Annotated in this window: 56 protein-coding genes (1 of these 56 cut by a window edge); 16 read left to right on the forward strand and 40 right to left on the reverse strand. The window is 33.1% G+C overall.

The window, feature by feature from the left end:
- Window positions 1–16: 16 nt before the first annotated feature.
- Window positions 17–358 (reverse strand): hypothetical protein, encoded by a 342-nt coding sequence (locus tag ASE40_RS17205; protein WP_057118359.1) that lies wholly within the window; start codon window positions 356–358, stop codon window positions 17–19.
- A gap of 212 nt (window positions 359–570) precedes the next feature.
- Between ASE40_RS17205 and ASE40_RS17210 the strand changes: the two genes are divergently transcribed.
- On the forward strand, window positions 571–3,774 hold the full coding sequence (locus tag ASE40_RS17210; RefSeq protein ID WP_057118360.1) for a PAS domain S-box protein: 3,204 nt from the start codon (window positions 571–573) through the stop codon (window positions 3,772–3,774).
- Between the two features lie 2 nt (window positions 3,775–3,776).
- Here the strand turns inward: ASE40_RS17210 and ASE40_RS17215 are convergent, their stop codons facing one another.
- Complete coding sequence (locus tag ASE40_RS17215) at window positions 3,777–4,208, reverse strand: response regulator (RefSeq protein WP_057118361.1); 432 nt, start codon at window positions 4,206–4,208, stop codon at window positions 3,777–3,779.
- 193 nt (window positions 4,209–4,401) lie between these two features.
- Here ASE40_RS17215 and ASE40_RS17220 point away from each other — a divergent pair, with 193 nt between their 5' ends.
- On the forward strand, window positions 4,402–4,902 hold the full coding sequence (locus ASE40_RS17220) for a pyridoxamine 5'-phosphate oxidase family protein (RefSeq protein ID WP_057118362.1): 501 nt from the start codon (window positions 4,402–4,404) through the stop codon (window positions 4,900–4,902).
- A 109-nt stretch (window positions 4,903–5,011) separates the two neighbouring features.
- On the opposite strand, the gene ASE40_RS17225 is transcribed toward ASE40_RS17220, so the two are convergent.
- From ASE40_RS17225 to ASE40_RS17235, 3 genes are all read right to left on the reverse strand, one after another.
- Window positions 5,012–5,725, reverse strand: a complete 714-nt coding sequence (locus tag ASE40_RS17225) for a DUF72 domain-containing protein (protein WP_057118363.1) — start codon at window positions 5,723–5,725, stop codon at window positions 5,012–5,014.
- Entirely contained in the window at window positions 5,722–6,453 is a 732-nt protein-coding gene (locus ASE40_RS17230; RefSeq protein ID WP_057118364.1) for a DNA-formamidopyrimidine glycosylase family protein, read from the reverse strand. Before ASE40_RS17230 ends, ASE40_RS17225 begins: the two co-directional genes overlap by 4 nt.
- 67 nt (window positions 6,454–6,520) lie before the next feature.
- A complete protein-coding gene (locus ASE40_RS17235; protein ID WP_057118365.1) occupies window positions 6,521–7,093 on the reverse strand; it encodes a ferritin-like domain-containing protein in 573 nt (190 codons plus the stop codon).
- A 189-nt stretch (window positions 7,094–7,282) separates the two neighbouring features.
- Between ASE40_RS17235 and ASE40_RS17240 the strand changes: the two genes are divergently transcribed.
- Window positions 7,283–7,825 carry a hypothetical protein gene (locus tag ASE40_RS17240; RefSeq protein WP_057118366.1) on the forward strand — a complete coding sequence of 181 codons (543 nt, stop codon included), beginning with the start codon at window positions 7,283–7,285 and terminating at the stop codon, window positions 7,823–7,825.
- A 69-nt stretch (window positions 7,826–7,894) separates the two neighbouring features.
- Here ASE40_RS17240 and ASE40_RS17245 read toward each other — a convergent pair whose 3' ends face one another.
- The 4 genes from ASE40_RS17245 to ASE40_RS17255 all read right to left on the reverse strand — a co-directional run bounded on the left by ASE40_RS17245 (window position 7,895) and on the right by ASE40_RS17255 (window position 10,253).
- Window positions 7,895–8,542 (reverse strand): DUF5661 family protein, encoded by a 648-nt coding sequence (locus ASE40_RS17245; RefSeq protein WP_057118367.1) that lies wholly within the window; start codon window positions 8,540–8,542, stop codon window positions 7,895–7,897.
- A gap of 90 nt (window positions 8,543–8,632) precedes the next feature.
- Window positions 8,633–8,794 (reverse strand): DUF1328 domain-containing protein, encoded by a 162-nt coding sequence (locus ASE40_RS21750; RefSeq protein WP_082586828.1) that lies wholly within the window; start codon window positions 8,792–8,794, stop codon window positions 8,633–8,635.
- Between the two features lie 80 nt (window positions 8,795–8,874).
- Window positions 8,875–9,972: a DNA topoisomerase IB gene (locus ASE40_RS17250; protein WP_057118368.1), complete on the reverse strand. Its 1,098-nt coding sequence runs from the start codon at window positions 9,970–9,972 to the stop codon at window positions 8,875–8,877.
- 41 nt (window positions 9,973–10,013) lie between these two features.
- Entirely contained in the window at window positions 10,014–10,253 is a 240-nt protein-coding gene (locus tag ASE40_RS17255; protein WP_057118369.1) for a hypothetical protein, read from the reverse strand.
- A 417-nt stretch (window positions 10,254–10,670) separates the two neighbouring features.
- Between ASE40_RS17255 and ASE40_RS17260 the strand changes: the two genes are divergently transcribed.
- Together ASE40_RS17260 and ASE40_RS17265 are read left to right on the forward strand one after the other, a co-directional pair.
- On the forward strand, window positions 10,671–11,330 hold the full coding sequence (locus ASE40_RS17260; RefSeq protein ID WP_057118370.1) for a hypothetical protein: 660 nt from the start codon (window positions 10,671–10,673) through the stop codon (window positions 11,328–11,330).
- 124 nt (window positions 11,331–11,454) lie between these two features.
- Window positions 11,455–12,042: a DUF4142 domain-containing protein gene (locus tag ASE40_RS17265; protein WP_057118371.1), complete on the forward strand. Its 588-nt coding sequence runs from the start codon at window positions 11,455–11,457 to the stop codon at window positions 12,040–12,042.
- 158 nt (window positions 12,043–12,200) lie between these two features.
- Here the strand turns inward: ASE40_RS17265 and ASE40_RS17270 are convergent, their stop codons facing one another.
- From ASE40_RS17270 to galA, 5 genes are all read right to left on the reverse strand, one after another.
- Window positions 12,201–13,253 (reverse strand): NAD(P)-dependent alcohol dehydrogenase, encoded by a 1,053-nt coding sequence (locus ASE40_RS17270; protein WP_057118372.1) that lies wholly within the window; start codon window positions 13,251–13,253, stop codon window positions 12,201–12,203.
- A 153-nt stretch (window positions 13,254–13,406) separates the two neighbouring features.
- The gene (locus tag ASE40_RS17275; protein ID WP_057118373.1) at window positions 13,407–13,814 is read right to left on the reverse strand and encodes a cupin domain-containing protein; all 408 of its coding nucleotides are present in this window, start codon (window positions 13,812–13,814) and stop codon (window positions 13,407–13,409) included.
- A 27-nt stretch (window positions 13,815–13,841) separates the two neighbouring features.
- Entirely contained in the window at window positions 13,842–14,258 is a 417-nt protein-coding gene (locus ASE40_RS17280) for a cupin domain-containing protein (protein WP_057118374.1), read from the reverse strand.
- 192 nt (window positions 14,259–14,450) lie between these two features.
- Entirely contained in the window at window positions 14,451–15,320 is an 870-nt protein-coding gene (locus tag ASE40_RS17285; protein ID WP_057118375.1) for a helix-turn-helix domain-containing protein, read from the reverse strand.
- 169 nt (window positions 15,321–15,489) lie between these two features.
- On the reverse strand, window positions 15,490–18,312 hold the full coding sequence (gene galA, locus ASE40_RS17290) for a beta-galactosidase GalA (protein WP_057118376.1): 2,823 nt from the start codon (window positions 18,310–18,312) through the stop codon (window positions 15,490–15,492).
- Window positions 18,313–18,545: 233 nt separating this feature from the next.
- Here galA and ASE40_RS17295 point away from each other — a divergent pair, with 233 nt between their 5' ends.
- Genes ASE40_RS17295 through ASE40_RS17305 form a run of 3 tightly spaced genes read left to right on the forward strand, consistent with a single transcriptional unit; the run spans window position 18,546 to window position 20,389 of the window.
- On the forward strand, window positions 18,546–18,929 hold the full coding sequence (locus ASE40_RS17295; protein ID WP_057118377.1) for a hypothetical protein: 384 nt from the start codon (window positions 18,546–18,548) through the stop codon (window positions 18,927–18,929).
- A gap of 34 nt (window positions 18,930–18,963) precedes the next feature.
- Window positions 18,964–19,830, forward strand: a complete 867-nt coding sequence (locus tag ASE40_RS17300; RefSeq protein WP_057118378.1) for a chromate resistance protein ChrB domain-containing protein — start codon at window positions 18,964–18,966, stop codon at window positions 19,828–19,830.
- A gap of 58 nt (window positions 19,831–19,888) precedes the next feature.
- Entirely contained in the window at window positions 19,889–20,389 is a 501-nt protein-coding gene (locus ASE40_RS17305) for a hypothetical protein (RefSeq protein ID WP_057118379.1), read from the forward strand.
- A 32-nt stretch (window positions 20,390–20,421) separates the two neighbouring features.
- On the opposite strand, the gene ASE40_RS17310 is transcribed toward ASE40_RS17305, so the two are convergent.
- The 3 genes from ASE40_RS17310 to ASE40_RS17320 form a co-directional block, all read right to left on the reverse strand.
- Window positions 20,422–20,892, reverse strand: a complete 471-nt coding sequence (locus tag ASE40_RS17310) for a hypothetical protein (RefSeq protein ID WP_057118380.1) — start codon at window positions 20,890–20,892, stop codon at window positions 20,422–20,424.
- A 58-nt stretch (window positions 20,893–20,950) separates the two neighbouring features.
- On the reverse strand, window positions 20,951–21,355 hold the full coding sequence (locus ASE40_RS17315) for a lysozyme inhibitor LprI family protein (RefSeq protein ID WP_057118381.1): 405 nt from the start codon (window positions 21,353–21,355) through the stop codon (window positions 20,951–20,953).
- 114 nt (window positions 21,356–21,469) lie between these two features.
- Entirely contained in the window at window positions 21,470–21,958 is a 489-nt protein-coding gene (locus ASE40_RS17320; RefSeq protein ID WP_057118382.1) for a TlpA family protein disulfide reductase, read from the reverse strand.
- A gap of 147 nt (window positions 21,959–22,105) precedes the next feature.
- On the opposite strand from ASE40_RS17320, the gene ASE40_RS17325 reads away from it, so the two are divergent.
- Both ASE40_RS17325 and ASE40_RS17330 read left to right on the forward strand, forming a co-directional pair.
- Window positions 22,106–22,408 carry an ArsR/SmtB family transcription factor gene (locus tag ASE40_RS17325; RefSeq protein ID WP_057118383.1) on the forward strand — a complete coding sequence of 101 codons (303 nt, stop codon included), beginning with the start codon at window positions 22,106–22,108 and terminating at the stop codon, window positions 22,406–22,408.
- A 7-nt stretch (window positions 22,409–22,415) separates the two neighbouring features.
- On the forward strand, window positions 22,416–23,522 hold the full coding sequence (locus ASE40_RS17330) for an NADH:flavin oxidoreductase (protein ID WP_057118384.1): 1,107 nt from the start codon (window positions 22,416–22,418) through the stop codon (window positions 23,520–23,522).
- A gap of 387 nt (window positions 23,523–23,909) precedes the next feature.
- On the opposite strand, the gene ASE40_RS17335 is transcribed toward ASE40_RS17330, so the two are convergent.
- From ASE40_RS17335 to ASE40_RS17360, 6 genes are all read right to left on the reverse strand, one after another.
- Entirely contained in the window at window positions 23,910–25,046 is a 1,137-nt protein-coding gene (locus tag ASE40_RS17335) for an acyltransferase family protein (RefSeq protein WP_057118385.1), read from the reverse strand.
- Window positions 25,047–25,171: 125 nt separating this feature from the next.
- On the reverse strand, window positions 25,172–25,819 hold the full coding sequence (locus ASE40_RS17340; RefSeq protein WP_057118386.1) for a DUF1349 domain-containing protein: 648 nt from the start codon (window positions 25,817–25,819) through the stop codon (window positions 25,172–25,174).
- Window positions 25,820–25,969: 150 nt separating this feature from the next.
- Window positions 25,970–28,186: a glycoside hydrolase family 3 C-terminal domain-containing protein gene (locus ASE40_RS17345; protein ID WP_057118387.1), complete on the reverse strand. Its 2,217-nt coding sequence runs from the start codon at window positions 28,184–28,186 to the stop codon at window positions 25,970–25,972.
- A gap of 207 nt (window positions 28,187–28,393) precedes the next feature.
- Window positions 28,394–30,007, reverse strand: a complete 1,614-nt coding sequence (locus tag ASE40_RS17350; protein ID WP_057118388.1) for a DUF6377 domain-containing protein — start codon at window positions 30,005–30,007, stop codon at window positions 28,394–28,396.
- A gap of 246 nt (window positions 30,008–30,253) precedes the next feature.
- Window positions 30,254–32,512, reverse strand: a complete 2,259-nt coding sequence (locus tag ASE40_RS17355) for an acyl-CoA dehydrogenase (protein WP_057118389.1) — start codon at window positions 32,510–32,512, stop codon at window positions 30,254–30,256.
- A 252-nt stretch (window positions 32,513–32,764) separates the two neighbouring features.
- Window positions 32,765–33,682 (reverse strand): EamA family transporter, encoded by a 918-nt coding sequence (locus ASE40_RS17360; RefSeq protein ID WP_057119831.1) that lies wholly within the window; start codon window positions 33,680–33,682, stop codon window positions 32,765–32,767.
- A 107-nt stretch (window positions 33,683–33,789) separates the two neighbouring features.
- Here ASE40_RS17360 and ASE40_RS17365 point away from each other — a divergent pair, with 107 nt between their 5' ends.
- Window positions 33,790–35,214, forward strand: a complete 1,425-nt coding sequence (locus tag ASE40_RS17365) for a PLP-dependent aminotransferase family protein (protein ID WP_057118390.1) — start codon at window positions 33,790–33,792, stop codon at window positions 35,212–35,214.
- Between the two features lie 183 nt (window positions 35,215–35,397).
- Here ASE40_RS17365 and ASE40_RS17370 read toward each other — a convergent pair whose 3' ends face one another.
- The 6 genes from ASE40_RS17370 to ASE40_RS17395 all read right to left on the reverse strand — a co-directional run bounded on the left by ASE40_RS17370 (window position 35,398) and on the right by ASE40_RS17395 (window position 41,582).
- A complete protein-coding gene (locus tag ASE40_RS17370) occupies window positions 35,398–36,345 on the reverse strand; it encodes a bestrophin family protein (protein ID WP_057118391.1) in 948 nt (315 codons plus the stop codon).
- 202 nt (window positions 36,346–36,547) lie between these two features.
- Window positions 36,548–37,270, reverse strand: coding sequence for a hypothetical protein (locus tag ASE40_RS17375; protein ID WP_057118392.1), 723 nt, complete (start codon window positions 37,268–37,270; stop codon window positions 36,548–36,550).
- 84 nt (window positions 37,271–37,354) lie between these two features.
- Window positions 37,355–38,737, reverse strand: a complete 1,383-nt coding sequence (locus ASE40_RS17380) for a sensor histidine kinase (protein ID WP_057118393.1) — start codon at window positions 38,735–38,737, stop codon at window positions 37,355–37,357.
- Window position 38,738: 1 nt separating this feature from the next.
- Window positions 38,739–39,413: a response regulator transcription factor gene (locus ASE40_RS17385; RefSeq protein WP_057118394.1), complete on the reverse strand. Its 675-nt coding sequence runs from the start codon at window positions 39,411–39,413 to the stop codon at window positions 38,739–38,741.
- A 152-nt stretch (window positions 39,414–39,565) separates the two neighbouring features.
- Window positions 39,566–40,183 (reverse strand): outer membrane beta-barrel protein, encoded by a 618-nt coding sequence (locus ASE40_RS17390; RefSeq protein ID WP_057118395.1) that lies wholly within the window; start codon window positions 40,181–40,183, stop codon window positions 39,566–39,568.
- 127 nt (window positions 40,184–40,310) lie between these two features.
- Window positions 40,311–41,582: a BamA/TamA family outer membrane protein gene (locus ASE40_RS17395; protein WP_057118396.1), complete on the reverse strand. Its 1,272-nt coding sequence runs from the start codon at window positions 41,580–41,582 to the stop codon at window positions 40,311–40,313.
- A 245-nt stretch (window positions 41,583–41,827) separates the two neighbouring features.
- Here ASE40_RS17395 and ASE40_RS17400 point away from each other — a divergent pair, with 245 nt between their 5' ends.
- Window positions 41,828–42,307, forward strand: a complete 480-nt coding sequence (locus ASE40_RS17400) for a hypothetical protein (RefSeq protein WP_057118397.1) — start codon at window positions 41,828–41,830, stop codon at window positions 42,305–42,307.
- 70 nt (window positions 42,308–42,377) lie between these two features.
- On the opposite strand, the gene aspA is transcribed toward ASE40_RS17400, so the two are convergent.
- A complete protein-coding gene (gene aspA / locus ASE40_RS17405) occupies window positions 42,378–43,787 on the reverse strand; it encodes an aspartate ammonia-lyase (protein WP_057118398.1) in 1,410 nt (469 codons plus the stop codon).
- 156 nt (window positions 43,788–43,943) lie between these two features.
- Between aspA and ASE40_RS17410 the strand changes: the two genes are divergently transcribed.
- Complete coding sequence (locus tag ASE40_RS17410; protein ID WP_057118399.1) at window positions 43,944–44,522, forward strand: pentapeptide repeat-containing protein; 579 nt, start codon at window positions 43,944–43,946, stop codon at window positions 44,520–44,522.
- Window positions 44,523–44,678: 156 nt separating this feature from the next.
- Here ASE40_RS17410 and ASE40_RS17415 read toward each other — a convergent pair whose 3' ends face one another.
- The 4 genes from ASE40_RS17415 to glyA form a co-directional block, all read right to left on the reverse strand.
- Entirely contained in the window at window positions 44,679–45,176 is a 498-nt protein-coding gene (locus ASE40_RS17415) for a GNAT family N-acetyltransferase (RefSeq protein ID WP_057118400.1), read from the reverse strand.
- A 3-nt stretch (window positions 45,177–45,179) separates the two neighbouring features.
- Window positions 45,180–46,220: a GMP reductase gene (locus ASE40_RS17420; protein WP_057118401.1), complete on the reverse strand. Its 1,041-nt coding sequence runs from the start codon at window positions 46,218–46,220 to the stop codon at window positions 45,180–45,182.
- A 231-nt stretch (window positions 46,221–46,451) separates the two neighbouring features.
- On the reverse strand, window positions 46,452–47,045 hold the full coding sequence (locus tag ASE40_RS17425; RefSeq protein WP_057118402.1) for a tRNA-(ms[2]io[6]A)-hydroxylase: 594 nt from the start codon (window positions 47,043–47,045) through the stop codon (window positions 46,452–46,454).
- A 130-nt stretch (window positions 47,046–47,175) separates the two neighbouring features.
- Entirely contained in the window at window positions 47,176–48,450 is a 1,275-nt protein-coding gene (glyA, locus tag ASE40_RS17430) for a serine hydroxymethyltransferase (RefSeq protein WP_057118403.1), read from the reverse strand.
- 109 nt (window positions 48,451–48,559) lie between these two features.
- Between glyA and fahA the strand changes: the two genes are divergently transcribed.
- Window positions 48,560–49,843, forward strand: a complete 1,284-nt coding sequence (gene fahA / locus ASE40_RS17435) for a fumarylacetoacetase (RefSeq protein WP_057118404.1) — start codon at window positions 48,560–48,562, stop codon at window positions 49,841–49,843.
- Window positions 49,844–50,188: 345 nt separating this feature from the next.
- Here fahA and ASE40_RS17440 read toward each other — a convergent pair whose 3' ends face one another.
- Entirely contained in the window at window positions 50,189–51,229 is a 1,041-nt protein-coding gene (locus ASE40_RS17440; protein ID WP_057118405.1) for an agmatine/peptidylarginine deiminase, read from the reverse strand.
- A 183-nt stretch (window positions 51,230–51,412) separates the two neighbouring features.
- Between ASE40_RS17440 and ASE40_RS17445 the strand changes: the two genes are divergently transcribed.
- The gene (locus ASE40_RS17445; protein ID WP_057118406.1) at window positions 51,413–52,930 is read left to right on the forward strand and encodes a choice-of-anchor I family protein; all 1,518 of its coding nucleotides are present in this window, start codon (window positions 51,413–51,415) and stop codon (window positions 52,928–52,930) included.
- A 200-nt stretch (window positions 52,931–53,130) separates the two neighbouring features.
- Window positions 53,131–54,390 (forward strand): OmpA family protein, encoded by a 1,260-nt coding sequence (locus tag ASE40_RS17450; protein WP_057118407.1) that lies wholly within the window; start codon window positions 53,131–53,133, stop codon window positions 54,388–54,390.
- A gap of 123 nt (window positions 54,391–54,513) precedes the next feature.
- On the opposite strand, the gene ASE40_RS17455 is transcribed toward ASE40_RS17450, so the two are convergent.
- The 5 genes from ASE40_RS17455 to ASE40_RS17475 all read right to left on the reverse strand — a co-directional run.
- The gene (locus tag ASE40_RS17455; protein ID WP_057118408.1) at window positions 54,514–55,404 is read right to left on the reverse strand and encodes a carbon-nitrogen hydrolase; all 891 of its coding nucleotides are present in this window, start codon (window positions 55,402–55,404) and stop codon (window positions 54,514–54,516) included.
- A 104-nt stretch (window positions 55,405–55,508) separates the two neighbouring features.
- Window positions 55,509–55,799: a type II toxin-antitoxin system RelE/ParE family toxin gene (locus ASE40_RS17460; RefSeq protein WP_057118409.1), complete on the reverse strand. Its 291-nt coding sequence runs from the start codon at window positions 55,797–55,799 to the stop codon at window positions 55,509–55,511.
- A complete protein-coding gene (locus tag ASE40_RS17465) occupies window positions 55,799–56,068 on the reverse strand; it encodes a hypothetical protein (RefSeq protein WP_128414989.1) in 270 nt (89 codons plus the stop codon). Before ASE40_RS17465 ends, ASE40_RS17460 begins: the two co-directional genes overlap by 1 nt.
- 111 nt (window positions 56,069–56,179) lie before the next feature.
- A complete protein-coding gene (locus ASE40_RS17470) occupies window positions 56,180–56,590 on the reverse strand; it encodes a hypothetical protein (protein ID WP_057118411.1) in 411 nt (136 codons plus the stop codon).
- Window positions 56,591–56,933: 343 nt separating this feature from the next.
- A protein-coding gene (locus tag ASE40_RS17475) for a DUF808 domain-containing protein (RefSeq protein ID WP_057118412.1) crosses the window boundary here: on the reverse strand, window positions 56,934–57,671 show its 3' portion. It continues 141 nt past the right edge of the window; the window shows 738 of its 879 coding nt (coding positions 142–879); the start codon falls outside the window, past its right edge; it ends in the stop codon at window positions 56,934–56,936.

Consider the following 57,671-nt stretch of genomic DNA (forward strand, 5'->3'; position numbering starts at 1 on the left):
AATCTATTTTTACTTTTTATGTCAATTCGCTTATATCAGCATTTTTAGAATAATTAGCTTTCGGAATATCTTTAAAAAATTCAGCTTCTTCTAAGTCAGCTGTTGGTCCGTATCCTAATAAATGGGTTCCTTTTCTGTTGTCTTTTGTTTCAATAACATACAAGATAGACATATCATCTGGATCGCTCATACCTTCATAACGATGGTGGGCTACAATAAAAATATCTTCTGGTTTGTATGCTGTTTTAGTTTCTGAATCTATTAATTGATCATTTTCAAATAAATAATTCACTGTATATCCTTCTTCTTGATATCTTTTAATATAATCGGTTTCGTGTTTTGAATCTTCTCTTTTCATGGCTTTTTTATTTTTAATCTCTTTATCAAATTTCCGTATTGAAACCAGATAAAATTAACTCAAACGATTTTAATCTTGCCTCATTCAAAAATGAGACTTTTTGAATATTTATTTTTTATTAATTTTAACGAAGCCTAACTTTAGGCAAGAATTACTACATTTAAAAATTAATAAAACTCTGTTTATTAATAAGAGAATAAATACCACATTTAATGAACACTAACAATTATGAATTTCTGGCCAATGGAGGAGAAATGGGACAGCTTACCCGTGCCAAAGATTGGAGTAAAACTGAGGTTGGACCAGAAGCATCTTGGCCGCAAAGTCTTCGTACTACTTTAGGAATTTTATTAAACTCCAAATTCCCCATGTTTTTATTTTGGGGGCCAAATCATATTTGTTTTTATAATGATGCCTATCGTCCTAGTCTTGGAAACGATGGTAAACATCCCTCAATCCTTGGTGAAAAAGGCGCCGATTCATGGCCGGAAATCTGGCATTTTATTAAACCTTTACTGGATCAAGTACTTATTGAAGGAGAAGCTACCTGGCATGAAGATCAGCTGCTTCCGATTTACAGAAATGGCAAAATCGAAGATGTTTACTGGACATTCAGTTATAGTCCTGTAAAAAATGATGAAGGAATAATAAATGGAGTTCTTGTAATTTGCAACGAAACTACCGATAAAGTAAACATTCGTAAAAGGCTTGAAGAAAGCAACGAACGCTATTTAAGTAACATTCTTCAAGCTCCAAATGCGATGTGTATTTTTAGAGGTGAAGATTATACAATAGAAATTGCCAATAAATTGATGCTGGAAATTTGGGAGCGAAAAGAAGAAGAGGTTCTACATAAACCTGTTTTTAAGGCACTTCCCGAAGTTACCAATCAGGGTTTAGAAGAAATTCTGAAAAATGTTTATACTACTGGTGAAAAATTTACCGCCAACGAACTTCCTGTAAGTCTAAACCGAAAAGGAAAACCGGTAATTAATTTTATAAATGTTACTTATGAAGCTTTAAAAGAAGCCGATGGTACTATTTCTGGTATTCTGGCTATTGCCAATGATGTAACGCTGCAGGTCCTTTCCCGCACTGCTGTTGAGGAGAGCGAAAAGCGTTTTAGAAATATTGTAAAACAGCTTCCGCTCGGGATTGGAATTTTTAAAGGGAAAGATCTCGTTGTAGAAATGGCGAATGATACTTATCTGCATATTATTGATAAAAATGAAGAAGATATATTAGGCAGGCCAATTTTTGATTCTGTTCCTGAAGCAAAAGAGACTGTTTTTCCACTACTAAAAAACGTTTTTGAAACAGGTGTTCCTTACTATACAGACGAACTTCCTGTTACTTTATATCGTTATAACAAACAGGAGTTAGGTTATTTTAATCTTGTATTTTATCCCTTAAAAGAAGAAAATGCGATTACAGGTGTTATTATTGTTGCCTACGAAGTTACAGAAGAGGTAAAAGCGAGACATTTATTAACGGAAAGCGAAAAAGCATTTCGAAATATTGTAATGGATTCTCCAATTGCAATGGCAATATTTAGAGGTAAAGATCATATTATCGAAATGGCCAATATTTCGATGATGCGCAATATCTGGCAGAAAGAAGAAAAGGATACAATTGGAAAGCCTTTATTGGAAGTTTTCCCAGAATTGGAAAATCAAAAATATCCCGAATTGTTAAATGATGTTATTGCTAATGGAAAAACGATTCAAGAGAACGAAGCGATTGCTTATGTTGATATTAAAGGGAAACTAAAGAAATTCTACTTGGATTACGAGTATACTTCGCTTCTTGAAAAAAATGGGCAGGCTTCTGGCGTTATGGTTACTGTTAACGATGTAACGTCTAAAGTTAAAGCAAGAAAAAAAGTAGAAACTGCCGAAGAAAGAGCAAGATTAGCAGCCGAAATTGGAGAAATTGCGACTTGGGATCTTGATCTTCAGAATAAAAAATTAATTTATAGTGATAAAATCCTGGATATCTTTGGCTTTGAAAAAAAAACAAAAATAGTACATCAGGATATTCGAAGCCGAGTGCTTCCCGAAGACGAGCATATCTTAGTAGAAGCTTTTGCAAAGGCACTTTTAACAGGTATTTATAAATACGAAGCACGTATTCAAAAATTAGATGATTCTATCAGCTGGATAAAAGTCCACGGCAGGATATTTTTTGATGAAAATAAAGACCCTTCAAAAATGATCGGTACTTTGATGGATATTACTGACGAGAAAAACAGCCAGCAGGTATTGATGAAGAATGAAGCAAAATTTAGACTTCTGGCCGATTCTATGCCTCAGCTTATTTGGACAAGTGATACTTTGGGAAATCTAAATTATTTTAATGAAACTTTTTACAAGTATTCTGGATTATCTAAAGAAGAAATCGATAAAAATGGATGGCTGCAAATTGTACATCCTGACGATCGGGAAGAAAATGTTAAACTCTGGATGCATTCTGTAAAAACAGGTAATGATTTTTTATTCATTCACCGTTTTAAACGTTATGATGGTGAATACAGATGGCAGTTGAGCCGTGCTATTGCACAATTGGACGAACAGGAAAATATTCAAATGTGGGTGGGTTCAAGTACAGATATTGAAGATCAAAAAAACTTCACCAATCAGCTTGAAGAGCAGATTATTGAACGTACTACTCAGCTGGAACTTAAAAACAGAGATCTTGTTAACATGAATATCGAACTACAGTCGTTTGCTTATATTTCGAGCCATGACCTTCAGGAACCTTTGCGAAAAATACAAACGTTTGCCAGCCGTTTATCTGATTTAGATGAACAAAACATATCGGCAAATGCTAAAACATATCTAGCCAGAATTGAGATTTCTGCCAAAAGGATGCAGAATTTAATACAAGACCTGCTCGCCTATTCTAGAGCTAATTCTGCAGAACGCGTTTTTACAACGGTTAATATTGACGAAATTGCAGAAGAAGTCATCAGTGATTTCTCTGATCGAATTGAAGAAAAAAATGCAGTAGTAGAATATCATAATTTAGGAGAAGCTACCTTGATTCAGTTTCAATTTAGACAGCTGCTTCATAATTTGGTAGAAAATGCGCTTAAATTTTCTAGAAAAGGAGTTCCTCCAAGAGTAGAAATATCGTCAGAATTGGTAAAAGGAAGTTCTCTGCCAAATGCTGAGTTTAAAGATAAAATGTATCATCATCTGCAAGTTGCTGATAATGGAATTGGCTTTGATCTTGTCTATAAAGAAAAAATCTTTGAAGTTTTTCAGCGCCTGAATACAGAAAATGAATATAGAGGAACAGGAATTGGTCTTGCCATCGTGAAAAAAATCGTTGAAAACCATAAAGGTATCATTACCGTTTCCAGCGAAAAAGACAAAGGTTCTGTGTTTAATATTTATATTCCTGATATGTCTTAAAATCAATATTTGAAAACAAAATTGGTTTTATTTGGCACAAACTGCTTCCAATTTATACTTATCGCGTGCTCTATTGATTTTATAATATCACTCATTAAAACGGGCTTGGTTATAAAACAGTTCGCTCCAAGATTTCGGCATTTCTCGATAATGCTGGGCTCACTTGACGTAGAATAAATTACTACTGGGATATCTTTTTTATCCTCCGAACTTCTAATTTCTTCTAAAACTTCAAAACCGTTTTTTCCAGGCATATTTAAATCCAAAAAAACAACGTGCGGTGTTGGCGGCGGATTAAAAATAGCATCCAATAATTTTTCTCCTCCAGTATAAGTTTGAAGTGTGATTTTTTGCTTTATTGACTCTACTGCATCAGCAAAAATGCTTAAATCATCTTCGTCATCATCAGTATAAAAGATAGTATAGTTTGTCATTATTTTTCGAGTATGATTTTAATACTCAAATATAAAGCATTTTTGCAAAACAATCAATATGAGTATTTATTCTTACAAAAATATAAATTGAAATCTCATAATTTATAAGTTTAATTATATAAGCCTAAAAAGATAAAAATAACCAATTTTACTAGTATGAAATTAAACAAATACAAACTTAAAGTATAACGTTATGGGCGATCATAAAGACCTTACAGATGAATTTGCAGTAGATAAAATAAAAGATCTTGCAGAGAATATTAAAACATGTATGTTTTGTACTTACAATGAATACCGACTGCAGTCCAGACCTATGTCTGTTCAAAAAATTGATGATTCAGGAAACCTTTGGTTTTTATCAGATCGAAACAGCAGTCATAATGCTGAAATTTCTTTAAACCCAATGGTGGAATTATTTTTTGCTGAACCGCATGATAAGTTTTTAACGCTTCATGGAACAGCAACGATCCAGTATGATAGAGAAACTATTAAAGAATTGTACGACCCAATTGTTAAAGTCTGGATGCCAGGCGGCGAAGATGATCCGAATTTAAGTGTAATTAAAGTAGTTCCTGAAGATGGATATTACTGGAACAATAAAAACGGTAAAATCGTAGCTATTGCTAAAATGACTGCCGCGTTTGTAACTGGAAAAACAATGGATGATGGAATTGAAGGAACTTTGAAACTATAGTTTTCTATTCTATTTCATACAAAAAAAATTTAGCCACAGAGTAAAGATTACTAGGATTTCAAAAATCTATGATTCTTTATTCTGTGGCTAAATTTTTTATAATTAATGTCTAAGTATTCATTCGTTTTAATTCTAATGCATTTAATATACCTGCTTCACTCGCAGTATTATTAAAATAAACAAATCCTTTTTTCGAATCTAATTTATTGCTTACTGCTTCTAATTCTTCTGTCGAATAACTGGAATAAAACATTTTAGGAACACCATGAAATCGTACATAAACCAATGGAAAATCCTTGAAAATTGTTTTAGGAAGATCCGGATGACTAACGCTGCAAAACGTAATTTTGTTTTCTTTGAACGAATTCCATACTTCTTCATTCCACCAGCTTTCGTGACGAAATTCGATCACATTTTCAAATTCATAATTTAGACTGCCTATTATATTTTCTAATTTCTCTTTGCTATAAGCATAACTGGGAGGAAATTGGAATAAAATAACAGCGAGTTTCTCTTTCATACCAGATTTACAAACATTGTAAAAATCATTTAAAAGACCTTCACAATCCTGCAGCTTTTTGATATGCGTAATTTCTTTTGGAACTTTAATAGAAAATAAAAAAGATTCTGGGGTTTTATCGTACCAGTTTTGAAAAATTCTAAGAGTAGGAAATTTATAAAAACTGCCATTAAATTCGTATGTATTAAAATGCTGGCAATAAAAATCAAACCAATTTTTGGAGGGCAGATTTTGCGGATAAAAAATGTTCTTCCAAAAACTGTTATAAAAACTGGAACATCCTATTAATACTTTATTTTTCATGTATATAATTTTTGACAATTAGTGCAGAAAAAACTTCTTCGCTTTCGTTCTCCTGTCTGTTTTTTATGAAATGGAAGATTACATCTTAAACAAACTGATTTTGTATAAGCCTCCCAATGTTTTTTGAGTTCAAATTTCTTTTTCCAGTATAAAAATTCAAAGCTGTATGTCGAGCATTCAGCTATAATCTGACTCATTTCTTCTGGTGGAATTTTTCCAACAATTGATTCTGGATGAATGTAGCAGCGATATAAAACTTCATTTTTTATAATATTACCAACTCCAGAAAAAATGTCTTGGTCTAGAATAACATCGCAGATCATTTTGTCTGACATTTTTTCTAGACTAATTTGTGCCTTCTTCGGATTCCAGTCATCATTCATCACATCTACACTCCAATCGTAATGAGAGTTGATATTTCCTTCTAATATTTTTACGGAACAGGTATAAAAATTTATTTCACCATCATCAAAACCTAAACTCAATCTCGGTTGTGATATTTTACGTTCGTTTATTCTGTATGTTCCGAACATTAGTAAATGAATCTTGACCGTAAAAGAGTCAAAACATATTAAAAAATGCTTTCCCCAAGTTTTAAAATCATGAATGGTTTTATCCTTTAGGCGAGAAATATCTATACTGGTATTTCCAGAAACAGAAATTACTTTTTTTCCTGTGAATTGCTGTACCTCTTCTTTTAAAATTACTATAGACGGACCTTCGGGCATAAAATTTATTTTTAATTAAACTAAAAAGTGCAGTCCGAAAACTGCACTTTGAGTACATTCTTATTGCTTATTCAATTTCTGCTGCTTCAAGATTTACAGCATTTACAGCGACTTCCGTCAGTATTTTATCTGCTCCTTTTTCTTCATCAAGAGTTTGTTCCAGTAAAGTTGCCGCTTCTGGCAGACCTAGCGTTTCTGCAAACTGTCTTAAAGTACCATAAGTTGCAATTTCGTAATGCTCAATTTTTTGACTTGCAGCAATAATTGCCGCATCTCGCACTACTCCAATTTCGGTTTCTTCAAGCAATCCTTTTGCTTCTTCGATCAAACCTTCCATAGCGTCGCATTTTTTTGCTGTGGCTTTTTTACCTATAATTTTAAAAACTTCTTCCAAACGTGAAATTTGTTCTTCTGTCTCTGTTAAATGGTTGTCAATAGCATCTTTCAATTCAACAGACGATGCATTTTTAAGCATAACTGGCAAGGCTTTAGTTAAAGCTTTTTCAGCCCAATAAATGTCTTTTAAACTGTCTTCAAATAATTCAGTTAATCCAGAAGCTGCGTTTGATTTTGGTTTTGTTACGCCTCTTTCGATTGTCTCTTTTTTAGAGGTATTGTTTTTACTATCTGTAGTTTTCATGGTAATGATTTTTTATAATTAATAACATCATAAAAGTACTGCCTGCAGAATCAGACTGGTTATACTATTTTAAATATAAATTTCATTCTAAGCATCTGTTAATTATACAATTACATTAAATAATCCTATAAAACAAGGCAGGGCAATAGGCGTTAGATTTGTATATATAAATTACTAAAATTCAATATCATGAATACTACAGATAAAACAAACGGTACTTTTCCTCGAGATCCAGGAAACCCTAATAGTTCAGACAGAAATACTGTAATGAATGAGGAACTTTATGACTTAAATACAAAAGAAACTCAGAAAAGCCGAGCAGAAGATGCAGAACGCGGTTATACAGTTAGAGATGGATATAACCCAGATAAACCAAATCCAGATCAAGCATATGATGACGATTTAGACGATCTTAATGATGATTTTCATACCGATAGAGATCTTGAAGACAATGACGATGTCTTTGAAGTTGTTTTAGAAGATGAAAATGATTTAGAAGATGAAGAAGATGAGGACGAATATGTTGAAGAAGATCTTGATGAAGAAGTAGAAAATGACGAATTCGATAATCCTGCCGATACTTTTGAAAACGACTTTAATGAAACCGAAGACGATTTGGAAGATATTGACGACGAAGACGAAGACGAAGACGATGAAGACAACGATTATATTGAAGATGATGTTCAGGAAGAAGAACCAGAATATCCGCAAAACGATCCACGCCGATTGTAAATTTCTCTGCTTCTAAAAAAATAAAAAACCGTTAATTACTTAACGGTTTTTTTTGAGTTTAAAATTCAACTAATCTCCAATAATTTTCAATACTGGAATATCATCCATTTTAGCCAGACGTTCTGCTAATCCAGCTCTCGCTTCATTGAGTTCTTCTTCAACTTTACCCAATTCTTTATACCATTTTTCTTTTTCAATTGTCGAATGTTCCAATTTTCTTAAAATTTCATAGATTTCTCCCTCTGCTTCCATCACTTTTAATCTTTTGTAATAAGTAAGACTTTCAGTCATGTGTGCAAGTGCAATCATTGCTGTTAAGAAAGGGTGATTATTGGTAACATTGACATCTTTAATTTTCCCATGTTCCAATTCTACTTTTAAGGCAAAAGCAAATTCTTCCATGTTAAAAGCTTCGTGTTTGCTATTCGGATCCAAATAGGCTTTTATGGCATGCACATTATTCATAGTCGAAAGATCTACGTCAGTTTGTGTGCTGTCACTTAAATCTTTATAAACTACATTTGCAATTGCTCTGGCCTCTGCAACCGTAGGATCATTTTCCGGATTATCAAAATCTCGAACCGACCAATCCCAATTTTCAGGATGAACCGGTTTTATATATTTTTCACAAAAATCTGTAACATCATTTTTCAAACTTACCATTACATCTTCTCTTTTAATATAGACATCTTGGTAAGCGCCGCTTTTTGTTCCCATGACTGTTATTTTTTTTTGAAACTGCAAAAAACGACACATTATAAAAATAACTGTGTCGTTTTTTTGTTGTTTTATTTACTGATATTTTTATTAAACTCTCGTTCTTCCGCTGATTAATGAAATAACGAATAAGACTAAAAATATAAAGAATAAAATTTTAGCGATACTTGCGGCTCCAGCGGCGATTCCACCAAAACCAAATATTCCTGCCACTATGGCTAGAATAATAAATGTGACTGTCCAACGTAACATAATAATAGTTTTTTAGTTAATAATGATTTTGTTTGTTTTTCAAACTTTTCAGCTTTTAAGAGATGCTGTAACTCTATTTTTTAACTGCATGACGATTCTAAATTAATCTCATAATTTTGGATTAACTCAGAAAATGCAATTTCTGATTTCGTAAAATACTTTCTCGTACTTCGGCTTTTTTTAGCTAAATCAAAATATTTTTGAATCGAGCCATCTTCATAAGTCGAAATTAAAAGCGGATGAACGTAATAATCTTTGCAGACTTTTCTAGTGTTTCCTAATGCTTCTGCCGTTAAATCAAATGCGGTAACCACATTTTTTTTAGCTTCTTTTTCATCAGAAGTAACTCCGATTTCCATTAAGCTTTCAAAGAAAATAATTGACGCTGCCCATGTTCTAAAGTCTTTTGCACTAAAATATTCACCTGAAATATTATGCAGATATTCATTTACCATATGACTGTCAAGTACTTTTCTTTCTCCGTTTTTATCGTAATATTTAAAAACTTCCCAGCCTGGAATTTCTTCGCATCGGCTTACCAGTTTTATCAATTGTTTGTTTCTGGTTGTAATCGTATGCTGCTTACCTTTTTTGCCGACAAATTCAAATCGAAGCGAATTTCTATTGATGTTGATATGACGTTTTCTTAAAGTTGAAAGTCCGTATGATTTATTGTCTTTGGCATATTTTTCATTTCCAATTCTAATATGAGTCTCTTCCATCAAACGAATGACCAAAGCAATAACTTTTTCTTTCGACCATTCTTTATTTTCCAAATCAATATCAACTTGTTTTCTAATGGATGGAAGTTTAGCTCCAAACTCAGCAATTTTGTAAAATTTAGTTTGGTTTCTAAGCAGATTCCATTTTGGATGATAGCGATATTGTTTTCTATTTTTAAGGTCTATTCCAACAGCCTGTAAATGTCCGTTTGTAACATCTGTAATTCGAACATTTTCCCATGCCGGCGGAAGCACCAAACTATTAATTCTTTTTATTTCGTTTTTATTTTTTAGAGATCTTCCATTTTTTTTATAAACGAAATTTTCTCCTTCGCGACATCGAACAATTGTCAGCTGATGATCATTAATATATTCCAAATCTAATTTTTCAATCACTAAATGTGGAGTCTTAATTAACTGATTCATTAAAACTTCTTTTTTGGCCGCTGCATTCATGGTATTTAATTATTTATCACTGGGATCGTTTTAATCAATTTTTAATTATTTCGTAAAGAATCAATTAGACTTTTTTTATTCATGTAAGATCTTCCTTCTATACCAACTTTACTGGCTTGTTTTTGAAGTTCTTCTTTCGTCCATTCTTCATAAGGTTTTGCTTCACCGCCTTTTTTTCCTGCATGAGGCGTATTGGCAATTCTAGCAGATTTTTCTTTGCTATATCCCTTTTTTACAAGCGCCTCATATTGTTCTTCATTTTTAATTCTTGGATCTGGCATGACTATATATTTTTAAGGTTTAACATTTTCTAAATCTCATAATTCAAAGTTCTTTTAAAAGTGAAAGAAATTCGTTATAGAATTTTCGTTAGAAATTTCATAATTAAGGTTATGGATAATTGTGAATTATTAATTATAAGCTGTTAATTGTTGGATTTGATTTAATTTTCAAAAAAAAAANTTTAAACTTATCCTAATACAATTATGACTTTAAAAGAAATAATATGATTTGCATACAGTCTAAATTTGCACTTAAATTATTTCTTAAAATAAGTCCAATGAATTCAATAAAAAATCCAAAAGTTGGAGATCTATTTTATACTCAAATAAATAGAAAGTTTTTCTTTATGCAAATAATTCATATAACAACCAACTTACCATCTCCATAATAATGGGCAATATAATTATGGATATTTCATGGTTGTATTTGAAAAATCTTTTTCTAAACTCCCACTAACAATTGAGGAATTAGATTTAAATAGAGTGTATCAGATAAAATCTAAGCCTAAAAAAGCTATTTTATATGTAAGCCATTGGAATGAAATTCCAGAAATCAAAGTAAAAGATGGACGAATAGATTCCGCCAAACATAAAAAATATAAATTCGTTTATTTTGGAAACACATATGTTACAAATAAATTTGAGCCCGTAATTCTTCGAGAGTTTACCTTGCCTTCTCGAAATATATCTGATGAAAAAGGTTATACAATCTCTCATTCGCCTGACGATATAAATTGGATTTACAGCAGACTTATTCAGGATGAAGAGAAACAAAATGAAAAGACGAAAGAAATACTCCCAAAATATTTTAATGAATGGCTTGAATATGTTGAAGCTGATGCAATTATAAAAACAGAGAAAATTTTAACCTCTTTTGAACTAGATAGTCAAACAAAAGATACTCGAAAGGCATTAAAGAAATGTATTGTCGCACTTAATAAGTTAAATGAAAAACTGCAGTTTATAACAACTATTGAAGCTGAAAGTTTGGTTGATCAAATAGTAAAATTATCAATAAGCTTTGGACTGAATGATTTAGAATCAAATGAAATAATTGATAAGAATCGAGATTGGTAAAATATAATTGTTTTCATTCAAAAAATACTCAGCATCCAAATCATATAACAATCTCTAAAAATCCTGTAAGACATTGCTGTAACTTCTCAATAATTTTACATTATAACATTAAACTATTAAAATCATGAAAAAGTTACTATTAGCCGGAAAAGCCATTTTAGGAGCAGGATTAATTATTTTATTCCTTCAATCTTGTAAAAACGAAACCAAACAAGAAGATCCAAAAGAAGTTGCTGAGGATGCAAACGAGGCTAAATTTGATTCTATTGATAGCAAAGAAGATGATTCTGAGTTCTTAGTAGATCAAGCGGAAATTAATCTAGCTGAAATCGAAATAGGTAAACTGGCACAAACTAAAAGTACTAACGCAGAAGTGAAAAAATTTGGTAAAATGCTTGTTGATGAGCACACTAAATCTGCTTCTGAAGTAAGTGCATTAGCAAAAGCTAAAAACTTTACATTACCAACTTCTTTGACTGAAGAAGGTCAAGAAGAATACAATAAATTGAATGAAAAAACAGGAGTTGACTTTGACAAAAAATTCGCAGACATGATGATCGATGGTCACGAAAAAGCGATTAAAAAACTTCAAGACGCTACTAAAGATGCTCACGACGAAGATGTAAAAACTTGGGCATCAAACAATATTGCGGGTTTAACTGCACATTTAGAACATGCTAAATTGTTGAAACAAAACCTAGACAAAAAGTAAAATAAATTTAATTGGTTATTATTTATTTTTAAAAAACCCCTTAAGAGTTGAATTGCTTAAGGGGTTTTGAGTTTTATTTAAGTTGCTAAGAGACTAAGATTCTAAGGTTCTAAGAAAAAAACTTAGCGCCTTAGAATCTTAGAACCTTAGCAACTTATTTATTTTAAAGAAGCCATATCAATCACAAAGCGATATTTGATATCTCCTTTTAATAATCTTTCGTAAGCGTCATTTACTTCGTTTACACCAATTAATTCGATATCTGCAGTAATATTATGTTCTGCGCAGAAATCAAGCATTTCCTGAGTTTCGGCGATACCGCCAATATTTGAACCTGCGAAGCTTCTTCTTCCTAAAATAAGACTGAAAGAAGTTACAGGAAGCGGTTCCATAGGAGCTCCAACTAAAGTTAGCGTTCCGTCAACTTTAAGTAAATTTAAGTAAGCATCGATATTATGTTCTGCAGAAACGCAGTCTAGAATGAAGTTTAAACTTTTCGCATGCTGTGCCATTTGTTCTTCGTCTGTAGACAAAACAACTTCATCTGCTCCAAGACGTTTTGCATCTTCAGTTTTAGATAATGAAGTAGTGAAAACAACCACATGAGCGCCCATAGCTTTTGCCAATTTGATTCCCATATGTCCTAAACCGCCAATACCAACGATTCCAACCTTTTGGCCAGGGCCAACTTTCCAGTGTTTTAACGGCGAATAAGTTGTGATTCCAGCGCATAGTAAAGGTGCAACACCAGCAAGATCTAATTTATCTGAAATATGCAATACATAATTTTCATCGACAACAATACTTTGAGAATAACCTCCAAAAGTTTGTCCGCCTAAATGAACGTCAGGAGAATTAAAAGTCAATGTATTTCCTGGGTCGCAAAATTGCTCTAAACCTTCTTTACAATGTTCGCATTCTCTGCAAGAATCAACCATACAACCAACTCCAGCTAATTGTCCAACTTTAAAATTCTTTACGTGATCACCAACCTTAGTTACACGACCAACAATTTCGTGACCTGGAACAATTGGATAAATAGTTCCGTGCCATTCGTTTCTAGCAGAATGCAAGTCTGAATGACAGATTCCGCAGTATAAAATTTCAATTTCTACATCGTGGGCAAGTACTTCGCGGCGTTTAATATCTAGTGTCTGCAATGGTGCTTCGGCAGCTTCGGTACCAAAGGCTTTTATGTTTTTTGTTTCCATATTTTTTTATTTGTTTTGTTTCAAGTTTGAAGTTTCAGGTTTCAGGTTTACACGCAAAGAGCGCTAAGATTTACGCAAAGTACACAAAGGAAATTTTCTTTATTAAGATAAAAAACTTAGACTCTCAGTATCTCAGAACCTTAGTCCCTTAACCTAGTGACTGCTTAATAGAAAATACTCTCCATCGGTTACTTTTTCTAACCATACTCCGTGGCCTTTATCCACTTCTGTGATGATCGCAACATAAGAGAACTTTTCAAACGGAGTTGCTCCGTACCAATGTTCTATTCCTGGTAAAATTGTAACTACTTCGTCTTTTTGAAGTTTACGAACGGCACTTCCTCTTTCTTGGTAATAGCCTGTACCTTCTTTTGCAATTAGCATTTGCAGACCTGCATTACTATGCCAATTACTTCTAGCACAAGGCTCAAAAGTAACTTCCTTAATAACAGTATTTTCAGGATGAATATCACTGCTCTGTTTTTTATAGGAAACGTCACCCGTCATATATGTGCTCGGGACTTTTCCTTCTTCGATAACGGCTGCATAATTTGTTGACATAAATTTAGTTATTTTTTGAGATTAATTTTATTGATAACTGTTATATTCTTCATCTGTAACGGGTTCCAGCCAGTCTACAATTCCTTTTGCAGTATTGGTGCTGATGGCGATATGTGTAAATTCACTTTCGGGAGACGCGCCGTGCCAGTGTTTTATTTCGGGCTGAATGTTTACAACGTCTCCAACCTGTAATAATTGAATTGGTTTTCCAAGTTCTTGGTAATATCCTGTTCCGTGTGTGACAATAAGAATTTGTCCGCCGGGATGTGTGTGCCAATTGTTTCTTGCACCGGCTTCAAAAACAACATTTCCAACGGCAGTATTTAAAACTTCATCGTTTGGAACAAGCATTTTAACCCATGCGTTTCCTGTAAAATATTCTGAAGGTGCTGAATCTCCTTTAGGGAAAATGGCGTCATTATATGGATTATCTGATGTTCTCATAAATTTCTTTGTTTTGGAATTATCAGAATCAGGAAACTAAATTTTGGAAAGCTAGAAGGCGCTTTATGAAGTATTTATTTAGTCGTTAAAACTGATAAATGATTAATACTGTAATTTCAAGGGCAAAATTAGGATAACAATGCTTTTTGAAAATAACAATATTCAAACAAAAAATTATGAAATTGAAACAATTTACATTCGAAGTGATTTCGGAACTGTTCCTGTAAGCCTTTTAAAGTAATTATTAAAATAACTCGGATATTCAAATCCAAGTGAGTAACCAATGTCCGAAATACTCCAGTCCGTATGCTGTAATAATGCCTTTGCTTCGTTTATAATTCTTTCGGTAATATGGGCTGTTGTCGGTTTTCCTGTAACTTCTTTTACCGAACGATTTAAATGATTAACATGCACAGCAAGACTTTGCGCATAATCCTGCGGTGTTTTTAATGCTAAAGGTTCGTTTTTTGTTTCTATCGGAAATTGTCTTTCTAACAATTCTAAAAACAAAGAGGTTATTCTGGAAGAAGCATTTTTATGTTTAAAGAAATTATCTGAAGGCTGCATTTTCATTGATTCGTGAATAATCAAATTGATATAACTACGCATCAAATCATCTTTAAAAACATAATCTGTTTCATATTCTTTGATCATTTTCTGGAATAAAGAATCTATAAAGAGCTTTTGTTCAGCATTTAAAGAAAAAATCGGGGTTCCTCCTATTTTAAACAAAGGCGATTCGTGTAGTGTTTCTGAACGGTCTTTTGCTTTCAAAAATTCTTCTGTAAAAACGCAGGCATAACCTTCGTATCCTTCTGAAACAGTTTCCCAAGAATATGGAATAATCGGATTTCCAAAAAACAGAATCGTTCCGTCGGTTTCTATACCACGGTCAGCATATTGTATGATGCTTTTACTAGTATTGATGCAGATTTTATAAAAATCCCTGCGGCTGTAAACGGGAATTTTGCTTTGATCTCCGTTTATCTGATATACCTTAAAACCCTTCAGTTTTAAATCTGAAGTAAAATCGCAATTCTGAGTTTCTGTCTGATTATTCATTTTGCAAAGTTATGAAAATCAAACAATATTATTTTGTTATTTTTTTGTTTCAGGTTTCAAGTTTCAGGTTTCAGGTTTAAACACAAGAGTCGCTAAGTTATTTTTGCTCGCACATTAAGCAGATTTAATTTTTAATAATCTGTGTCATCTGCAAAATCTGCGAGAGAATTTATTTTAGATTCAAACTTCCTGCTCGTAAATCTTTCGCGGAAGCGGTTAAAACAACTTCTTTTGCATTTTCGTCTTTCTGGATAATGATTTGTGCATATCCGTTGAAAAGCTTTCTTTTCCAAGATGCTGCTGGCGTAATTACTTGAATAATTCCAGGATCTGTGTTCATAACGTCCCAGTCTTTTACTTTTTGTAACGGTGTCGCAGCAATATAGATTGTGTTTTTACCTTCTTTCAAAATAGCTGTATTCAAAGTATATTTTTGAGGATCTTCTGTACTTGGTTCTACTTTTTTTCCATTAACAAAAACTACTGTCTCTACTCCTATTTTCTTGTAAAAGAAACTCACAACATTTGAAGATGCATTATTTTTCAATTCAAATTCTCCTTTATAAATATACGATGGCGCCTGTTTTTTATAATCACGTTCTTTAAAAGCTTCTGTCCATTTACTTTCGTCATAGTTGGTCATTTCCTTAGGAAGAGATGAACTTTCACCTTTTTGTTCCATAAAATTAGTTATTGCAGAAAAAGAAATGTCATCAATAAATTGATCGCTTTCTAAAGAAGTTGGGTCACCGTTTCCTACACCCAAAATTTTTCCACCTTTTATAGAAAAACTGATTTCATCATTTGCTGTTGGAATATGTAAACCGTTTTTATCTGTAACTTCAACAGTTACAACAGATACATTTCCTTTCAAAACGTTTTCTTTATCTAAAGACAATTTTACATTTTCTGCCTTTCCAGTGGTTTTTTGGATTTCAGTTATTATTTTTTTTCCGTTTTTGTAACCAATTGCTTCCAGAGTTCCAGGAATGTATTTTACCTTCCATTCTAAGTGTCCATTTTGCTCCATTTTCTTTTTGCCGAGACTTTTTTTGTTTAGAAAAAGTTCTACTTCATCGCAATTTGAATATGCCCAGACATCAATTTCTTTTCCTTCCATCCCAGTCCAATTCCAATGCGGTAGTAGATGTAAAACAGGTTCTTTCCCCCACCAGGATTTCAGATAAAAAACATTATCTTTTGGAAAACCGCAGACATCCATCATTCCGAAATAAGAAGTTACAGACGGCCAGCCATAAGGTGTTGGTTCGCCACGGTAATCAAAACCCGTCCAAAAAAATACTCCAGCCAAATAAGGTCGCTCGGCATAAAATTTCCAGCCTTCTTCGATACTGTAAAAAGTCGGACGCGGTTTTTTATCATAAGCACTTTGATAGTGTTTGGCATCATCTGTAAAATAAATTCCTCGGGTTGCAAAAGTAGAACCTTCCTCCGTTCCCATTCCAGGCTGCTGTTTAAACTGATTTCTGTGCGCGTCAATATCTCCATTTCCGAGATAATTATAACCCATAATTTCTACTACAGAAGAAATACCACTTTTAAAACCACTGCTTATTCCCACCGTCACTGGTCTTGTAGGATCGATACTTTTGGCAAAACTCTGCATCACATTTGTTATTCTTTCCCCAACTATACCGCCTTCAATATTCCACTCTTCATTTCCAACCGACCAGCAAAAAATACTCGGATGATTGCGGTCACGTTCTATCATTCGCTGTAAATCATTCAAATGATAATCGTTAATTCCCATTAAACGGGTTTCATCAATAACCAGCATTCCCAATTCGTCACAAGCTTTCAGTAATTCGGGAGTTGGCGGATGATGCGAACAACGGTATGCATTTGACCCCATTTCTTTCAGCTTTTTAATTCTATAATACTGAATTTCATCTGGAAGCGCTGTCCCTATTCCTGCATGATCTTGATGATTGTTGGTTCCTTTTAATTTTAAAGGTTTTCCATTTAGAAAAAATCCATCTTCTGCATTAAATTCAATAGTTCTGATTCCAAACGGCGTTTCATAACTATCTATAATTTTTCCATCTTGCTTGATTTGAGTTACCAAACGATATAGATTGGGAGAATCAATATCCCACAAAAGCGGATTTTCAACATGAAGTTTTGTACTATGTGTGATTGTTTTATAAAATCCAGGAGCCAATATTCTTTCAGTAAAAGTAGCAGCCTGTTTATTTTTTTTATCAAAGATGGTTTGAGAAATCTCAATTGATCCTTTATAATTTCCTTTATTTTCAATTGTTACATCAGCAGTAACTGAGGCATCGTTATTTTTGAGTTCAGAAGTTACATAAGTTCCGTTTGTAAGAACATGAATCGGATTTGTTTTCTGCAGATAAACGTGTCTATAGATCCCTGCACCTTCATAAAACCAGCCTTCTTCCATTGAAGCATCTGCTCGAACCACAATCGTATTCTCTCCACCATAATTAACATAAGCCGTTACATCATATTCAAAACCATTGTAACCACTTTGTTCCGTTCCTAAATAAAACCCGTTGAAAAATACTTTTGAGTTTCTAAAAACACCATCAAATTTTAATGAAATTACTTTTCCAAGATCCTCATTTGAAATCGTTATTTTTTTCCTGTACCAGCCGATACTTTTGTCGGGAAAGTTTTTACCCGCCGCTTTAAATCCGTGACTGAAACTGGCACTTTCGCTAAAGGGCTGTTCCACCGCCCAATCGTGAGGTAAATCGAGTTTTCTCCAAGCACGATCATCAAAATCTTTTGCAGCAGGACCATCGCCAAATCCTGTTTTGGTTAAATAGGAAAAGTAGCCTTCTGCATGTCCAAAATCTTTTTTTGTATCGTATAAATGTCCAAACGAAAACTTCCATTCTTTATCTATTAAAATTAATTCCCTTCCTGTTTTATTTTGTGCCAAAGCATGAAAAGAGATTAAAAACATACAATAAATCAGGATTCCTTTTATAGAAATAGTTTTCATAAATAATGTGGTTAGTAAGAATGGTTAGCAAATAGCTATAAAAATATTCTTTTTAAAGCGATTAAAATAATAGTATTTTATCAAAATATAATCGTTTATAATTACTTACAGATAATTAACTCTACTTACAAAGTAGATCATAAAAATTTAGAATCATTCTATTGACATTACTCTGTTAAATTTCTCTCTTTTGATGTAATTTTATATTTGAATTCAATAAAAACTGTACTATTATGAGTGTTATTAAGGATGAAAAATTGCTACATAGTACCATTAAAAACATCGATCAGAAGATAGATAAATTAAATGATCAAAAGATAATTGCTTTTTTTGATGCACTTGGATTAACTGAAAGAGCTGACGTACCAAAGGATTTTCTAAAATGGGAAACTATATTGGTTGTTGTGCCAGACAGACATATTTCGCACAAATTAAAATATTATAAATATTCTATTTCAAGACTTTCTTTTGTTACCAATCCGAATGCACGCGAAATTCATATTTTTGATTTTAATGAATGGAAAAATGTTACGCGTAACAAGACACAATTTCAAATTAGAGAATTTTTGAAAACGAATTATGGCGGAGTGAGGCATCATATGGATAGATTAAATTAATTGCTTTAATAAAATAATGCTTTATACTTTTTAAATGAAATGGATCACTAGGGAAAGACCTAAAATTGACCGAATTGCCTGTCCTTGGCTGATTCTGAATTTTGTTGATCCAGAAGCCGAGTTTATCTATGTCCCGTTTGATCAAGTTTTGCATAAAGCAAAAGAAATAAACGCCATTCCGTTTGATATCCCGAATGTAGAATTCACGCATTATAATGAAGAATGTACTTTTGATTATATTATAAAAAAGTATAAAATTGTTGATCCAGCGGTTTTAATTATGGCAAAAATTGTTCGTGGCGCCGATACTGATCGTCACGATCTTGCTAAAGAAGCAGCTGGACTTTGGGCAATTTCAGCTGGACTTTCGCATAACATTACTAATGATATTGAATTACTCCAAACTGGATTAAAACTTTACGATGCTCTATACAGCTGGGCGAAATATCTGTATAAACAAAATCATCTGCAAAATAGTCCGTTCGAAAATTTACTGCACGAAGTTTATAATAAATTTTTGATTGAGAAAAAATCGAATCAAAAAACACCTGCATGGGTTAAAGAATTAAAAAATATTATTCAAGATCAAATAGATGCACAGTTTACTTTTGACTTAAAGAAAATTTCTAGTGATTTAGAATTGAATCCATCTTATTTATCAAGAGAGTTTTCTAAGTATTTTGAAGACTTAAATTTCGGTGAATATGTTCGAAAACTACGAATTGAAAAAGCCATAAACCTGATTCAAAATACAACTTATACTTTAACCGAAATAGCTTACATGACTGGATTTTCAGACCAAAGTCATTTCACCAGAATATTCAAGTTACAAACTGGAAAAAACCCTTCTTCTTATAGAAAAAATGCGCTAAAAAGTAATCCAGATACAAAAGGTAAATAGTGTTCTATTTATAGATTTTCATTGTCAATAGTTTTGTTTTTTAATTAATAAAACTATTATGATTTCATTGAGACACCTTTTCGCAATCACTTTATTCGCTTTAAGTTTGAATATATTTTCTCAAACTACTTATCCAAAAATCACAGGTTATTTTGGAATTCTTCACCCTATCGTGACCTTTAGCAGTGAACAAACAAACGTAAATTTTAGAGATTATTATGCTGTCGGATTTCCAACTGGAATCAATATTTGGAAAAATCAGAAAATTGGTTTTTCTTTTGAAGTTGTGCCTAATATTAGAGTTCAGGGAAATAGTGATAAAGTGACGAATTTATTATTTCATCCCGGTGTTTTAGTCGCATTAGGAAACGGTTATACATTTGCAGGAAGAGCAGCTTTTGAAAGCAGCGGACGATATGGTATTACTCCAGTAATAAACAAAACGATTATAAAAAGTGAGAATTGCAGTTATTTTGCGGCTATTCCTGTTCCTATTCGTTTTGGCAACGATCATCCCGCATCTTTAACTATTGGTTTTCAATTCGGAATTGCTTTTTAAAATCGCTTAAAAAAAATGAAACGTCACATGTTTTATTTAATTTCAAAAATCCGAATAAATTTTTCTTCTAATTTTTTCCTTTTCCTTTCTTCTTTCCATCTGGAATAGAAAGCCATAAAAAGTAAAAATAAGTTAACGATTGTAGAGGCACGTCTGAGTCCTTTTGCAAAAAAAAGAAAAAATATATTAATTGCCAGTATCAGAACAATTGGAGCATATTTCACCCAAGCGTATTGAAGTGTACTAACAGGTTCGACATTGTAATTTATTTGAAGTCTATTGTTAATATTCTCGTAGTTTCCTTTTACAAGAAAAACTGCTGAAGACTTTGCTGAATTTACTGTTAAACTAAAACTTCTATCATCAAAAAATCCATAAAAGGGCTTTATTGGTCCAGATAAAGGAAATATTCTCGATTGTCCTAAGAGTTCTTTTGGAGAACCAATTTCTGTATTGTCTTTTAATCTTGTTCGGAATTCAGCGATACTTAATTTTGATTCCATTAATTCCGATTTGAAGTTTGATTGGCAAACTTTTTTGTTATTAGCTTAAAATACTTTTTTAAATTTTTCGAATAAGTTCCTTTACCCGAGCAAAAACATAATTGGCCTCTTCATCATAAATAACCATATCAAAATCTCTGGTTCCTTCGGTAAAAATACCTTGCTTTTTGGTGTCTGTATATAACTGCTGAAAATATTGATCGCGCTTTTTGAGCCAGTCTAACTGCTCTTTTTTTAACTTAGACTGTTCTTTCGGACTTATTTTATTTTTTAAATTCTTATACACAACATTTAGCAAACTATCTGACTGGTTGTAATAGGCGTAAGAACAATTGCTCATCGCACTGCCTTTATCTAAGCATTTCTGATACTCTGCTTTCAGTTTTGAAACTGTTTCTAATGTTTGCGAATTAGATTTCACTGCAATCAAAACAAACAATATTACAAGTGCTTTTTGAATCATATTCTATGTTTTTTTGTTCAGGTTTCTTTTTTTGTTTCAGGTTTCAAGTTACAGTGTATTGGTTTATCGCACAGCATAAAACGTGAAACCTGAAACGTGAAACAAAATCATTTATTATTCAACAATACTTTTTACCATATCTTCAAGGGCTTTTCCGTGAATATTTTTGGCTAAAATAATTCCATTTTTATCTACTAAAAAATTCAAGGGAACAGATTGAAGCATATAATCTCCTACAACTGGAGAAGTCCAATATTTTAAATCACTTACTTGTGTCCACGGTAATTTTCCTTTTGCAATTGCTCCCAGCCAAAGCGGTTTTTTAGTATCCATAGAAACGCTGTAGATTGTAAATTTATCAGGATAAGCATTATACATTTTTAGTAATGTTGGCTGTTCTTTAATACAGGGTCCGCACCAAGAAGCCCAAAAATCTACTAAAACCAATTCTCCTCTTAAGGAAGAAAGTGCAATGTTATTTCCTTTCGTATCAGGAAGATCTATTTCTGGAGCAATATCGCCTACATCAACTCCAACAACCTGAGCTTTTGTACTAGTTATAACACAACATAAGAATCCTAAAATAAGTAATGTTTTCTTCATAATTGATTAAGTTTTTGTTTTTTGGGCTGTTTTTTAATCTCCAAACAAATATAAATACTTCTTCATAAATCTTCTCCTCCATCATAAAATTATCCTAAATAAATTATACTTAATTGGTATATCGGGAAAAGTCGATATATTTGCAGCATGGAAACGATAGAAATATTTAAAGCTTTGTCAAACAAGTCCAGACTGCAAATGCTGGAATGGCTTAAAGAACCCGAAATCAATTTTCCTGATCAATTGCAGCATGCAGGATTTGAACATGGTGTTTGTGTTGGTCAGATTCAAGCCAAGGCTGGTTTGACACAATCTACAGTATCTGAATACTTGTCTATTTTACAGCGCGCCGGCTTTATCGAGTCTAAACGTGTTGGACAATGGACTTACTATAAACGCAACGAAGGTGCCTTTGAAGCACTCAGTAAATTAATTCAATCTAATTTGTAAAATTACTATGAGTACAAACAACCTGTTTTCTCCATTTAACTTAAAAACGTTAAATCTGAAAAACCGAATCGTAATGGCGCCAATGACGCGCTCATTTTCTCCAAACGGAGTTCCAACTGACGAAGTAGCAGCTTACTATGAAAAAAGAGCTGAAGGCGAAGTTGGTTTAATATTATCTGAAGGAACTGTAATTGACAGACCTTCATCATCAAACGATGCTAATGTGCCGCATTTTTACGGAGATTTAGCTTTAAACGGATGGAAAAAAGTTATAGACGAAGTTCACGCAGCTGGAGGTTCTATGGGACCGCAGATCTGGCATATGGGAATTATGGACAATCATCAATCAGGATGGGTTCCTCCAGTTCCTTTTGAAGGTCCGTCTGGATTAAATCGTCCTGATTTTAGAAACGGAGTTTCTATGACAGAAAAGGACATTGAAGATACTATCCTGGCTTTTGGTAAAGCAGCTGCTGATGCTAAAAGACTAGGTTTTGACACTATCGAAATTCACGGTGCACACGGTTATTTAATTGACCAGTTTTTTAGAGCTGAAACGAATTTGCGTGAAGATATTTACGGTGGAAAAACACTGCCGGAACGTAACCGTTTTGCTATTGAAGTAGTAAAAGAAATTAGAAAACAAGTTGGGAATGATTTTGCTGTTATCATGCGTTTTTCTCAATTTAAACCTTCTGATTACAATTATAAATTGGCTAAAAACCCACAGGAATTAGAAGCTTGGCTTACTCCTCTTGTTGATGCTGGTGTTGATATTATTCACGCGTCGCAACGCCGTTTCTGGGAACCTGAATTCGAAGATTCTGATTTGAATTTTGCTGGATGGGCTAAAAAGGTAACTGGAGCACCAACTATTACTGTTGGTTCTGTTGGATTATCTGGTGATTTCTTTGGTGCTTTTGCCGGGGAAAGTTCACAGCCAACTTCTTTAGAAGAACTAAACAGACGTTTCGACAGAGGCGATTTTGATTTAGTTGCTGTTGGAAGACCTCTTTTATCTGATCCGAATTGGGTTGCTAAAATTAAAGCAGGCAAAACAGATCAATTAAAAGGTTTTAGTAAAGAAGCTTTGGGACAATTGGTTTTAGAATAAGTTTTTTTTTAAAAGGTACATAGTTACAAAGGTTCAAAGGGGCAGAGTTTTCCCTTTGAACCTTTTTTTTATTTTGGTTCCTTATATAAAGACAAAAGGGATAAACTTAATTATTTATCCCTTTTTTGAATGTCATAACTAACAAAATATTTTATTTAAGGTTCAAAGTTGCAAAGGCTCAAAGGGACAAAGTTTTTCCTTTTTACCTTTTTTATTTTGGTTTCTTATAAAGACAAAAGGGATAAACAATTAAGTTTATCCCTTTTTTGAATGTCATAACTAACAAAATTAAGAGATTCAATATTTTTATTTAAGGCTCAGAGAAACAAAGGTCCAAAGGGACAAAGTTTTTCCTTTGAGCCTTTGTCCCTTTGCCTCTTTGCCACTCTAAAAAACTTTTTTCTTTTGGAATTTATTCTGAAGCCACATTCTAACAGGTTCGTCGTATAATTTCAAACATACAAATGCCATGACAATACTAGCGATTAAAACTCCAATACCCTCTAAATATCCATTTTCCATTGAAACTTTGTTATCTACAACCCATGCTGTAAACCAATAAATTAACGGATAATGTGTAATGTAAATTGGGTACGAAATATCACCAAGAAGTTTGCAGATTTTAAGCGAAAACTCATTTTTAATCTCTCCGCCTGCGCCAATGGCAACGATAATTGGAAAAACTAAAATGATACAGAAAGATTCATATAACCCATTTATCCAAAGGCTGTTTTCGTCTCCAAATCTTGGCAAAGCTAAAACAATAGTTATTAGAATACTGCAAACCCAAAAAGCATTTTTTACATGAATTAATTTTCCTAAACGGCACAACAAAACTCCAGCAAAAAACGGATAAAGCAAACGTGTAAAACCTACATTCATCTGCTCCAGATTTAATGACCAGCCACCGATTACATCACCTTTAGGTCCAAAAACCGTATAATTAATTAACAGTCCGGCAAATATCAATACAAAAACTGATAGTACTTTATTCGAAAATTTACGAAAGATTAAGGCGTACAAGATATTTGCAATATATTCGAAAAAAAGTGACCATGCCGGACCATTTAAAGGATGCATTTCTCCCCAGCCTCTAATTTCTAACGAAGGCGGGATTGGTAATAATGTAAAACCGATTATCATGGTTAAAATAACTTTCCAAACGGCCATATCTCCAATCATTGGAAATAAAATATCAGATGCTTGAAAATAGTAAAATATAGCGCCAATGATCATCCCCATAATCACCATGGGCTGCAGGCGGATTAATCTGCGTTTGTAAAATTCCCATTGTCCCATTTTCGCCCAGCGATCATCATAAGCATACGCTACAACAAATCCTGATAAAAGAAAAAAGAAGTCAACAGCCAAATAACCGTGATTGATAATTTGTACAAAACGGTTTCCACCGCTAAAAGCTTCAAAAATATGAAAAGCAACTACCAAAATAGCTGCTACACCACGCAATCCATCAAGAATTTCGTAATGTTTTTTTGGTTTAATATCAGATGAAATTGAACTCATTTGTTTTGGGTTTCAGTTAGGTTAGGTTTTAATTGCAGATTTTAGATTGCAGATTTTAGATTTTCTGCACTCTGAAAATTTGAAAATTAAGTTTGGAATTTGGAGTTTTTAAATTGAAATTTAATCTACTGGTGATTTTTAAGCCACTCTGTTCTTCTTTGATCTGGTAAATGCTTTACAGAGAAGTTCTCAAATTTGGCTTCAAAACCTTTTCCGTCTGGAGAAGCGGCCATCAAACCAACCATAACTGGCGTATTGTCCTGTAATGGTGCATTTCTCGTCATAATATAGTTTTTATCATCAAAAGAATAAAAGACTTCAACAGCATCTAATCTTCTCACGGCTTTGATCCAGATAAAAGGCGGTGCTTTTTCTAAAGTTGTAACACTCCAATCGCTTTTGTCGTGCGTTACAACAGTGCTGATATTAAATTTTCCGTCCACAAATTCTACTCCAGTTTTGATGTAGTTTTTTTCATCAACGCGGATCATTAATCCCATTTGGTCAAAACGGGCAATGTAATTTCCAGTTAGTTTTACTTTGGCTTCAAATTCACCTCCATAATTAGCGTAGTAAAAAGGTGCATCGTCAACAGTAAATCCGTAATGCGAAATTCTCCAGTAATCGCTGTTTGCTGTTACGTTCATTATTAATGCATTGTTTTTAATTTCCCATTTTTCAGGTTCATTAAACCATTGCATTTTATTTAAAGTCTGCGCTGAAAGGTTCTGAAACAATACAAAACCAATCGTTAATAATAATATTCGTTTCATTTATAATTTGATTATTTATTTTAAAAAAAAGCAAAACTTCTAACGTTTCACATTTATCATTTTTACATCTAACTTTTTAAGACAAAAGCAAAGCTGCAAATTTTGACACTTGCAGCTTTACAAACCAACCAATTTTTAGAAATAAAAAACTTATTTAAGTGAGAAATTCACTTTAGATTTTATGTCTGTTGATGAAGCTCCAATGATTGCCTCAAAATCACCAGGTTCAGCCACCCAGTCATGTTTTTTATCGTCGAAGAAACTTAAAGCTGTTTTATCAATTGTAAAAGTTACTGTTTTTTCTTCACCTGCTTTCAGCAATACTTTTTCAAAGCCTTTTAACTCTTTTATCGGACGCGGTAAGGAAGATTTCAGGTCTGTAATGTACAATTGTACTACTTCTGCTCCTTCTCTGCTTCCCGTGTTTTTCACGTTAACAGAGAATGTAATTTTGTCTCCTGCATTAACTTGCTTTTTGTCAGCTGTCACTTTTCCGTAAGCAAAAGTTGTGTAGCTTAAACCGTGGCCAAAAGAGAATAAAGGTTTAATTTTATTCTTATCAACCCAGCGGTATCCAACAAAAATACCTTCATTATATTTTACCTCATCACCGCCAGGAAATTCTCCTAAAGCGTGCGCTCCATTGTCAGCTAATTTTACAGGAAAAGTGAAAGAAAGTTTTCCAGACGGATTTACATCTCCAACCAAAACATTTGCTAAGGCATTTCCAGCCTCAGTTCCTAAAAACCATCCTTGAACAACTCCTGGAACTTCTTTAATCCAAGGCATTGCGACAGCATTTCCAGAGATATTTACGAAAACAATATTTTTATTGACTTTAGCTAATTCGCTGATCAATTTATCTTGACCATAAGACAATTCTAAATGTTTACGATCGTGTCCTTCATCATCTTGATTTTCACTTTTATTTAAACCTCCAATAAAAAGAACAATATCAGCATCCTTAGCTACTTTTAAAGCCTCTGCTGTTAGCTCTGCCTGCGGGCGTTTTTCTTCTAAACTAACTTTAGCTACAACACCGTTATAATTACTTGTAGGATCACCAACATAACCTCTTGCGTAAACAATTTCAGCTTGGTTGCCAATTCTTTTCTTTAATCCTTCAAGAGGAGTAATTTCATATCTTGCTTTAAGTGAAGAACTTCCTCCACCAACGGTCATCATTTTGATGGCATTTTCTCCAATTACAGCAATCTTTTTTGTTTTAGAAAGATTAATTGGCAGAATGTTATTTGTGTTTTGCAATAATACAATTCCTTCCTCAGCGATTTTACGTCCCGCTAAAGCATGTTCTTCTGTTCCAAAAGATCCAAAAGGACGATTTCTATCCATTGTAGTCAAGAAAGACAAACGAAGAATACGACGTACTTTTTCGTCTAATTCTTTAGTTCCAATTTCACCTTTTCTGATCATTTCAGAATATGGTTTTGCTAGATAATAATTGTCATAAGCATTACTAGTTCCCCAAGAAAGTCCGTTTGTCCAAGAACCAAATTCCATGTCTAAACCATTATGAATTGCTTGTTTGGTATCATGAACTCCTCCCCAGTCTGAAACTACAACTCCTTTGAAGCCCCATTCTCCGCGAAGAATATCATTTAATAGATATTCATTGTGGCAGCACTGTTGTCCTTTGTATTTATTATAAGATCCCATAATTGCCCATGCATCACCATCTTGAACTGCCGCTTTAAAAGCTGGAAGATAGATTTCATATAATGCACGATCGTCTACAACTACGTTTACAGAATTACGATTTGTTTCTTGATTATTTAAAGCGAAATGTTTTACACAAGCGGCAACTCCGTTCGATTGAACTCCTTTTATGTAAGGAACAACCATTTTAGAAGCTAAAAACGGATCTTCTCCCATATATTCGAAGTTACGACCGTTTAATGGGCTTCTGTAGATATTTACACCTGGGCCTAATAAAACATTTTTGTTACGGAAACGTGCTTCTTCTCCAATTGATTTTCCATATAAAGAAGCCAATTCTTTGTTCCATGTCGATGAAAGTGCTGTAAGAGCTGGGAAAGCAATACAAGAATCGTTTGTCCATCCGGCCTGATCCCATTCGTCCCATTTTACTTCTGTACGAATTCCGTGTGGTCCGTCAGTCATCCAGTTTTCTGGAATTCCAAGTCTTTTTACACCTGGAGAACTAAATTTAGACTGCGCATGAATCATGGCAATTTTCTCTTCAGTTGTCATTCTTTTAAGTGCATCTTCTACACGCTCATTAATTGGCTTTTTATCATCAAGATAAACTGGCACTTTGTTTTGGGCATTTACACCCAAAGAACTAAGTAAAAGTAAAACAACAATTGTTTTAACGTTTTTAAACATAACAGTATTTATTAAAGCATTAGTTTATAATATAAAAGTAACTTCATATAAAAGTACTTTATTTATCATATGGTAAAACTAAAACGTTATCGTACATGTTACATTTTTGGATACAAAAAAGTAGTAAATTAAAAAATTAAAATATTGATTTTCAGTATATTAATAAAAAATACACATCAAAAAAAGTAGTAGATTTAAAATAAATATCTATACTTTCAATGATATTGAACCAATTTTCATGACCATTTCTTCGAAATCATTTCGCGAAACTGCCGCTTTATTTCGAGCTCGGGTTCTGTAGTTGTAAATTGTACTTAAAGAGTAACGAAGAAATGCTGCAATTTTTACACTATCGGTGATTCCGAGTCTTATAAGTGCAAAAATTCGAAGTTCTGTATTTAATAATTCGTTTTGTTTGAGAACAATCTGCTCTTCTGGAATTAATAATGCATTAAAATCTTTTACAAATGTTGGATATAGGTTTAGGAAAATAATATCGAAATTCTTGTACAATTCTTCTAACTCATTATCAACCAAAGTAGTTGACTTTAAAATTTTATAAATTTCATCAAACTGTTTCGCAGTTGCTTTTTTGTTTAAAATAATGCGATAATTTTCCAGTTTATTGATGTAAGTCGAACAAAGATTAAAGAAATGTGCAATATATTCTTCTTTAACTAAATTAGATTCAGACAATTGCAGATTACTTTCCTGAAGCTGACTGTTTGTTTCTGTAATATCTTTATTTAGTTCTGCTAATTTTTGGCTGGTTTCGTAAAGTTCTGTTCGAATTCTCGAAACTTTTTTCATTTGTTTGTAAACGTAAATAATGGCAACCAGCAGAAATAACGAAAGCAGACTTATACAAAGCAGATAGATTTGTAATTCGCTTTTTCGCTGTGCCTCACGCTCTAAATAAACAGTATTGATGATTGAATAAACTTCTGACATTAAGAGTGTTCTAAATTGAACATTACAATAAAGCGCATCTTCAATGGCAGATTGCGTCAATTTGTACGCCATATCAACATCACCAATTTCATAAAAAACCAATGCTAATTCCTGCAGTGAAGCATTGTCTTTATTGGCGTTTTTAATATCCGAGGTAGCAGAAAGCGCATAGTATTTTTTTCTTTCTTCTAATTGATGAGTTGCTTCTGAAATTTTACCCAGCAAATAGGTAATCATGGCATATTTCGGATCTTCTTCTTTTATTTTATTCAATAAAGTAAGTAGTTCCTTTTTTGGCTTTTCGAATTTTTTATGAATAAAGATATCTTGCTGAATTCTATTTATTTGATAATCAAGAGTATTAGAATTTAAAATACTTAATAGCGAATCTCGATATTTTCCTATTTGTTTTCTGTATTCTCGATTATCACTATTCGCTGCATAATGTTCAAAAAACTCCCGATACGAAATATAGTAATTTGGAAGCAATGAAACTGCCAGAGTCTTTTTGTTTATACTTTTTAGAAGAGCTTCAGACTCGCGGTATTTTCCTGATGAAGAATAAAGCGTTACCAATTGCAGCTGTGCTAAATTAAAAAGTTCTTTGTTTTGCAATTGTTCTGCTATTCTAAGATTCTTTTTAACGTATCGAATAGCCGAATCTGAGTTTAATTTTTGGTATTCAAGATATAAGGTTTTGTTGTAATTATATTCTTGTTCCGGCGTAAGATTATCCGATTTTATTTTCTTAAAATTCAGAATTCTTTCTTCTTTAAGTTTTACATACTGCTGCTTATTTTTTATCGCATTATTTAATTCTTTTAAAATAACATCGGTACTTTCCAATGCAAAAACCGGAAAGTTTACCATAAGAATTAAGAGAAATAAAAAATAATTTTTCAAGCTGACTTTATATAAAGGGAATTACAAATATAGAAAAGCAAAAATATATAATGCGAATTATTTACTAGGGTAAAAAATGTACAATATGAGGGGTGTTTTAGATTTGCTATAAAAAATAAAATAACATTTAGCTTTATCTATAAATAAATTGATTTCATTTAGATAACTAAAAAGCTTTGTCTGAATTTAAATCATGACAAAGCTTTTTTTATTTTATACTGCAATCGGCGCAGCTAAACAGCTTTCAGGAATATCAAATGCATTTACTAAAGCTACTGCATCTGGACGAATATCCCAGCAAAGCTGATTAACCATTTTACGTACTGCTTTGGTTTTTACCGCTTCCATATAACCGTCTTCTAAATACCAAGCTTTATTTTTTTCAATCTGCGAAAGTGCATACAATTGATTCAATCTCGTTAAAATTGTTTTAGATTCCTCATCTTCAATTTCTTTTATTGCAAGTTGAAATTGTTCTAAAACTACTCTTTCTAAATAGGCTTGAGCAACATCTATCATTTGATGCTGTACGACATTAAAAGCATCATACGCTTCTAATCCGCCATCAACCAATTTTTTAATACGTCTCGCTGCCGAAGCTAGAATTGTTTTTTCTCGGTGAACAAAAGCTTGTAAATGAAACTCGCTGTCTAATAAATGTTCGTCGTCTGTTTTTCTTGTTGCAATTGGATTCTTTTCTGTAATTGCAGTTTTAGCATTTTCATACACATAATTAATAATGCCTAAAGAACCCATTTCTCCAAACGATTTTCTGAATTCAGACAAACGATTTTTGGCCACCAATTGCATTAAAACTGTATTATCACCTTCAAAAGTCGTATAGATTTCGGTATCATTTTTAAGTGCATCAATTCGATTTTCAGACAAATAGCCTTTTCCTCCGCACGCTTCACGACATTCCTGCAAAATATCTCTCGTACTCCAAGTAGAATACGATTTCATTCCGGCTGCTAAAGCTTCAATTTCTTGCATTTCGGCTTCTGTTCTCTTTAAAAATCTGTTTGTTAGATATTGAAGCGCAAAATGAACGGCGTATGTTTTGGCTAAATGCGGCAACAATCTGCGTTGATGCATTCTATAATTTAAAATTGGAACTTCAGATCCGCCTTCTGGTCCAAATTGTCTTCTTTGGTCGCTGTAGCGAATGGCAATTGTTAATCCAGATTTAGCTGCCGCCAACGCCGAACGCGGAATTCCGATCCTTCCTCCAACTAAAGTTCCTAACATGGTAAAAAATCTTCTGTTATCACTCGGAATCGGGCTTTCAAATTCCCCATTTTCATTTACCGAGGCAAAACGATCGAGCATATTTTCTTTCGGAATCACAACTTGATCAAAACTAATGGTACCGTTATCAACTCCGTTTAATCCCATTTTATGACCGCAGTCGCCAATCGTAACACCTTCTACAACATTTCCATTAGGATCACGTAACGGAACTACAAATGCGTTGACACCATAATCATGATCGTCAATAATTAATTTTGCAAAAACAGTTGCCATTTGGCCATGAACTGCTGCATTGCCAATGTATTCTTTTTGGGCATGTTTATTTGGTGTATGAATGGTAAAAGTCTGATCGTTATGATTGTAAGTTGCCGTCGTTTCCAATCCTTTTACATTTGATCCGTGATGTGTTTCGGTCATGGCAAAACATCCTGGAAGTTTTAGCGAGCCAATATCTTTTAAATATTTAGCGTAATGTTTTTCTGTTCCTAAAGATTGAACACTCATTCCCCACAATCCAAACTGAACGCCAAATTTTATTACCAAACTTAAATCGTGGTAACTCAGCGTTTCCATAATCGCAAAATAATCGGCTATGTTTTCTCCTCCTCCATATTGTTTTGGATAAGCCATATTTCCAAGATTTTCATCGGCTAGAATTTTGCACCATTTGTAAACAGTCTCCCTAAAAACATTGATATCGGTAGAAGTTTCATAAGCAAATTCAGGTCTGGAAATGACCGATTTTACTTTTTCAATTATTGCTGCTTCTTTTCCGTTTAAAATTTTGGTAATTTTCTGGATATCGAAAGAGGCATTGGTATGTGAATTTACCGTGTAAGAACCTGCTTTTGTTTTAAAATTTTGAAGCGCTTCTTCTCCTAAAATTCCTAAATCATTTTCTAATTTTTTGAAATCTGATTCTATTGGTGTTAAATCCAAATCATTTCCTGAAAGTGCTTTTGCAATATCAAAAATCGATTTGATAGAAGATTTATCTTGAATACTTTTTTCAATATCCAATTTCCATTGTGTGAGTTCATTTCGCGAAGGCGGATTTGAAATATCTACTTTAGAACGCAAATATTCTTTTTCTTCTTCAGATAAAGCATTCAGGGAATTTATAAACTCTTTTAATGTTCCAAATTCTTTTTGTGTCAATAAATCATCTGACCACACTAAATAAAATAACGGAGTAAAGGCTTGAAGTTTGGTATTTTTCATATAAAATAATATTCGGTTTTATTTTTTTCTTTGCCACGAATTACACAAATTTCCTCTAATTTCTTTTCCTAATTAATAGCGAATTAAAAAATAATTACAATTCGTGAAAATTTGTGTAATTCGTGGCAACTCTTTTTTTTTACACTTTATCGCATAAAAAAAACAGGAATGAAAAATAATCATTCCTGTTTAAACATCCTGTTAAGATTCTGGTAATTTTCGATTTTAAACCAATAAAAAATATGAAAACTACTACTGAGAACCTTTGGATATTGCGGTTCTTTTTTGCTTGGCTGCAAAAATATGATGTGAATTGAAAACTACAACTGCGGCAAAAATAATTCCGTATGCAGCAATCTGTATGAATCCGAATTTTTCCTTATATAAAAACATTGCTAATAAAAAAGCAATCATTGGGTTAATATTTAAAAGCATTCCGACTGTCGATGAATTTATTCCCGAAAGGGCATATAAATTAAGAAACAATGGAAAAATGGTAAACAAAATGGCAATGGTTTCGATACAGAAATAAAATTTAAATTCTGTTGGAACTGTTCCACTGTAAAATGGATAAAAAGGCAATAAACATAAGGCTGCTACTGTGATGTGAAACGTTAGAATTATAAATTTATCAAAGCCCTTATTAACACGCTGACTTACTAAATATGAAGCATATGTAAACCCGATTATAATACTAAAAAGCATATCCATAATATTTGCATAAGACAACAGAATACATCCTGAAATGCTTAATCCAACCGCAATCCATTGTGTTTTATTTAGTTTTTCACGCAAAATAAAATAAGCCAGCAGCGTGGTTAAAATAGGACAAACCAAATAAGCCAAAGATGTCGCTTTTACACTAACATGGTTCATGACATAAATAAATGTAAACCAGTTCGCCATTAGAAAAACGCTTCCGCCAATATTTAATAGAATTGTTTTACGTTTCTCAAAAGCCGGCATTGATTTAAAAGTTTGTACAGCTTCTTTCATTCTTTTTCTCTTGAAAGAAAATGCAATAAGAAGCATTAAAATACTACAGCTAAAAACACGATAGAATAAAATATCTAAAGAAGGATAGTCATGTATTGGTCTCAAAACCAAACTGAAAAATCCCCAGATTACAAAACATGTAATAGCAGCGATGTAGTATTTTGTTGTTTTCACGAGATGTTGTTTATTGTTTAGTTTTCTATTTAAGCAAATTTCTAAAAAATAAAACAGCAATACAGATACAGTTTTTGTAAATTGCACCATAACAGTTTTATTTTTTTATGAAAAATTCTAATTACTTATATCTTCAATTTGCTGACCGTATCGAAAAACAAATTAAGTCTGGTGTCTTGAGCGTTGGCGATAAACTGCCTTCTATTCGAGAAGTTTGCGCAGAAACGGGTTACAGCATGAGCACTGTAAGTAAGGCTTATTATGAAGCCGAAAGCCGTTCTTTGATTGAATCTCGACCGCAGTCGGGATACTATGTGAGTAATATTTCAGCAAGAACGATTCCAGAACCATCGCCCAGCAGTCCGATTTTAAAATGTGCCAATATTGACCGCGAAGATTTAATCGATCAGGTTTACGGCAATATGACAGATCCAAATATTACGATGCTTTCTTTGGGATTTCCGTCAAACGAACTTCTTCCTATTGCTAAATTAAATAAGGGAATGGTTCAGGCGATGCGTCAACTTCCAAACAGCGGAACGAGTTATGAGCAAGTAAAAGGTAATCTTAATTTAAGAAGAGAAATTGCCCGATGGTCTTTTACATGGGGAGGATCGCTAACAGAAGAAGATATTATTACAATGCCTGGCTGTACAAGTGCTATATCACATTGTTTGATGACGTTAACACAGCCCGGCGATACCATAATTACAGAAAGTCCCGCTTATTTTGGCATCTTGCAATTAGCCAAATCTTTAGGATTATATATCATGGAACTGCCTACAAACATGACAACTGGAATAGAATTAGAAGCACTCAAAAAATCGCTTTCTTCTAAAAAAGTAAAACTATGTTTACTGATGAGTAATTTTAGTAACCCTTCTGGAAGTATGATGCCTGCAGAACATAAAATAGAAGTGGTAAAATTGATGGAATTCTACAACATTCCATTGATTGAAGATGATATTCACGGCGATTTGTACTTTGGTTCGAGCCGACCAACAAATTGCAAAACTTATGATGAAAGCGGAATTGTACTTTGCTGCAGCTCTGTTTCAAAAACATTAGCTCCCGGTTATCGCGTGGGATGGGTTTCGCCTGGGAAATTCAAAAAACAAATCTTAAGAAACAAAATTTATCATTCGCTCTCCTCGCCTACTATTACACACGAAGTGGTGGGGGATTTTTTAAAAAACGGACGTTATGAAAATCATCTTCGAAAAATACGCCAAATATTAAATCATAATTGCAACAATTATATTAATACAGTTTTGGAATCCTTTCCAAAAGGAACGAAAGTAAGTCAGCCTCAAGGTGGATTTTTTCTGTGGATTGAATTGGATAAAAAAATTGATACTGCTGCTTTTTATCATTTAGCGATGAAACACAATATTAGTATCGCTCCAGGTAGGATTTTTTCTTTTCAAGATCAATTTTCAAATTGTATGCGATTGAGTTTTGGTCTGCCGTGGTCAAATGAGTTAAGAACTGCTATTCAAACGCTTGGGAGACTGGCTCAAACACAATTGTAGAGCAAGTTTTTGTCATTTTTAGCAACTAGAAATTCTATATAGATATTCTCTAATCTTTATGGATTTGCGAGTGTGATTTTCGTTCATCGAAATGACGAACTACACCTATAAAAAATAAAAAAACTGGACAGCGCAACTACACACTGTCCAGCCAACAATTAAAAGAAGACCAAAATTAAAAAGTTATAAGACGAAATAAGCGCCTTTTTCGACTTTCTTAGGTTCGTTGTTCAATTCAAATTCATTTAGAATATCAAATTCACTTTGATACTCATTAAGCATTTGCTTGATATTTTTTTCAATAGTATTTGCAATCGTCGTTACAGGAGTATCTGTAGGTCGGTTTTCGAATGGATCCTGTAAATGAATCGCCATTCTTTCGATCAAAAAGAAAGCTCCGCCAATAGCTGTAATTAACGGAATTGCAAACCAGCTTAAAACACTTGTTAATCCGAAAGGCAGTAACAAAATAAACAAACACAATGTAAGCCTGATGTACATACTGTATGTTGTTGGAAATATGGTGTTTTTAATTCTCTCACATTTTCCCATTTCATCACATAATCTTGACAATGTATTGTCGATTTCAACCTGTTGATACATATTGATTTTCTTCTCGTTCTTAGCATTTCTAAGATCGCGGGCGTGCAGCATTAAAATAGCATTTGGAACGTTTTGATGATTCTTAATGTATTTTATTTCTTCTTCACTCATCAAACCTTCAAGTGGTTTTACGGCATCTTTATTTCTAAGCGACTGCCCTAAACTATAACACCATGCAATTTGTCTTTTAGCAAAATTCTCTTTGAATTCGCTGGCTTCAACAGAAAAATCAGGATCTTTATAAAACGTCAAAACCTGACGAATTAATGTTCTGGAATCGTTTACAACTGCGCCCCAAACAATTCTGGCTTCCCACCATCTGTCATAAGCCTGATTGGACTTAAAGGCTAATAATAAGGAAATAATGGTTCCAATCATGGTTGGAATCGCAATTGGAATATCTACGGGAAGGGTAACAAAATAGTGGTGAAATATTTCAAATAGTATGGTATAAGCCAATACTAGAACGATTTCTACTTTAATTTTCCCGAGAACGTACTTCATTGGTATTCTTTTCTTTAATAACATATTTTCGGTTTTAAATTAAATATTTATAGCTTTTTAGTACTTAGTACTTAGTGATTAGTCATTAGTTGTTACTTAAATAGTTTACACTAATATTTCATCAATAATTACATTGCAAAATCGAGTAATTATAAGGATTCCGTTAATATTAGTAACTGAGTACTAAAAACTAACAACTAAGGACTACAAACTAAGAACTAAAGTCTTAAACAATCTCTTCGTACAATGAAAGAACTGGAAGTCCCAGCTTCTCATTGATGTTTTCTTTTTTTACTTTTTTGAATTTGATTTTTTCGCCTTTTCGAGTTTCTACAAGCATGTCGATATTATGCTTTGAAATGGCTTCTGATAAAAATGGTGCAACATTCTCGTAATTGTCTTCAAAATTGGCAGTTTGACTTACTATTTCGAAAGAGAAATTTTCACTTAAATACTGCTGTACATCTTTTACATGTATGCTTTTGCTTGAATTTTCTACATAAAGAGCTTTGCTGAAGACTTCTTTATTAATTTCTGTGCTTAAATGCAGAATTGGACATTTTTGATTTCCAGCCAGCTGAACCAAATATTGATGAATTCTTTTGGTTTCTTGTTTATAAGAATGTGTGAGAATGACCAATTTTACAGAAAAAGCTTCGATAAGACGCTTGAAAATTGGAGCCGAAAGTCCGTATTGGTTGTGAACTTTCAGTTTTGTATTTGGAGAATGGTCGATAATATATCTGCAGGTTTCCAACACCTCTTCCTGGCTTCTGGTTAATCCTGATCTCATTTCGCGTAAAAAACTTGAAGTCGAAAATGTGTCTGGTGATTCTGAAACTAATACTAAAATAATTTCTGATTCAGTATCTTTTGACTGATTCACCGCAGATTTAACAGCCGAGATTGTGTCATCTTTTAAAGTCGTAGGTATAAGAAAATTTTTCATAAGTATAATTGTTTAGTTTTATACCTACAAAATAACTATCCGCTAATTATACCTTTATTAATTTAAAATTAGAATTTTCTAAGATTAAACATTAGAATTTTTAATCTTCAGTTTTTTAAAGATAATTGTAACGATTGTACCTTTATTCTGTTCAGACTGTACTTGCAATTCTCCGTCGTGCATACGAATGATTTTAGAAGCCAGCGGCAATCCTAAACCGTAACCAATATATTTTGCAGCAATTTTACCTCTAAAGAAAGGTTCATACAAATGTGGAATATCTTCTGGCGGAATTCCTATACCGATATCATTAATCGTAATCTTAATCATTTCTTCGTTTGCCGAAAGATTTACGAATACTTCATTGTTATCAGAATATTTAACACCATTGGTAATAATATTGTTGATTGCCAATTCTAACAAAGGTTTGTTGCACGGGAGCAATAATAAATTAGAATCTTCTGGAGCAAAGTTAAGCTTAATGCTCACTCGGTTTCCTGGAAATATTTTATCCAAATCCGATTTTACATCCATTAGCAATTCGTCAATTCTGGCAATGTCAGATACTTGTTTTTGACCGTCATAACCTGTTTGAGTCAATTTTAAGAGACTTTCCGTTAAGTTTCCTAATCTAGATGCCTGGCTATAAATATTTTCTAAAGACTGTACATATTCTTGAACATCTCGCTCTTTGAGCAGCATAATTTCTGCTTCGGCAATAATAGTTGTTATTGGTGTTTTTAATTCATGAGAAGCATTATTGATAAAATTAGCCTGGATTTCAAAAGAGGTTTCCAGCCTGTCCAGCATATTATTAAAAGTATTGGTCAGATCGGATATTTCATCAGAGTTTTTAACTTCAGGAAGACGATTATGAAGATTCGACGCACTAATTCTTTTTACTTCTTTGGTAATTCGCGCTACTGGATTAATGACACGTTTGGCTAGAAAACGTCCTAAAAGAAAGGCAAGAATCACAAAACCAATTCCGCCAAAAAGCATAATTTTGACAATATAAATAGTCGTATCTTTTCCTTTACGATCTCTAGCACCTACAATTACAATATATTTTTGTCCGTTTTCTTCAAAAATCTGACCTAAATAATATTTATTGTCTTTTTCGTAAGAGTCTTTTCCTGTGCTTAAAATATTGGTATAAAAAGTGTTCGGAAGATTTAAATTGGTATTATAATCAAAACTATTATGACTGTTGATTTTTAATACATATTCTTCTTCTTCGATTAATTCTTCCAGACCATTTTTTTGAAGATTCTTATAATATTTTATTTTCTCCGGATCTTTTTGAAAATGTATTGAAGCTACAATTTTTGACCTGTCATCTAAACGTTTTAAAAAGTGATAACGATTGTTTTCTCTAAACAAGAAAAAAACAATGATACACAATAGTGATGTACTAAAGGTAGAAAGGGCAACGTAGTTAAAAGTAATTTTTTTTCTAATGTCCATTTTACGATTTTATAACATAACCCAATCCTTTCATGGTATGAATAAGTTTGGTATCAAAAGGCTTATCAATTTTTCTTCTTAAATAGGTTATATATACATCAACAACGTTCGTATTCATGTCAAAATTAATATCCCAGACATTATCTAAAATCTGATCGCGCGAAACAATTCGACCCGTATTTTTTGCCAGATAATACAATAGTTTGAACTCTTTTGCAGTTAAAACAATGTTTTCTCCACCTCTCTTTACCGATTTAGCGCGTCCGTTGATCTCAAGATCACCAATTATAATAGTATCAATTTTCTCTGTTTCTTGATGCGATCTTCTATAAAGTGCATTTACACGAGCATCTAATTCTCCAAATTTAAAAGGCTTTACCAAATAATCATCTGCGCCGGCGTTAAGACCAGTCACGATGTTTTCTGAAGTTCCTAAAGCTGTTAAAAGTAAAATAGGTACAAAATTCTTGCTGGCACGAAGTCTTCTGCAAATTTCAATTCCGTTAATATCTGGCAGCATTACATCTAAAACTACAACATCAAAAGTATAATTATGAATCATCTCCAGAGCAGTTTTACCGTCTAGAGCCACACTTACTTCATTATTATTTTCGGCAAATCCTTTACGCAGAATAGATAATAGATTTGGTTCGTCTTCGACTATTAGTAATTTCATCTTGAGAAGTTTGTATATACAACAAAAATAAGAATTGAATTTAACAAAAACGGCACATATTTACAAATTATGATTTAATTATGAAGAATAAAAAAAGCAGACCTAATAGTCTGCTTTTTGATATTTATCTTGCATTTAATGCCTTATAATTACTAATTTTTGAAATTAAAACTAACAACCGCTCCAAGTCCAAACTGATAAGTAGAAATATAATCTTCAAATCCTACTGGACCTACCCAATAGGACCAATAATAACTTTCACCAACTGCTGCCGACATGGATTGTAAATAAGCATTAATATTTACAGAAACAGATGATGCAGTTTTGATTTTTACCCCGCCCTTGACATCCCAGGCAAAATAAGTGCCACTTCCGCCTTGGGGTGATTCTACGATACCAACTCCAGCACCAGCACCCAAATAAGGCAGAAGATTTGAACCTGTATCAAAATAATGGGTGAAATCTGCTAAAATAAAATTAAATGCTCCTTTATCGTTCGTATTTATTTGAGCTCCAGAAGGATTATATAATGGTATTTTAACATCTGATCTTAAGTACTTTAATTCCACTGAGTTATTGGTTGAAAAGAAATACTCAAACCCTGCTCCGTATTGAAAACCATCTTCTATTGTTGCAGAATAGCCGTCGTACTCCAGCTTATCTGAAAAATTATAACCGCCATACAAATTTAGCGAAAAAGACCTTGCATCCTGAGCCTGCATTCCTATCGCCGACAGAAATACAACTAATAATAAACTGTACTGTTTCATAATTTTTGATTTTGATTGTTAATTGGATAATCAAATTTAGCTTTTTTCTTTCAAAAAAAGAATATTTTTAGAAAGAAAAAACTTAAATATTAAAGCTCAAATAATTGAATATTAAAACCTTAACAACCTAAAAAGTCTCTCCCGCATTTAAATAAAAAGCTTTCGAATTATTACCCCACGCATAATCTAAAATCAAATTTGTCTTTGTCGCTTTATCAATTAAAAGCCTCAAACCAATCCCAGCAGCCGGCTGAATCGATTTAAAAAGCTCCAAATTAGTATCTGAATTACTGGCAGTAACAAAATTGGTAAAAACAGTGCCGCTTAATAATTGATTGCAGGTTATTGGAAATCTAAATTCTGTAGATAAATAAACCAAACCATTTCCTCTAAAAAGCCCTTGCGTATAGCCCTCCCCGCTCCTGCTTCGCTGATCCCAGCCAATTGCAGGCAAATTTAAATATGGAACTTTTCCTCGGGTTACAAACTGACCATAAGTCCAAATGGCTAAAATATAATTTGGATTTTTATGCGAAACAGGTATAAAATGCTTATACTCTGCAAACAATACACTACTATATTCCTGATTATTAAACAAAACAGGATTAAATCTATAATTGATATTTGCAAACCAGCCTCGCGAAGCATTTACCTGATTATCACGAGAATCGTGAACCAAATTCAAACTTACTCCGTTTAGGAAATACTCTAAATTATCAAATCCGTATTTCTGACTGTAATTATAATGATAGGTGAATACGCCATTTTCAACATCCAATTTTTTATCGTTAATACTGGAATACCAGTCAATATTAATTCCTCCGCCTACATAATAATTTTCTTTTACTTCAAATGAAACGGTTTGGTGAAATTTCAAATAATTATAATCCATATCCTGTGCAATAGAATCAATACTAAAGCTTGGACTCCTATCGCGTCTTGGCGGAATAATATCTGTTCCAAGTCCATAATTGGGCTGAGAAAACAAGTACAAACGATAATCGCCGCTCAAAAAGATTTTATTATTTTTTAGCAGGATATTGTTTTTGATATTAACCAGCCACTGATCTTTTAATGTATATGTAACCCCAACATTAGCAATGGAATATTTATCTTTCTCTTCTTTTCCTTTGAAAGTATACTGCGCTACAGCACCAAAAAAAAATCCAGTTGCTGGCTGTGAACCAATAGCTGGAATTACTAAAAAGAAATTATTTTTGGTGGGTTTAACGACTAAAGCATCGTCTTGTTTTTTAAAAATATCAAAAATAGTTTTGGGCGGACAGAGCTCTGGATTCGTTATTTCTTCTTGGCAATATAAATTAGATGAAATAAAAAACAATAATCCTAAGATTTTATACTTGTACTGAAAGGCATTATTTTTTAAAAAATTCACCATTTAAGAAAAGTTTATTTTAATAAAAACCAGTAACCTATAGTAAATATAGTATTTATTTTCAACATTTTACACAAAACAAATCTTTAGATTTTTCAGATTTATATAATAAAAAATCTTATTCTATTATTTTTTTGGCTTTTAGAAACATAATTGAAAATCAGCACAGAGTAATTTTGTAAAATATTTACAAAACAAGTATTGATCTCATTTTGAGAACATTAAAAAACAAAAAAAGCATACATAAAATGAAAAATAATTTTGAATTTACCCTGACAGATTTTCCAAATGACAAATTTGAATATGAAAATAATATATTTTCAGGAAAAGCAACTTTAAAACAAAATGGTGTTCTGGTAGAACAAAGCAAAGAAAAAGGAAAACCATTTTTAATAAAAAGAGCTAATGATGAAATAGTTAAAGCTTTTCCTAAAGCCAATATTCCTGATATTTCTGCACAATGCTTAAATATAAATGGTCAAAAATACCGCATGGCAGCGAAATTAAAATGGTACGAATATATTATCGGCGGACTCCCTATTCTTGTTGTACTTAGCGGCGGAGCAATTGGCGGATTTATTGGCGGGGTTGCGACCGTTATGAATTATACTTTTTTTAGAAGTGATGATACTGCCGTAAAAAAATACTTAAAAGTTTTTGGAGTTAATATATTATGTCTCATTGCATTTATTTTTATGGCTGGTTTATTTTATAAAATAATCAACTAAGAATAATCACTGAATAAATTAAAAAAGCCGTCAATTAGTAATTGACGGCTTTTTAATGTTATAATAAATATTATTTCGTAATAAACTTTGGATGAATTAAATTTTCTAAAGAATAAATTTCATCCCATTTTTCCTGAGTAATCAGCTTTCTTTCCAAAACTGCAATTTGATGTACGCTTTTGTTTGTTTTTAAAGCTTCACCCGCAATACTTGCACTTTCTTCGTAACCAATAATTGGATTTAACTGCGTTACAATTCCGATGCTGTTCATCACCATGTTATAGCAATGGTCTACGTTTGCTGTAATTCCGTTAATACATTTATCAATTAAAGTCTGAATCGCATTTGAAAGATAATCTAAAGACGTAAACATCGCAAAAGCAATAACAGGTTCCATGACATTTAGCTGTAATTGTCCTGCTTCTGCCGCCATTGTAACCGTTAAATCTTGTCCAATCACATAGAAACAAGTCTGGTTTACCACTTCTGGAATTACTGGATTTACTTTCCCAGGCATAATTGATGAACCTGGCTGGCGCGCTGGCAAATTGATTTCATTAAAACCAGTTCTTGGTCCAGAACTCAACAATCGTAAATCGTTACAGATTTTAGAAATCTTAACCGCAGAACGCTTTAATGTTCCCATAATCTGAACGTAAGCGCCTGTATCTACCGTTGCTTCAATCAAATCTGGTGAAAGCGTTAAAGGAATTCCAACTTCTTCAGCTAAATATTTTACGCAAATTTCAGGATATCCTTCTGGAGCGTTAACTTTTGTTCCAATCGCCGTTGCTCCCATATTGATTTCTAATAATAAATCCTGAGCATTTTTTAAGCGTTGAATATCTTCTCCAATTGTTGTGGCATAAGCTTTAAACTCTTGTCCTAAAGTCATTGGCACCGCATCTTGCAGCTGCGTTCTTCCCATTTTTAAAACTTCTTTGAATTCTTCTCCTTTTTTCGCAAAAGCAACTTCAAGACCTGCAAAAGTTTTAATAAAACTTTCCATTTTCAAATACAAAGCAATTCTAAATGCCGAAGGATACGCATCGTTTGTAGACTGTGAACAGTTTACATGATTGTTTGGATGAAGAAAATTGTATTCTCCTTTTTTATGACCAAGATATTCCAAGCCGATATTCGCAATAACTTCGTTTGCATTCATGTTTACAGAAGTTCCTGCGCCGCCCTGAATTAAATCGCTGACAAATTCCTGATCAAATTTACCAGCAATAACCTGATCGCTTCCGTAGCAGATTGCTTCAGCAATTTTAGGATCAATTGCGCCACAGTCTTTATTGGCAAGAGCTGCAGCTTTTTTCACATAACCTAAAGCTTTGATAAATAAAGGTTCTTTTGAAATCGGAATTCCTGTAATATTGAAATTCTCTACAGCTCTAAAAGTCTGGATTCCGTAGTATAAATGATTCGGAATTTCTAATTCCCCTAAAAAATCATGTTCCTTTCTTGTTGGTTCCATATAATAAATAATATGTTTTGACTAAAAAAAATAAGCGTAAAGCTACATCAAATTATGGATAAAAATATGAATGAAATCAAAATCATTTACAATTAACGAAGAATATTTTGTGGTAAATTATTACCTTTTCAGCCTCAAATAATTATCACAATACAGTTGAAAAAAGAAAGCGAATATTTTCTTGATAAAGAATACAATACGATTATTTACGACAAAGACGATCTTAATTTTAAAGATTTTGAATGCTGCGTTTTTAATAATTGTAATTTTTCTGCCTGTACTTTTCTTGCTGTAACCTTTATTGACTGCGTTTTCAATGATTGTATTTTTAATGAAGCAAAAATTAATTATGTTGCCTTTAGAACAGCCACGTTTAACCGCTGTGAGATTAAAGATGTGAATTTTGCAATGTGTGACAAACTGATTTTTGAAATTGCATTTAATAACTGCATTTTGGATTTCTCTAAATTTTATACCTTAAAACTAAAAGGAACAGTATTTACGAATTGTAGTTTGATAGCAGTTGACTTTATGGCAGTAGATTTAACAAGTGTAATTTTTGACAACTGCGATTTGTACCGCGCTGAATTTACAAAAGCCATAGCCAACAAAGCCGATTTTAAAACGAGTTATAATTATACTATTGATCCTTCTAAAACTAAATTAAAGAAAGCTGTTTTTTCTTTGAATGAAGTTAAAGGATTATTGTTTAAGCATGATGTGATTGTGAGTTGAATGAGCCAAATACGTACAGTTTGTCATTCCGATCCCGAGGCTTCGGGAGAGAAATCACACTCGACAAAGATTGGCGATTTACTTTACGGAAATACTTGTGTGATTTCTCTCCCGAAGCCTCGGGATCGAAATGACAAGATTGAGAAAAAACTACTTTTAAATATTTTTCCCCATCACATAATCTTCCATTAAATACCCATTCCCAATTTCTATATCAACCGTTTCTTTGATTTCGAAACCAAGTTTTTTGTAGAAATTCAACGCCGTATTAAATCGGTTTACATTTAATAAAAGCTCATTCGAATTATTTTCTAAAGCCATTTTTCCAATTTCTTCAAAAACAATTTTACCATAACCTTTTCCTTGCGTCTCTGGCAAAAGATAGATTTTATGAATTTTGGTAATTGCCTCGTTTTTATAATTATGCTCAATTCCAATGAATCCAATTATGGATTCTGAATCTGAAATTAAATAAAACAACTGTTCTTTATTCTTGATTTGTTTCGATAACGCTTGATCAGAATAAATCAAATCCAGCATATAATCTAACTGTTCTTTTGTTAGAATTTCACCATAAGTTATCGGCCATGTAATGTTTGCAATCTCTTGAATTTTAGTAATATCTTCAATTGATGCTTCGGTAATTGTAATCATATTTTATTTTGTAAAAACTTGATTTTCCTGTTCGCTTACGCGGATGAAAGTCGTTCGTTTAGTCAATTCTTTTAACCTTGAAGCTCCTACATAAGTACAGGTACTTCTTATTCCTCCTAGTATATCTAAAACAGTATGAATCACATCTCCTTTAAACGGAACCTGAACTGTTTTTCCTTCACTTGCTCTATATTCTGCTACACCACCAGCATGTTTGTCCATTGCGGTTTTAGAACTCATTCCGTAAAATTGTTTAAATTTTTCACCTTTTACTTCGATCAGTTCTCCGCCACTTTCAGAATGTCCTGCAAGCATTCCGCCTAACATTACAAAGTCAGCGCCAGCGCCAAAAGCCTTGGCAACATCACCGGGAGTTGTACATCCGCCATCACTTATAATATGTCCGCCCAAACCATGAGCAGCATCGGCGCATTCGATAATTGCCGATAATTGCGGATAGCCAACACCCGTTTTGACACGAGTTGTACATACAGAACCAGGCCCAATTCCGACTTTTACGATATCAGCACCAGCTAATAGAAGTTCCTCGGTCATTTCTCCTGTCACAACATTTCCTGCAATAATGATTTTATCCGGATATTGTTTACGGGTTTTCTTTAAAAACTGAACAAAATGCTCCGAATAACCGTTTGCAACATCGATGCAAATGAATTTCAACAACGGATTTGCGGTAATTATCTTTCCAATCTTTTCAAAATCTTCTTTCCCTGTTCCTGTACTTACAGCAATATAATCGTAGAAATCTGGAGTGACGTCTTTCAAGAAACTATTCCATTGTTCTAAAGTATAGTGTTTATGAATTGCAGTAAAGAGCTTTTCTCCCGCTAAGACTTTCGCTATTTCAAAAGTTCCTACGGTATCCATATTGGCAGCCATAATCGGAATTCCTGTCCAAGATGCTGTGCTGTGCAAAAACTTGAAATTTTGCTCTAAAGAAACTTCAGAACGGCTTTTTAGCGTTGATCTTTTAGGTCTAAACATTACATCTTTAAAACCTAGTTTTAAATCCATTTCTATTCTCATGTTTCAAGATTTTGGTTACTCTCAAATGTAAGGAATTTTAGAATTTAGATTGTAGGTTTTAGATTAAATCTAAACGCATAAATTACTACGCGGATAAAACTGATTCGCTATCGCGAAAAAGCTGATTTTCACGGTTTTTTTTTATTTCAGAGATCCTCTAAGATTTCACAAAGATTCACAAAGCTTATCAACCTGAAACTTGAAACAAAAATAAACCTGAAACAAAAAACTTTATCCGTGTATCGTCTCTCCCTTTCCGTAATTAGTAATAATAGACTCTTCAAATTCCAGCCATTCTCTCCAGCGTTTTTCAACATCGATTCCTTTTCCGTATTTACGAGCATATGTGATGAAAGTTGTATAATGACCTGCTTCGCTTTCCATTAATTCTCTGTAGAAAATAGCTAATTCTTCGTCTTTTATGTTTTCAGAAAGAACTTTGAAACGTTCGCAGCTTCTGGCTTCAATCATTGCAGAGAATAACAATCTTTCTACCAATCCAGAAACACGGCTTCCGTCGCCGCTTCTTTTCATGTATTGGTATAATTCGTTTACGTAATCATCTTTACGCTCACGCCCTAGTTTTAGTCCTCTTTTGATGATGATATTATGAACCTGTTCAAAATGATCGATTTCTTCTTTGGCCAAAGCCAATAAATCTTGAACTAAATCTTGATGTTCTGAATTATTTGTGATAATTGTGATCGCGTTTGTTGCTGCTTTCTGCTCGCACCACGCGTGATCTGTCAAGATTTCTTCTATGTTTTTCTCAACAATATTTACCCATCTTGGATCTGTTGGCAATTGTAATCTTAGTACGCCCATAGTCTTTTGTTATTTTGTTTCAGGTTTCAGGTTTCAGGTTCTTTTAGGAACGAAAAAAGTTTAAAGTTTCAAACTGTCTTTCGAACAGCGTAAAACTTTAAACTTGAAACTTTAAACTTGAAACTATTTCTTAATACGCAAAAATTGGTCTTTCGCTCATTAATTCGTTTACTTCTTCTGCAACTTCTTCAATAAGATCTTCGTTTGTGTGATCAGTAAGAACTTTATCGATAAGAGCTACAATAGTTTCCATATCTTTTTCAACTAAACCACGAGTTGTGATTGCAGCTGTTCCGACGCGGATTCCAGAAGTGATAAATGGAGATTTATCATCAAACGGAACCATGTTTTTATTTACTGTAATTTCAGCTTTTACTAATGCATTTTCAGCTTCTTTCCCAGAAATATTTTTATTTCTTAAGTCAATAAGCATCATGTGGTTATCTGTTCCGCCAGAGATAATATTATAACCTCTTTTTACGAAAGCATCAGCCATTGCGTTTGCATTTTTTTGTAATTGCATTGCATAAGTAAAGAACTCATCTTTAAGTGCTTCACCAAAAGCAACCGCTTTAGCAGCAATGATGTGCATTAAAGGCCCACCTTGGTTTCCAGGGAAAACAGCTAAATCTAATAATGAAGACATCATTCTGATTTCTCCTTTTGGAGTTTTTAAACCTTGTGGGTTTTCGAAATCTTTCCCCATTAAAATAAGACCTCCACGTGGCCCACGAAGTGTTTTGTGAGTTGTTGTAGAAACAATATGACAATGTGGAATTGGATCGTTTAATAATCCTTTAGCAATAAGACCTGCAGGGTGAGAAATATCAGCAAATAAGATCGCTCCTACGCTGTCAGCAATTTGTCTGAAACGAGCAAAATCCATATCACGAGAATAAGCTGAAGCTCCAGCGATAATTAATTTTGGCTGTTCTTTAGTTGCAATTTCTTGAATTTTATCATAATCCAGACGACCAGTCTCAGCATCTACTCCGTAAAAAACAGGACGGTATAAACGACCTGAAAAGTTTACAGGAGAACCATGAGTTAAGTGACCTCCGTGAGATAAATCGAAACCTAAAATTGTATCACCAGGATTTAGACATGCATGGTAAACAGCAGTATTTGCTTGAGAACCAGAGTGAGGCTGTACGTTTGCATATTCAGCTCCAAATAATTCTTTGGCTCTGTCAATAGCAATCTGCTCAATAACATCAACTACTTCACAACCGCCGTAGTATCTTTTGCCAGGATAACCCTCTGCATATTTATTAGTTAAAACAGACCCAGCTGCTTGCATTACCTCATCACTTACAAAATTTTCTGAAGCGATAAGTTCTAGTCCGTGAATTTGTCTTTCTTTCTCCTCTTGGATAAGATCAAAAATTTGTTCGTCGCGTTGCATTTCTTTGTTTTTCGTTAATTTCACGCAAAAATACAAAAAAACGTTTGTCAAACTGCTAGATTATGATATATTTGACATGTAATTTTTCAACAAATAATTAACATTAAACATGCCTATAACCGCCAACGACACCAGTAGAAAATCATGGTTAGAAGTGCCAGAAAATAGCGACTTCCCTATTCAGAATATTCCTTTTGGCGTGTTTCTTACCAAAGAAAATGTCGTTACCGTAGGAACAAGAATCGGCGACTATGCTATAGATTTAGGGGCTTTACAACAATTAAACTATTTTGAAGGAATTGATTTAACCGATGATATGTTCATGCAGGATACGCTGAATGATTTTATTTCTGACGGAAAAAAAACATGGCGTCTGGTGCGAAATCGCATCGCTGATATTTTCGACGAAAACAATCCACAGCTAAGAGATTCAACAAAACACAGAGATATTGTTATATTTAAAATCGAAGATGTAGAGATGCAGTTACCAGTTTTGATTGGTGATTATACTGATTTCTATTCTAGTAAAGAGCATGCTACAAACGTAGGAAAGATGTTCCGCGATCCAGAAAATGCTTTATTGCCAAACTGGCTTCATATTCCAGTTGGATATCACGGAAGAAGCTCTACAATTGTTCCATCGGGAATTCCGGTGCACAGACCAATGGGGCAAACGCTTCCGGCTGGAGAAAAATATCCAGTTTTTGGACCGTCTCGTTTAGTAGATTTTGAGCTTGAAACTGCTTTTATTACTACAGATGTAAATGTAATGGGAGAAAATATCCCAACTTATGAAGCCGAAGATTATATTTTCGGAATGGTTTTATTGAACGACTGGAGTGCGCGTGATATTCAAAAATGGGAATATGTACCGCTTGGACCATTCTTGGCTAAAAACTTTGCAACTTCTATTTCTCCATGGATTGTTACTATGGATGCTCTAGAACCTTTTAGAACCAAGGGGCCGAAACAAGATCCATCACCGCTTCCTTATCTTCAGACTAAAGGAAAAAAGACTTTTGACATTCATTTAGAAGTATCTTTAAAACCTGAGGATCAAGAAGAAACTATTATTTCAAGATCAAATTTCAAGTATTTATATTGGTCGATGAGTCAGCAATTGGCGCATCACACTTCTAACGGATGCCGTGTAAATTCTGGTGATATGATGGGTTCTGGAACTATTTCTGGACCAACTCCTGATAGTTTTGGTTCTATGTTAGAATTAACATGGGGCGGAAAAAATCCGTTGAAATTAAATGACGGAAGTGAACGTAAATTTATTGAAGATAATGATACTGTAATCATTAGAGGTTTCTGCGAAAATGCAGAAGTAAGAATTGGTTTCGGAGAAGTTTGCAGCCAGCTTTTACCTCCATTTATTAGACCATGAAGAGAAAAGACATTAATTGTTAATGGTTGATTGTTAATGGTTAATGGTTAATTTTTAATTTTTATTTTTTTTAATTGTTGATGGTTAATGGTTGATGGTATCGATAAATTATAAAAAAGCTTGTTAGTTTACTCTAACAAGCTTTTTTTATTTTGAATGTTGCGATAATTTATTCTTGTTTCATTTTATAGTAAACGCAATAAAACCCGACAGGTTTTAAAAACCTTTCGGGTTTAGATTATTATATTATTCAAACTTTGAGAAAAAACTTTGCGTGGGCTTCCACTTCGCTCAGGCCTGACAAAAAAATAAAATTTATACTGTATTGGCTAGTAGCAGTTATTTCTATAAAGGAATCTGCTGGCTTAAGCAATGTAACGTTCCGAATCCCCATATGAAATCAATGCAGCTGATTCCGATTACTTCTCTGTCTGGAAAACATTCTGAAAGTATATTCAAAGCTACGCGATCATTACTGTCATTAAATGTTGGAACTAAAACGCAATTATTCAGAATCAAGAAATTAGCATAACTTGCTGGCAGTCTTAAATCTTCAAAATCAACACGTTTTGGCATTGGTAACGCTACAATAACTGGTGATTTTCCGTTTTCTAATTTTGCATTTTGCAGACGTTTTAAATTATCCTGCAAAGGTTTATAATTAGAATCATTTTTATCTGTTTCTACAATTGTAACGATCGTATCTTCGTTTACAAATCGGCATAAATCATCTATATGTCCGTGTGTATCATCACCTTCGATTCCGTCTCCAAGCCAAATTACATTGGTAACTCCAAGATATTCTTTAAATACGGCCTCGTAATCTTCTTTAGTAAAACCAGGATTTCTAACTTGGATTGTTGGATGCATTAAGCATTCTTCAGAAGTAAGTAATGTTCCTTTTCCGTTTACATCAATAGCGCCGCCTTCAACAATTACTGGTTTTCCTTTGTAAGTAACCTGAGTTAATGGAACATCAATAAAATCAGCAACTTTACCTGGAACAAATTTATCTAGCTGATAGTTTTTATATTTTGCCCAACCGTTGAAGTTGAAATTTAAAGCTTCTCTTTTAGAACCATTTTTTACTATAATTGGTCCAGAATCACGCATCCAGCTTCTGTTTGTTTTATGAATAATAAAAGAAACGTTTTGAATGTTTACGCGGGCTCTTTCAAGCATTTCGGCAACTTTTTCTTTTAGCTTTTCATCGGCTACGACCAAAAAAACGGTTTCAAAAGCGGCTACTTTTTTAATGAATTCTACAAAAGCCCATTGAACTGCTTCGTATTTTCCTGGCCAATCGTTGCCATTATGTGGAAAACACAATACAATTCCTTGCTGCTTTTCCCATTCTGCTGGAAATCTTCTATTATTTGTTGACATAAATAGGTTCTAATTTAGAAAGTGCAAAGATAAGCATTCGCTAGGATTATAAAACTATTGATTAAAATTGATTGGGGTTTCACCGAAAATATCTTCCAAAAATTAAGTTAAAGATTAAATAATACATCCTTAATCTTGAACAGAAATGCTGTAATTACTTTTGCCGGAACTAAAAACTAACACATGAAAAAAGTATCTATTTCTCTATTAACAGCTCTTTTTATAATGGCAAGCTGTAATAATGATGAAAACACAAACAACGAACCTGAAATTGTGGTAAACGAAAACCCTGCAGCGTTTAAAGAAATTGGTTCTATTACTATTGGAGGCGAAGCTGCTGCTGAAATCTCTGCTTACTGCGAAAAAACAAAAAGATTATTTACTGTAAACAATAGTGGTGTAAACCAAATTGATGTTATTGATATTACCGATCCAACAAAACCAACAAAAATTGGAAAAATTGATCTGGTAGCTTACGAAGGTGCAGCAAATAGTGTTTCTGTTTTTGACGGAAAATTAGCTGTGGCTTTAGAATCTACAGCAAACAAACAAGGAAACGGCAAAGTTGCTGTTTTCAATACTTCAGATTACAGTTTAATCAAACAAGTTACAGTTGGAGCCTTGCCTGACATGATTACATTTTCTCCAGACGGAAAATATATTATGACTGCTAATGAGGGTGAACCAAATACAGATTATTCTCAAGATCCAAACGGAACGATTTCAATCATCGAAACTAGTACTTATACTGTAACAACTTTAGATTTCGCTTCTTTCAGCGGTCAGGCTGCTGCATTAGCAAAAGATGGATTTAGAATTTCAAAAGCTGCTAAAAGCTTCGCTCAGGATATTGAACCAGAATATATTACAATTTCTGATGATTCAAAAACTGCCTGGGTTACTTTACAAGAAAACAACGGTGTTGCAAAAGTTGATTTAACTTCTAAAACAATTACTGCTATTTATCCTTTAGGTTTTAAAGATTTCAATACTGCTGAAAATGCAATTGATGTAAGCGACAGTGATGATAAAATTGCTTTTAATCCTTGGAAAGTAAAAGGAATGTTTATGCCAGATGCTATTAGTCATTTTTCTGCTAATAATGTTCCTTATTTTGTGACTGCAAACGAAGGTGATGCAAGAGAATATACTGCCAACACAGATATCAAACGTATGAAAAGTTTAAAACTTGATGCAACTCTTTTTCCTGATGCAGCTACTTTGAAACTAGACGCTAATTTAGGAAGATTAAATCTTGTTGCTGATATGGGAGACACAGATGGCGATGGAGATTTAGACGAAATGGTAAGTTTTGGCGCAAGATCGTTCTCTATTTGGAATGGAAACACTGGAAAAATCGTTTATGACAGTAAAAATGATGTAGATAAAAAAACTAACGAATTAGGAACTTACGATGATAAACGAAGTGACGATAAAGGTTCTGAACCCGAAGCCGTATATGTGGCAAAAATGGGATCTCAAAACATTTTGTTTGTTGGTCTAGAAAGATCTGATGCGTTTATGACTTATGATGTTACTAATCCAAACTCGCCGCAATATTTACAAACTGTAAAAACAGGTGACGCACCAGAAGGCTTATTATTCATTCCAGCTTCGAAAAGTCCTACAAAAAGAAGCTTATTAATAGTAAGCAGTGAAGGTGATGGAACGGTTAAAATTTATCAGCCAGATTTGAAATAATACTATTTTAACAAATACTTAAAAGAACAAAATGTGAATTTTGTTCTTTTTTTTTGGTTTCTATTATACTAATATTAACGTATTTACATAATTAAATGCCAAAAGGTGGGAATTATGTAAGAGCATATAGAACACATTCTGAAACACGTCCTCTAATTTTGTCATGAGTTTAAAATAAAAACAATTTAATTTTTGATATCATGAAAAAGAAATTAGTATCAGTATCTTTATTACTACTATCCATTGCGGCAGGCGCACAAAATATGGCTCCGACTTCTACCACACCAAGTGTAGATCAAGAATATAACAAATGGTCTATCGAACTTAATGGTGGTGTTAACAAACCTACGAGAACAATGACTCCTGGTTACACTACAGAATCTGCGAATTTTTTCCACGGAGATTTGGGTGTGAGATATATGTTTAATCCAAAATTTGGTTTGAAATTAGATGTTGGATACGACCAATTTAAAGAGAAAAAAAATACTCCAGATTTTGAAAGCCGTTATGTTAGAGCGAGTTTACAAGGAGTTATCAATGTTGGACGTGCTTTAAATTTTGAAACTTGGACAAACACTATTGGTGTTTTGGCACATGGTGGTTTTGGAGTTTCTCAAATTAGTACTGAAACAGGATTTGGCGGACAAGATTACATGGCTCATGGAATCGCTGGTTTAACTGGACAAATCAAATTAAGCAATAGAGTTGCCTTAACTGGAGATCTTACTGGAATTGTTAACGGAAGACAAAACTGGAACTTCGACGGAATGGGTAATACAACAACTGGATCTTTTGACGGTGTTTTATTAAATGCTTCTGTTGGTTTGACATTCTACCTAGGTAAAAATGAAAAACATGCTGACTGGGTTGGTGAAGAAGATAGAATTGGTGAATTGGAAAAAAGAGTGGACTTAATCGAAACTGGTCTTATCGATTCAGACAAAGATGGAGTTGCTGACTTATACGATTTAGAACCAAATTCAATTGCAGGTGTAGCAGTTAATACAAAAGGACAATCTATTGATACGAATCAAAATGGTGTGCCGGATGAATTAGAAAGCTATTTAGACAAAACTTACGAAAAGAAAGGCGCTGGAACAGCTACAAACAATACTGTTGAAGAATTAATTAACGGTGGTTATGTAAACGTTTATTTCGATTTCAATTCGTCTAAACCAACAAACGCTTCTTTATCTGGTGTTGATTTCTTAGTAAAATACTTGAAAAACAATCCTGGTAAATCTGCAGATATCATTGGATATGCTGACGAAATTGGAAGCTCAAGCTACAATACTGAATTATCTAGAAAAAGAGCTGAAGCTGTGAAAAAAGTAGCAACAAATGCTGGAATTGACGCTTCTAGATTAAATGTAATTGCTAACGGTGAAGATACTTCTGTGAACAAAAATTCTAAAGAAGCACGTCAAATCGTAAGAAGAGTTACTTTCCAAGTAAGATAATTCTAAAGAATTTAAATATAGAAAAGGCGGTTTCAAATTATTGAAACCGCCTTTTTATTTGCACATAAAAAGGGACAAAGTATAAGCTGCTTTGTCCCTTTTCAATTATAAAAATAAATTTAATTATTTATCAATTGCTCTTTTTGTAATGTCGCCAAAAGCATCAATTCTTCTATCTCTAAAGAACGGCCAGTTTTGACGAACATTTTCTTGTAAATCTAAATCAACTTCTGCGATTAAGATTTCTTCTTTATCGTGAGAAGCCTGAGCTAATATTTCTCCTTGAGGTCCAGCAATAAAAGAAGCTCCCCAGAATTGAATTCCTTCTGTTCCTTCAATGTATTTTTCTAAACCAATTCTGTTAGCTGCAGCGACAAAAACACCATTTGCAACGGCATGACCTTTCATTACGTTCATCCAAGCTCCGTATTGGTTTTCTCCGTATTGTTCTTTTTCTTTAGGATGCCATCCAATTGCAGTTGGGTAGAATAAAACCTCTGCTCCTTTTAAAGCTGTAATACGTGCAGCCTCTGGATACCATTGATCCCAGCAGATTAAAGTTCCAACTGTTCCTTTTTTAGTTTCAATTGCTTTAAAACCTAAATCACCTGGCGTAAAATAGAATTTTTCATAGAAATGCGGATCGTCTGGAATATGCATTTTACGGTATAAACCTGCTTCTGTACCATCTGCATCAATAATATATGCACTATTATGATAAATTCCAGCCATTCTTTTTTCGAAGAAAGGAACAATGATTACCACTCCTAATTCTTTTGCCAATTCGCTGAAAGCAATAAATGAAGTACTGTAAAGTGGTTCTGCTAATGCAAAATTATCTACATCTTCGCTTTGGCAGAAATAATGACTGCTATATAATTCAGGTAGTAAAATAACTTCTGCTCCTTGACTTGCAGCGTCTCTTACCCAGCTGATACATTTTTTAAGATTATTTTCAGCAACATCATTAAGGTTTAACTGAATTACTGATATTTTATATTTTCTTTTCGGCATGACATAAAATTTAGAGTGCAAAAATAACACTTTTTAAAGGAATGGCAAAGCGAGTTTACTTTACTTAACTATATGATATACAAAAAGAGCTCTTCAAGCTCTTTCTATAATTGTTTTGTAAGATTTCGTTTTGTAGAAAATATTTTAGAAATATAAATTACTTCGTCTTTAACAAAATATAATATCTTATAATCTCTAACTATAATTCTTCGATATTGTGATTCAATTTCATCTTTTTGATACTGATCAATAAAATGTATATTTTTAGTAGAATTCAGAATTTCATTTTTAATATTGTTGGCACTCTGAATCGATTTTTCTTTATAATAATTAAAAATTGTTTGCAACTGATTCTTGGCAGTATAAGTCCACACTACCTTTATAAACTTTTCCATTACCAATTCTCAGATTCCTTTTCTAAATCATCCTGTGAAATATAATCTCCTTTTTCAATTTCTAATTTCGTTTCTGCTAGTTGGCTTTTATATTCACTTCTTGTAATTGGTTTTCCTTCTACTGAAAATGCGACTATTTCTTCTTCCTGATAGCTTTCAATAACTGCTTTTACAACTTTTAAAAGACGCTCATCAGCCGTATTAATATATTCTAACACACTTTCTCTCAACTCTAAAGCTCCCATAATCATATTATTTTGATCTTTCAAAGATAAGTATTTTGAATCAGTTTTTTAAACTATAAAAACCATTTCACAGCAGTTTAAAATTAAACATTTGCAAAATGGTTTTACAACCTAAAAAATCAACTATGCAAGTTGTTACTCGATAACTACTTTTTGAGTTAAGAATTCTGTTTCTGATTTTTTGAATTTAATTTCAAAAGTTCCTTTTACTGTTGATTTAAATTTATAAACTGTTTTCTTAGGTTCTGGAACTTGTTGTGTACAAACTTCTGATGGATATTTTGCAATTACTTGTAATCCTTTTTCTGTTCCAATTGTTACTTCAGAGATTTTGTCGAATTCAGCACACGCATTATCTACAATATACGTTACCTCATAGCTCAATTCGTCATTTACTTTTCCTGTCGCTGGTCCTTTAATTTCTGTTACTAATGCTGCCTTTGTATTTTGGTTTACTGGCTTTTCATCGTCGTCATTATTGCATGAAACAAATGCAATTGATAAAAATAATACTACCAAAACTGATTTTAATCTAAAACTTTTCATATAAAATAATAATTAATTGTTAATTACTATGAAGATGCGGGTTGGTTGCAATGGTTGCTTTGAAAAAATGTTAAAAATTTTTAACCGGACATTAAACACTTATAAATCAAAAACTTATTTATTAAAAAAAAGTTTTACAATTACCGTTAATTCTTATGAAAATAAAAAGATCTTGCTTAGCCCCGATAGAAGCAACATCCTTTTTCCCGCTTCTTTAGCGGGGAAAAGATATAGCGGATAGCGGGACAAAAAGTACTTTTGAAAACGAATTAGCGTGCTTCTAAACAAAAAAAAACACCAGCGTTAACTGATGTTTCTTTTAAATATATTTTATTTTTTTTTATTAAGCTGTTTTCTTTTTAAAAAGCTTTTTGAAGAGATTTACAACTCCCAGAACAATAAATCCCATTACAAGTCCAATGGAAAATTCTTTTACTATTGCGGGCAATGATGGGAAAAGATGATGAAAGAATTCAATGTTGTGAACAAATAAGCCGCCCGCAACTAATATTAATGCAATGGTTCCAATAATAGTTAATGCTTTAATTACTTTTGGAAGCGCTTGAACTAAAATGTTTCCAACAGTTTTTAAAAGGCTTCTTTCTTTTTTACTGTGCTGAATCATTTTGAAACCTACTTCGTCCATGCGAACAATAAGCGCTACAATACCATAAACACCAACTGTTGCAATTACGGCAATAATCGATACTGTAATAATCTGCGACAATAATGGTTTTCCGATCACAGTCCCTAAAGCAATAATCACAATTTCTACAGAAAGAATAAAATCGGTTACAATTGCAGATTTTACTTTTGCTTTTTCTACAACTAGAATTTCTTCTTCGGTTAAAACTTCTTCGGTAATTCCTTCTGCTTCTTCGTGTTTGTGCGGAAATATGAATTCGTATATTTTTTCGGCTCCTTCGTAAGCTAAAAACAATCCTCCAAGCACTAAAATTACCATGATTGCGATTGGAAAAAATGCACTTAATAAAAATGCAATTGGAAGAATAATAATTTTATTCAGCAACGAACCTTTACTGATCGCCCATAAAACGGGCAGTTCTCTTGATGATGCGAA

Source organism: Flavobacterium sp. Root935, assembly GCF_001429295.1.
GTDB lineage: Bacteria > Bacteroidota > Bacteroidia > Flavobacteriales > Flavobacteriaceae > Flavobacterium.

What these genes read in the sequence shown, in the direction of transcription:
- ASE40_RS17315 (WP_057118381.1), bottom strand. Translation starts at nt 21,355, where the DNA reads ATGATTCAAAAAGCACTTGTAATATTGTTTGTTTTGATTGCAGTGAAA.
- ASE40_RS17370 (WP_057118391.1), bottom strand. Translation starts at nt 36,345, where the DNA reads ATGTTATTAAAGAAAAGAATACCAATGAAGTACGTTCTCGGGAAAATT.
- ASE40_RS17270 (WP_057118372.1), bottom strand. Translation starts at nt 13,253, where the DNA reads ATGGAAACAAAAAACATAAAAGCCTTTGGTACCGAAGCTGCCGAAGCA.
- ASE40_RS17235 (WP_057118365.1), bottom strand. Translation starts at nt 7,093, where the DNA reads ATGAAAACTACAGATAGTAAAAACAATACCTCTAAAAAAGAGACAATC.
- ASE40_RS17345 (WP_057118387.1), bottom strand. Translation starts at nt 28,186, where the DNA reads ATGTTTAAAAACGTTAAAACAATTGTTGTTTTACTTTTACTTAGTTCT.
- ASE40_RS17250 (WP_057118368.1), bottom strand. Translation starts at nt 9,972, where the DNA reads ATGAATGCAGCGGCCAAAAAAGAAGTTTTAATGAATCAGTTAATTAAG.
- ASE40_RS17245 (WP_057118367.1), bottom strand. Translation starts at nt 8,542, where the DNA reads ATGGGAACAAAAAGCGGCGCTTACCAAGATGTCTATATTAAAAGAGAA.
- ASE40_RS17280 (WP_057118374.1), bottom strand. Translation starts at nt 14,258, where the DNA reads ATGAGAACATCAGATAATCCATATAATGACGCCATTTTCCCTAAAGGA.
- ASE40_RS17425 (WP_057118402.1), bottom strand. Translation starts at nt 47,045, where the DNA reads ATGGGCGTACTAAGATTACAATTGCCAACAGATCCAAGATGGGTAAAT.
- ASE40_RS17320 (WP_057118382.1), bottom strand. Translation starts at nt 21,958, where the DNA reads ATGAAGAAAACATTACTTATTTTAGGATTCTTATGTTGTGTTATAACT.
- ASE40_RS17275 (WP_057118373.1), bottom strand. Translation starts at nt 13,814, where the DNA reads ATGTCAACAAATTATGCAGCCGTTATCGAAGAAGGAAAAGTCCCGAGC.
- ASE40_RS17375 (WP_057118392.1), bottom strand. Translation starts at nt 37,270, where the DNA reads ATGAAAAATTTTCTTATACCTACGACTTTAAAAGATGACACAATCTCG.
- ASE40_RS17230 (WP_057118364.1), bottom strand. Translation starts at nt 6,453, where the DNA reads ATGCCCGAAGGTCCGTCTATAGTAATTTTAAAAGAAGAGGTACAGCAA.
- ASE40_RS17395 (WP_057118396.1), bottom strand. Translation starts at nt 41,582, where the DNA reads ATGGTGAATTTTTTAAAAAATAATGCCTTTCAGTACAAGTATAAAATC.
- ASE40_RS17445 (WP_057118406.1), top strand. Translation starts at nt 51,413, where the DNA reads ATGAAAAAAGTATCTATTTCTCTATTAACAGCTCTTTTTATAATGGCA.
- ASE40_RS17300 (WP_057118378.1), top strand. Translation starts at nt 18,964, where the DNA reads ATGAAATGGATCACTAGGGAAAGACCTAAAATTGACCGAATTGCCTGT.
- ASE40_RS17380 (WP_057118393.1), bottom strand. Translation starts at nt 38,737, where the DNA reads ATGGACATTAGAAAAAAAATTACTTTTAACTACGTTGCCCTTTCTACC.
- ASE40_RS17215 (WP_057118361.1), bottom strand. Translation starts at nt 4,208, where the DNA reads ATGACAAACTATACTATCTTTTATACTGATGATGACGAAGATGATTTA.
- ASE40_RS17265 (WP_057118371.1), top strand. Translation starts at nt 11,455, where the DNA reads ATGAAAAAGTTACTATTAGCCGGAAAAGCCATTTTAGGAGCAGGATTA.
- ASE40_RS17310 (WP_057118380.1), bottom strand. Translation starts at nt 20,892, where the DNA reads ATGGAATCAAAATTAAGTATCGCTGAATTCCGAACAAGATTAAAAGAC.
- ASE40_RS17390 (WP_057118395.1), bottom strand. Translation starts at nt 40,183, where the DNA reads ATGAAACAGTACAGTTTATTATTAGTTGTATTTCTGTCGGCGATAGGA.
- ASE40_RS17335 (WP_057118385.1), bottom strand. Translation starts at nt 25,046, where the DNA reads ATGAGTTCAATTTCATCTGATATTAAACCAAAAAAACATTACGAAATT.
- ASE40_RS17340 (WP_057118386.1), bottom strand. Translation starts at nt 25,819, where the DNA reads ATGAAACGAATATTATTATTAACGATTGGTTTTGTATTGTTTCAGAAC.
- ASE40_RS21750 (WP_082586828.1), bottom strand. Translation starts at nt 8,794, where the DNA reads ATGTTACGTTGGACAGTCACATTTATTATTCTAGCCATAGTGGCAGGA.
- ASE40_RS17305 (WP_057118379.1), top strand. Translation starts at nt 19,889, where the DNA reads ATGATTTCATTGAGACACCTTTTCGCAATCACTTTATTCGCTTTAAGT.
- ASE40_RS17260 (WP_057118370.1), top strand. Translation starts at nt 10,671, where the DNA reads ATGGTTGTATTTGAAAAATCTTTTTCTAAACTCCCACTAACAATTGAG.
- ASE40_RS17420 (WP_057118401.1), bottom strand. Translation starts at nt 46,220, where the DNA reads ATGAGAATAGAAATGGATTTAAAACTAGGTTTTAAAGATGTAATGTTT.
- ASE40_RS17210 (WP_057118360.1), top strand. Translation starts at nt 571, where the DNA reads ATGAACACTAACAATTATGAATTTCTGGCCAATGGAGGAGAAATGGGA.
- ASE40_RS17350 (WP_057118388.1), bottom strand. Translation starts at nt 30,007, where the DNA reads ATGGTAAACTTTCCGGTTTTTGCATTGGAAAGTACCGATGTTATTTTA.
- ASE40_RS17385 (WP_057118394.1), bottom strand. Translation starts at nt 39,413, where the DNA reads ATGAAATTACTAATAGTCGAAGACGAACCAAATCTATTATCTATTCTG.
- ASE40_RS17225 (WP_057118363.1), bottom strand. Translation starts at nt 5,725, where the DNA reads ATGAAAAATAAAGTATTAATAGGATGTTCCAGTTTTTATAACAGTTTT.
- ASE40_RS17455 (WP_057118408.1), bottom strand. Translation starts at nt 55,404, where the DNA reads ATGCCGAAAAGAAAATATAAAATATCAGTAATTCAGTTAAACCTTAAT.
- ASE40_RS17440 (WP_057118405.1), bottom strand. Translation starts at nt 51,229, where the DNA reads ATGTCAACAAATAATAGAAGATTTCCAGCAGAATGGGAAAAGCAGCAA.
- ASE40_RS17240 (WP_057118366.1), top strand. Translation starts at nt 7,283, where the DNA reads ATGAATACTACAGATAAAACAAACGGTACTTTTCCTCGAGATCCAGGA.
- ASE40_RS17330 (WP_057118384.1), top strand. Translation starts at nt 22,416, where the DNA reads ATGAGTACAAACAACCTGTTTTCTCCATTTAACTTAAAAACGTTAAAT.
- ASE40_RS17365 (WP_057118390.1), top strand. Translation starts at nt 33,790, where the DNA reads ATGAAAAATTCTAATTACTTATATCTTCAATTTGCTGACCGTATCGAA.
- glyA (WP_057118403.1), bottom strand. Translation starts at nt 48,450, where the DNA reads ATGCAACGCGACGAACAAATTTTTGATCTTATCCAAGAGGAGAAAGAA.
- ASE40_RS17450 (WP_057118407.1), top strand. Translation starts at nt 53,131, where the DNA reads ATGAAAAAGAAATTAGTATCAGTATCTTTATTACTACTATCCATTGCG.
- ASE40_RS17470 (WP_057118411.1), bottom strand. Translation starts at nt 56,590, where the DNA reads ATGAAAAGTTTTAGATTAAAATCAGTTTTGGTAGTATTATTTTTATCA.
- ASE40_RS17415 (WP_057118400.1), bottom strand. Translation starts at nt 45,176, where the DNA reads ATGATTACAATTACCGAAGCATCAATTGAAGATATTACTAAAATTCAA.
- ASE40_RS17355 (WP_057118389.1), bottom strand. Translation starts at nt 32,512, where the DNA reads ATGAAAAATACCAAACTTCAAGCCTTTACTCCGTTATTTTATTTAGTG.
- fahA (WP_057118404.1), top strand. Translation starts at nt 48,560, where the DNA reads ATGCCTATAACCGCCAACGACACCAGTAGAAAATCATGGTTAGAAGTG.
- ASE40_RS17400 (WP_057118397.1), top strand. Translation starts at nt 41,828, where the DNA reads ATGAAAAATAATTTTGAATTTACCCTGACAGATTTTCCAAATGACAAA.
- ASE40_RS17285 (WP_057118375.1), bottom strand. Translation starts at nt 15,320, where the DNA reads ATGAATAATCAGACAGAAACTCAGAATTGCGATTTTACTTCAGATTTA.
- ASE40_RS17295 (WP_057118377.1), top strand. Translation starts at nt 18,546, where the DNA reads ATGAGTGTTATTAAGGATGAAAAATTGCTACATAGTACCATTAAAAAC.
- ASE40_RS17460 (WP_057118409.1), bottom strand. Translation starts at nt 55,799, where the DNA reads ATGGAAAAGTTTATAAAGGTAGTGTGGACTTATACTGCCAAGAATCAG.
- ASE40_RS17220 (WP_057118362.1), top strand. Translation starts at nt 4,402, where the DNA reads ATGGGCGATCATAAAGACCTTACAGATGAATTTGCAGTAGATAAAATA.
- ASE40_RS17255 (WP_057118369.1), bottom strand. Translation starts at nt 10,253, where the DNA reads ATGCCAGATCCAAGAATTAAAAATGAAGAACAATATGAGGCGCTTGTA.
- ASE40_RS17205 (WP_057118359.1), bottom strand. Translation starts at nt 358, where the DNA reads ATGAAAAGAGAAGATTCAAAACACGAAACCGATTATATTAAAAGATAT.
- aspA (WP_057118398.1), bottom strand. Translation starts at nt 43,787, where the DNA reads ATGGAACCAACAAGAAAGGAACATGATTTTTTAGGGGAATTAGAAATT.
- ASE40_RS17325 (WP_057118383.1), top strand. Translation starts at nt 22,106, where the DNA reads ATGGAAACGATAGAAATATTTAAAGCTTTGTCAAACAAGTCCAGACTG.
- galA (WP_057118376.1), bottom strand. Translation starts at nt 18,312, where the DNA reads ATGAAAACTATTTCTATAAAAGGAATCCTGATTTATTGTATGTTTTTA.